56 protein-coding genes and 1 other RNA gene (1 of these 57 running past the window's edge) are annotated in these 56366 nt (G+C 60.4%); 29 read left to right on the forward strand and 28 right to left on the reverse strand.

Annotation, left to right across the window (positions count from 1 at the left end; all coding sequences use genetic code 11):
• Together WC026_RS07975 and WC026_RS07980 are read left to right on the forward strand one after the other, a co-directional pair.
• On the forward strand, positions 1-1254 hold a 1254-nt coding region (locus WC026_RS07975), incomplete at its 5' end, for a DUF1254 domain-containing protein (protein WP_372710311.1).
• Positions 1255-1452: 198 nt separating this feature from the next.
• On the forward strand, positions 1453-2154 hold the full coding sequence (locus WC026_RS07980) for a class I SAM-dependent methyltransferase (protein ID WP_372710312.1): 702 nt from the start codon (positions 1453-1455) through the stop codon (positions 2152-2154).
• Positions 2155-2217: 63 nt separating this feature from the next.
• Here the strand turns inward: WC026_RS07980 and WC026_RS07985 are convergent, their stop codons facing one another.
• Positions 2218-2877, reverse strand: coding sequence for a ClpXP protease specificity-enhancing factor SspB (locus WC026_RS07985; protein WP_372710313.1), 660 nt, complete (start codon positions 2875-2877; stop codon positions 2218-2220).
• A gap of 89 nt (positions 2878-2966) precedes the next feature.
• Positions 2967-3359, reverse strand: a transfer-messenger RNA (tmRNA) gene (ssrA, locus tag WC026_RS07990).
• 53 nt (positions 3360-3412) lie between these two features.
• On the opposite strand from ssrA, the gene WC026_RS07995 reads away from it, so the two are divergent.
• From WC026_RS07995 to pssA, 9 genes are all read left to right on the forward strand, one after another.
• Positions 3413-4234 (forward strand): lysostaphin resistance A-like protein, encoded by an 822-nt coding sequence (locus tag WC026_RS07995; protein WP_372710314.1) that lies wholly within the window; start codon positions 3413-3415, stop codon positions 4232-4234.
• Between the two features lie 48 nt (positions 4235-4282).
• Positions 4283-5077 (forward strand): thymidylate synthase, encoded by a 795-nt coding sequence (locus tag WC026_RS08000; RefSeq protein ID WP_372710315.1) that lies wholly within the window; start codon positions 4283-4285, stop codon positions 5075-5077.
• Positions 5078-5357: 280 nt separating this feature from the next.
• Positions 5358-5903: a dihydrofolate reductase gene (locus WC026_RS08005; RefSeq protein ID WP_372710316.1), complete on the forward strand. Its 546-nt coding sequence runs from the start codon at positions 5358-5360 to the stop codon at positions 5901-5903.
• 225 nt (positions 5904-6128) lie between these two features.
• Positions 6129-7301: an FtsH protease activity modulator HflK gene (gene hflK / locus WC026_RS08010; protein WP_372710317.1), complete on the forward strand. Its 1173-nt coding sequence runs from the start codon at positions 6129-6131 to the stop codon at positions 7299-7301.
• Between the two features lies 1 nt (position 7302).
• Positions 7303-8214, forward strand: coding sequence for a protease modulator HflC (gene hflC / locus WC026_RS08015; RefSeq protein ID WP_372710318.1), 912 nt, complete (start codon positions 7303-7305; stop codon positions 8212-8214).
• Positions 8211-8396 (forward strand): DUF2065 domain-containing protein, encoded by a 186-nt coding sequence (locus WC026_RS08020; protein WP_372710319.1) that lies wholly within the window; start codon positions 8211-8213, stop codon positions 8394-8396. Before hflC ends, WC026_RS08020 begins: the two co-directional genes overlap by 4 nt.
• 131 nt (positions 8397-8527) lie before the next feature.
• Positions 8528-9991: a Do family serine endopeptidase gene (locus tag WC026_RS08025; RefSeq protein ID WP_372710320.1), complete on the forward strand. Its 1464-nt coding sequence runs from the start codon at positions 8528-8530 to the stop codon at positions 9989-9991.
• A 44-nt stretch (positions 9992-10035) separates the two neighbouring features.
• Positions 10036-10749, forward strand: a complete 714-nt coding sequence (locus tag WC026_RS08030) for a phosphatidylserine decarboxylase (RefSeq protein ID WP_372710321.1) — start codon at positions 10036-10038, stop codon at positions 10747-10749.
• 117 nt (positions 10750-10866) lie between these two features.
• Positions 10867-11811 carry a CDP-diacylglycerol--serine O-phosphatidyltransferase gene (gene pssA, locus WC026_RS08035; RefSeq protein ID WP_372710322.1) on the forward strand — a complete coding sequence of 315 codons (945 nt, stop codon included), beginning with the start codon at positions 10867-10869 and terminating at the stop codon, positions 11809-11811.
• A gap of 6 nt (positions 11812-11817) precedes the next feature.
• On the opposite strand, the gene WC026_RS08040 is transcribed toward pssA, so the two are convergent.
• From WC026_RS08040 to WC026_RS08080, 9 genes are all read right to left on the reverse strand, one after another.
• Positions 11818-13263, reverse strand: coding sequence for a mannose-1-phosphate guanylyltransferase/mannose-6-phosphate isomerase (locus tag WC026_RS08040; protein WP_372710323.1), 1446 nt, complete (start codon positions 13261-13263; stop codon positions 11818-11820).
• A 137-nt stretch (positions 13264-13400) separates the two neighbouring features.
• A complete protein-coding gene (locus WC026_RS08045; protein WP_372710324.1) occupies positions 13401-15449 on the reverse strand; it encodes an ATP-binding protein in 2049 nt (682 codons plus the stop codon).
• A 22-nt stretch (positions 15450-15471) separates the two neighbouring features.
• A complete protein-coding gene (locus WC026_RS08050; protein WP_372710325.1) occupies positions 15472-16314 on the reverse strand; it encodes a sensor histidine kinase in 843 nt (280 codons plus the stop codon).
• A 243-nt stretch (positions 16315-16557) separates the two neighbouring features.
• Positions 16558-17280, reverse strand: a complete 723-nt coding sequence (locus tag WC026_RS08055; RefSeq protein WP_372710326.1) for an energy transducer TonB — start codon at positions 17278-17280, stop codon at positions 16558-16560.
• 18 nt (positions 17281-17298) lie between these two features.
• Positions 17299-17751, reverse strand: coding sequence for an ExbD/TolR family protein (locus WC026_RS08060; RefSeq protein WP_372710327.1), 453 nt, complete (start codon positions 17749-17751; stop codon positions 17299-17301).
• The gene (locus tag WC026_RS08065; protein WP_372710328.1) at positions 17751-18434 is read right to left on the reverse strand and encodes a MotA/TolQ/ExbB proton channel family protein; all 684 of its coding nucleotides are present in this window, start codon (positions 18432-18434) and stop codon (positions 17751-17753) included. Before WC026_RS08065 ends, WC026_RS08060 begins: the two co-directional genes overlap by 1 nt.
• Before the next feature lie 3 nt (positions 18435-18437).
• On the reverse strand, positions 18438-18893 hold the full coding sequence (locus tag WC026_RS08070; protein ID WP_372710329.1) for a hypothetical protein: 456 nt from the start codon (positions 18891-18893) through the stop codon (positions 18438-18440).
• 315 nt (positions 18894-19208) lie between these two features.
• Complete coding sequence (locus tag WC026_RS08075; protein WP_372710330.1) at positions 19209-20825, reverse strand: Wzz/FepE/Etk N-terminal domain-containing protein; 1617 nt, start codon at positions 20823-20825, stop codon at positions 19209-19211.
• A 544-nt stretch (positions 20826-21369) separates the two neighbouring features.
• A complete protein-coding gene (locus WC026_RS08080; RefSeq protein ID WP_372710331.1) occupies positions 21370-21786 on the reverse strand; it encodes a hypothetical protein in 417 nt (138 codons plus the stop codon).
• 157 nt (positions 21787-21943) lie between these two features.
• Here WC026_RS08080 and WC026_RS08085 point away from each other — a divergent pair, with 157 nt between their 5' ends.
• Positions 21944-22912 carry a 2-hydroxyacid dehydrogenase gene (locus WC026_RS08085; RefSeq protein WP_372710332.1) on the forward strand — a complete coding sequence of 323 codons (969 nt, stop codon included), beginning with the start codon at positions 21944-21946 and terminating at the stop codon, positions 22910-22912.
• A 509-nt stretch (positions 22913-23421) separates the two neighbouring features.
• On the opposite strand, the gene WC026_RS08090 is transcribed toward WC026_RS08085, so the two are convergent.
• On the reverse strand, positions 23422-24765 hold the full coding sequence (locus tag WC026_RS08090) for an amidase (RefSeq protein ID WP_372710333.1): 1344 nt from the start codon (positions 24763-24765) through the stop codon (positions 23422-23424).
• 245 nt (positions 24766-25010) lie between these two features.
• Between WC026_RS08090 and WC026_RS08095 the strand changes: the two genes are divergently transcribed.
• Positions 25011-26213, forward strand: a complete 1203-nt coding sequence (locus WC026_RS08095; RefSeq protein WP_372710334.1) for an alanine--glyoxylate aminotransferase family protein — start codon at positions 25011-25013, stop codon at positions 26211-26213.
• Between the two features lie 46 nt (positions 26214-26259).
• On the opposite strand, the gene WC026_RS08100 is transcribed toward WC026_RS08095, so the two are convergent.
• The 3 genes from WC026_RS08100 to WC026_RS08110 all read right to left on the reverse strand — a co-directional run bounded on the left by WC026_RS08100 (position 26260) and on the right by WC026_RS08110 (position 27906).
• The gene (locus WC026_RS08100) at positions 26260-26586 is read right to left on the reverse strand and encodes a DUF2853 family protein (protein WP_372710335.1); all 327 of its coding nucleotides are present in this window, start codon (positions 26584-26586) and stop codon (positions 26260-26262) included.
• A 120-nt stretch (positions 26587-26706) separates the two neighbouring features.
• Positions 26707-27096, reverse strand: coding sequence for a thioredoxin fold domain-containing protein (locus WC026_RS08105; protein WP_372710336.1), 390 nt, complete (start codon positions 27094-27096; stop codon positions 26707-26709).
• Positions 27097-27267: 171 nt separating this feature from the next.
• Positions 27268-27906, reverse strand: a complete 639-nt coding sequence (locus tag WC026_RS08110) for a DUF1007 family protein (protein ID WP_372710337.1) — start codon at positions 27904-27906, stop codon at positions 27268-27270.
• A gap of 214 nt (positions 27907-28120) precedes the next feature.
• Between WC026_RS08110 and WC026_RS08115 the strand changes: the two genes are divergently transcribed.
• Positions 28121-29092 carry a zinc ABC transporter substrate-binding protein gene (locus WC026_RS08115; RefSeq protein WP_372710338.1) on the forward strand — a complete coding sequence of 324 codons (972 nt, stop codon included), beginning with the start codon at positions 28121-28123 and terminating at the stop codon, positions 29090-29092.
• Between the two features lie 54 nt (positions 29093-29146).
• Here WC026_RS08115 and phoB read toward each other — a convergent pair whose 3' ends face one another.
• The 8 genes from phoB to WC026_RS08155 all read right to left on the reverse strand — a co-directional run bounded on the left by phoB (position 29147) and on the right by WC026_RS08155 (position 36540).
• Positions 29147-29851, reverse strand: a complete 705-nt coding sequence (phoB, locus tag WC026_RS08120; protein WP_372710339.1) for a phosphate regulon transcriptional regulator PhoB — start codon at positions 29849-29851, stop codon at positions 29147-29149.
• A 24-nt stretch (positions 29852-29875) separates the two neighbouring features.
• Positions 29876-30589 (reverse strand): phosphate signaling complex protein PhoU, encoded by a 714-nt coding sequence (phoU, locus tag WC026_RS08125; protein WP_372710340.1) that lies wholly within the window; start codon positions 30587-30589, stop codon positions 29876-29878.
• Positions 30590-30630: 41 nt separating this feature from the next.
• Positions 30631-31419, reverse strand: coding sequence for a phosphate ABC transporter ATP-binding protein PstB (pstB, locus tag WC026_RS08130; protein ID WP_372710341.1), 789 nt, complete (start codon positions 31417-31419; stop codon positions 30631-30633).
• Positions 31416-32267: a phosphate ABC transporter permease PstA gene (gene pstA / locus WC026_RS08135; protein WP_372710342.1), complete on the reverse strand. Its 852-nt coding sequence runs from the start codon at positions 32265-32267 to the stop codon at positions 31416-31418. The genes pstB and pstA overlap by 4 nt, the downstream gene beginning before the upstream one ends.
• A gap of 1 nt (position 32268) precedes the next feature.
• Positions 32269-33261, reverse strand: coding sequence for a phosphate ABC transporter permease subunit PstC (gene pstC, locus WC026_RS08140; RefSeq protein ID WP_372710343.1), 993 nt, complete (start codon positions 33259-33261; stop codon positions 32269-32271).
• A 79-nt stretch (positions 33262-33340) separates the two neighbouring features.
• Positions 33341-34384, reverse strand: coding sequence for a phosphate ABC transporter substrate-binding protein PstS (gene pstS, locus WC026_RS08145; protein ID WP_372710344.1), 1044 nt, complete (start codon positions 34382-34384; stop codon positions 33341-33343).
• A 347-nt stretch (positions 34385-34731) separates the two neighbouring features.
• The gene (locus WC026_RS08150; RefSeq protein ID WP_372710345.1) at positions 34732-35808 is read right to left on the reverse strand and encodes an ATP-binding protein; all 1077 of its coding nucleotides are present in this window, start codon (positions 35806-35808) and stop codon (positions 34732-34734) included.
• 228 nt (positions 35809-36036) lie between these two features.
• A complete protein-coding gene (locus WC026_RS08155) occupies positions 36037-36540 on the reverse strand; it encodes an Rrf2 family transcriptional regulator (RefSeq protein ID WP_372710346.1) in 504 nt (167 codons plus the stop codon).
• 242 nt (positions 36541-36782) lie between these two features.
• Between WC026_RS08155 and WC026_RS08160 the strand changes: the two genes are divergently transcribed.
• The 6 genes from WC026_RS08160 to rimO all read left to right on the forward strand — a co-directional run bounded on the left by WC026_RS08160 (position 36783) and on the right by rimO (position 44410).
• Positions 36783-38069, forward strand: coding sequence for an imelysin family protein (locus tag WC026_RS08160; protein ID WP_372710347.1), 1287 nt, complete (start codon positions 36783-36785; stop codon positions 38067-38069).
• Positions 38070-38131: 62 nt separating this feature from the next.
• Positions 38132-39583 carry a multicopper oxidase family protein gene (locus tag WC026_RS08165; protein WP_372710349.1) on the forward strand — a complete coding sequence of 484 codons (1452 nt, stop codon included), beginning with the start codon at positions 38132-38134 and terminating at the stop codon, positions 39581-39583.
• Complete coding sequence (locus WC026_RS08170) at positions 39580-40761, forward strand: di-heme oxidoredictase family protein (protein WP_372710350.1); 1182 nt, start codon at positions 39580-39582, stop codon at positions 40759-40761. Before WC026_RS08165 ends, WC026_RS08170 begins: the two co-directional genes overlap by 4 nt.
• A 23-nt stretch (positions 40762-40784) precedes the next feature.
• The gene (locus tag WC026_RS08175) at positions 40785-41828 is read left to right on the forward strand and encodes an imelysin family protein (RefSeq protein ID WP_372710351.1); all 1044 of its coding nucleotides are present in this window, start codon (positions 40785-40787) and stop codon (positions 41826-41828) included.
• A complete protein-coding gene (locus tag WC026_RS08180) occupies positions 41809-42921 on the forward strand; it encodes a DUF1513 domain-containing protein (RefSeq protein ID WP_372710352.1) in 1113 nt (370 codons plus the stop codon). The genes WC026_RS08175 and WC026_RS08180 overlap by 20 nt, the downstream gene beginning before the upstream one ends.
• A gap of 139 nt (positions 42922-43060) precedes the next feature.
• Positions 43061-44410 carry a 30S ribosomal protein S12 methylthiotransferase RimO gene (rimO, locus tag WC026_RS08185; protein WP_372710389.1) on the forward strand — a complete coding sequence of 450 codons (1350 nt, stop codon included), beginning with the start codon at positions 43061-43063 and terminating at the stop codon, positions 44408-44410.
• Here the strand turns inward: rimO and WC026_RS08190 are convergent.
• On the reverse strand, positions 44407-45333 hold the full coding sequence (locus WC026_RS08190; protein ID WP_372710353.1) for a cation diffusion facilitator family transporter: 927 nt from the start codon (positions 45331-45333) through the stop codon (positions 44407-44409). The two genes, rimO and WC026_RS08190, sit on opposite strands and share 4 nt — an antisense overlap.
• 211 nt (positions 45334-45544) lie before the next feature.
• On the opposite strand from WC026_RS08190, the gene WC026_RS08195 reads away from it, so the two are divergent.
• Positions 45545-46489 (forward strand): metal-dependent hydrolase, encoded by a 945-nt coding sequence (locus WC026_RS08195; RefSeq protein WP_372710354.1) that lies wholly within the window; start codon positions 45545-45547, stop codon positions 46487-46489.
• On the opposite strand, the gene WC026_RS08200 is transcribed toward WC026_RS08195, so the two are convergent.
• The 4 genes from WC026_RS08200 to WC026_RS08215 all read right to left on the reverse strand — a co-directional run bounded on the left by WC026_RS08200 (position 46458) and on the right by WC026_RS08215 (position 49243).
• Positions 46458-47066 (reverse strand): TetR/AcrR family transcriptional regulator, encoded by a 609-nt coding sequence (locus WC026_RS08200; RefSeq protein WP_372710356.1) that lies wholly within the window; start codon positions 47064-47066, stop codon positions 46458-46460. The two genes, WC026_RS08195 and WC026_RS08200, sit on opposite strands and share 32 nt — an antisense overlap.
• Before the next feature lie 240 nt (positions 47067-47306).
• Positions 47307-47936, reverse strand: a complete 630-nt coding sequence (locus tag WC026_RS08205; RefSeq protein ID WP_372710357.1) for a TadE/TadG family type IV pilus assembly protein — start codon at positions 47934-47936, stop codon at positions 47307-47309.
• Positions 47937-47940: 4 nt separating this feature from the next.
• The gene (locus WC026_RS08210; RefSeq protein WP_372710359.1) at positions 47941-48561 is read right to left on the reverse strand and encodes a TadE/TadG family type IV pilus assembly protein; all 621 of its coding nucleotides are present in this window, start codon (positions 48559-48561) and stop codon (positions 47941-47943) included.
• A 169-nt stretch (positions 48562-48730) separates the two neighbouring features.
• Complete coding sequence (locus WC026_RS08215; RefSeq protein WP_372710360.1) at positions 48731-49243, reverse strand: pilus assembly protein N-terminal domain-containing protein; 513 nt, start codon at positions 49241-49243, stop codon at positions 48731-48733.
• A gap of 551 nt (positions 49244-49794) precedes the next feature.
• On the opposite strand from WC026_RS08215, the gene WC026_RS08220 reads away from it, so the two are divergent.
• From WC026_RS08220 to WC026_RS08255, 8 genes are all read left to right on the forward strand, one after another.
• Positions 49795-49968 (forward strand): Flp family type IVb pilin, encoded by a 174-nt coding sequence (locus tag WC026_RS08220; protein ID WP_372710361.1) that lies wholly within the window; start codon positions 49795-49797, stop codon positions 49966-49968.
• 90 nt (positions 49969-50058) lie between these two features.
• Complete coding sequence (locus WC026_RS08225) at positions 50059-50235, forward strand: Flp family type IVb pilin (protein WP_372710362.1); 177 nt, start codon at positions 50059-50061, stop codon at positions 50233-50235.
• 92 nt (positions 50236-50327) lie between these two features.
• Positions 50328-50837, forward strand: a complete 510-nt coding sequence (locus tag WC026_RS08230) for a prepilin peptidase (RefSeq protein ID WP_372710364.1) — start codon at positions 50328-50330, stop codon at positions 50835-50837.
• 157 nt (positions 50838-50994) lie between these two features.
• Positions 50995-51798, forward strand: a complete 804-nt coding sequence (gene cpaB, locus WC026_RS08235; protein WP_372710365.1) for a Flp pilus assembly protein CpaB — start codon at positions 50995-50997, stop codon at positions 51796-51798.
• 38 nt (positions 51799-51836) lie between these two features.
• A complete protein-coding gene (locus tag WC026_RS08240; RefSeq protein ID WP_372710366.1) occupies positions 51837-53495 on the forward strand; it encodes a type II and III secretion system protein family protein in 1659 nt (552 codons plus the stop codon).
• Between the two features lie 25 nt (positions 53496-53520).
• Complete coding sequence (locus WC026_RS08245; protein ID WP_372710367.1) at positions 53521-54252, forward strand: CpaD family pilus assembly protein; 732 nt, start codon at positions 53521-53523, stop codon at positions 54250-54252.
• Positions 54253-54268: 16 nt separating this feature from the next.
• A complete protein-coding gene (locus WC026_RS08250; RefSeq protein WP_372710368.1) occupies positions 54269-55570 on the forward strand; it encodes a CpaE family protein in 1302 nt (433 codons plus the stop codon).
• A gap of 10 nt (positions 55571-55580) precedes the next feature.
• Positions 55581-56366 carry the 5' portion of a CpaF family protein gene (locus tag WC026_RS08255; protein ID WP_372710369.1) on the forward strand. It continues 696 nt past the right edge of the window, so 786 of the gene's 1482 nt are visible here — the first part of the coding sequence; the start codon lies at positions 55581-55583; the stop codon falls past the right edge of the window.

The raw sequence follows: 56366 nt of genomic DNA on the forward strand, positions 1-56366 counted from the left end.
GGTAAAGGATCCATTGGTGGTCCGATGAATACCTTCGCCAACATAGACGCCTACCCTTCCGCCGATATGCGGGCTGTCGTCCGGCCCAATTTCGATACGCTCTATTCGAGCGCGTGGCTCGACTTGACGAAAGAGCCTGTGGTTGTCTCGGTGCCCGATACGCATGGGCGATACTACCTGTTGCCAATGCTCGACATGTGGACGGACGTCTTTGCCTCTCCTGGCTGGCGCACGACCGGAACACAAGCTCATAACTTTGTCATCGTGCCGCCGGGTTGGAAGCCCGGTTTGAACGGCGAGCTTCCTCACGACGCTCAGCGTATCGATGCGCCGACGCCCTACGTCTGGATTATAGGACGCACGAAAACGGATGGCCCGGATGATTATGATGCGGTTCACCAGATCCAGGCAGGTTATAAGGTCACGCCGCTGTCCGAATGGGGAAAAACGCCGACGCCTGTTGAAGCTAAAATTGATTCAAGCGTTGATGTGACAACGCCGCCAAAAACCCTCGTCGACGCAATGCCCGCCGGAAAATTCTTTGCTTATGCCGCCGAACTCCTGAAGCTGCATCCTCCACACATCACCGATCAACCGATCATCGCGCAGATGCAGCGGATTGGCATCGAGCCGGGCAAGAGCTTCGATATCACGACATTGGATCCCGCTATTCAGAAGGCGCTTGAAGCGGTTCCGCAGGACGCGCAGCAGCTCCTAAAATGGAAGCTCCCCACGCTTGCACGTGTGGCCAACGGCTGGTCGATGAACACCGATACGATGGGGGTCTACGGCAACTACTATCTGAAGCGCGCCCTCATTACGCAATATGGTCTCGGTGCGAACCTGCCCGAGGACGCGATTTATCCGGCAAACCTTGCCGACGACACGGGAAAGCCACTCGACGGCGCCAACAAATATACAATCCATTTCGACAAGGCCGTGCTTCCGCCGGTTAATGCCTTCTGGTCCATCACGCTCTATGACGACGAGGGATTCCAGGTTGCCAACAGCCTCAATCGCTTTGCGGTGAGTAGTTGGATGCCCTTCAAGTACAATCCCGATGGCTCGCTCGATCTTTATTTTCAGAACGAGAGTCCTGGTGCCGAGAGCGAAACGAACTGGCTTCCCGCGCCGAAAGGGTCGTTCAATCTGACCATGCGCCTCTACGCCCCGAGATCCGATGCGCTGACTGGCAAATGGAATCCACCGCCGGTCGTGCGACGTTCGGGTATCGCCCCCCTAACTGCACAGTGAAGTCATAATGACGCCCGGCTTTTGCTCGCCGGGCGTTCCGTCATTGGAAAGCGACCGTTGGCTTTTCCAAGCGTGAGCGCCGTGCTGTGTCTCGGGCGACACCGGGACTGAGCGATGTCGCGCGGGGTGGTTGTCCTAGCGCGTGCGCGTGTTATTTATAATATTATAATATTTTTATTGGCGAACGAGGCGATATCGATGAAGCCTGAGAAGGACGGCGCGTGGTTGCTCAAGGCGTATTCTGATCCGGATGCGGTCGCGAATTACGCGGATGGACCGCGCCGCTTCGTGCCGGGCTTGAGCGATCTGCATCGCATGGCGGGTATTCTTCTTGCGGAGCGCGTTCCCGACGATGCGCGCGTGCTGGTTCTGGGTGCGGGCGGAGGGCTCGAACTCAAGGCGCTGGCGGATGCTCACGCGGGATGGACGTTTGTCGGTGTCGATCCGGCAGCGGAAATGCTGAATCTCGCGGAGAGGATGCTTGGGCCGCTCAATGCGCGCGTGACGCTGCGGCAAGGTTATATCGACGATGTTTCCGAGACGGCATTCGATGCTGCCGTTTGTCTTCTCACCTTGCATTTCCTCGATGCTGATGAGCGTCGCCGGACGGAGCGAGAAATTCGGCGGCGGTTGAAGCCGGGCGCGCCGTTCGTGGCCGCGCATTCGAGCTTTCCGCAGGCAGATGGCGCTCGCGCGATGTGGCTGTCGCGCTATGCGGCGTTTGCCGTTGTGTCGGGGGTCGATCCAAAGCTGGCGGGGAGCGCACGCGAAAATGTCGATGCCAAGCTGCTCGCGATCACGCCGGAGCAGGATCAAGCGATCCTGGAAGAAGCCGGGTTCTCGAATGTCGCGCTGTTCTACGCGGCCTTCACGTGGCGGGGGTGGATAGCATACGCCTAGCTTTCGCGAAGCCCGCGACGTCGGACGGCGGGCAATTCGCGAGCAAGGCTCGATCGCGTTCGCTTATTTCTTGCGGAACTGGTCGAGGCTGAGGATTTTGGCGCCTTCGGATGGCGTCGGCGTCGCGTCGGCGTCCTCTTTCGCGTCGGCTTCACCTGCGCGCGTGGCGGGCTCGGGAGACGGAGGAAGAGAGGCTGCAGGATCGCGTGACGCTGCGTCTTTGTCGGCGACGCGGGGCTTCCTCGGTGCGCGCGGCTTCTTCGGTGCCGTGCGAGGAACTTCGGTGCCCGTTTCGCCGATCTGATCGTACGTCGCGTCGGCCGTCAGCGCGTGGCGCGGCTCGTGCATCGGTTCATTGTCGCTGACCTCTTCGTCGAACTGCAGGCCGTAGCGAACGCTCGGGTCGATGAAGACCTTGATCGCGGAGAACGGCACGACGAGCCGTTCCGGAATGCCGTCGAACGTCAGCTTCACTTCGAAGCGATCTTCCGAGACGATGAGATCCCAGAAGCGATGCTGCAGCACGATCGTCATCTCGCTCGGATATTTTTCCTTGAGCCGCTTCGAGACGATGGCGCCCGGCGCCTGGGTCAGGAACGAGATATAGAAATGGTGCTCGCCCGGAAGACCGGATTTCACGATTTGCTGGAGAACCGCGCGAACAACGCCGCGCATCGCCTCTTGCTGCAATTTTGCGTAATCGATCGATGGCTCCGTTGCCATGCTTCCGCCTTCAAGAATGCCGTGCTCTGACCGACCTCTGAAATCAGATTTGCCGCTCAGTCAAGCCCGTTTACCTACACGCCGCGAGAAGTGGAGGGCTTCTGTTGCCCGGTGCCCTCCGAACCGCGCCTTATCCGGCTAAAGATAAGGGCTTCAAGTTCAGGCTATTCGCACTGCATTACGCAGCGAGAGCGGCCTCAGCATAGTTGTCATTGGCAACTATTCTGTATGACCCGATAACGGTGGTATCATGCCGGGCAAAAGCTAAGTCCTTTAGACCTTCGTCGATCCTATTTCGCCCCCGTAATTGCCGGGCCTTGCGGCCGGCTCCCCGAAAGGGAGCCGCAAGGTCCCAACGAGAAAGTGGTGGAGGCGCCGGGTACCGCCCCCGGGTCCGATCGGCTTATTACGACCGCGTTTATCACCATAGCTGGCAAGCCAGCGCTCCAGATATAGTCACTGGCGAGCCAGAACGAAAGCGTTTCGGCGACCTCATTCGCAAGCCCGTGAAAAAGCTGTTACCGGATGGCCGCGTTTGAACGTTGCAAACGCCAAGCAGAAAGGCATGCACGTGGCCGTCTCGGTCGAAGAACAGGCTCCCGCTCCGGACGCGATTTTATCGTGGAAATCAGTGGCGCTCGTGCTGCTGGCCACGGCCGCTATCGTCGTGTCCGGGATGCTGGCCGGATTTGGAGGGACGGCTCTCTTCGATCTCTGGTCGCGGCTCGACGAGCCTCGCGCTTTTGCCGCAGGTGAGACGGAAGCCCTGCTGACGGCGCGCGTTGCCGTCTCGCTTTTCGCGTTTCAGCTCGCGACCGTGCTGCTGGTGCTTCTGGCGAACGCGCTTTTGGCGCGCGGGGGCGGGTCTTTTCTGCGCTTCACTGTTCCTCGGGGCGGGCTCAAAACGTTCGTCCTCGCGACGCTTGGGCTGATCGCGCTCGCCTTGATCTACGGCGCCGCCGTCTTTGCTTTGGACCGGGAGGCGTTCCGCCATGACATCAGCCCATTTGCCGATCTGATGAAGGCGAGGACGTGGTGGCTCGTTCTGATCGCCGCTGGATTGGGCGCGCCGATCGCGGAGGAATGCCTGTTTCGCGGCCTGGTTTATGGGGCGCTGCGGCGGACATCGCTCGGCATTGCGGGGGCCGCGGCGGCATCGGCGATCATGTGGGCGCTTCTGCACGCCCATTACTCCGTCTACGGCATCGCGGCGATCACGCTGATCGGCATTTATCTGGCGCTGGTCCGCGAGAAAACCGGCACGCTCCTGGTGCCGATCGTCTGTCATGGTGTTTACAACTCGATGATCGTGCTGATCCTGGCGTTCGCGCCGGATAGCTCGGTCGTGACGGGATAGTCACGGGTGGGAGCTGAAGGCGAGCCAGAATCGCGTTAGGGCTTTTTCATGCAGCAATATCTCGATTTATTGCGCCGTGTGCGCACCGAAGGCGTGAAGAAAACGGACCGTACCGGGACCGGCACGCTATCCGTGTTCGGGCATCAGATGCGGTTCGACCTGGCGCAAGGGTTCCCACTGGTCACGACGAAGAAGCTGCACGTCAAGTCGATCATCGTCGAGCTTTTGTGGTTTCTCTCCGGGGCGACCAACATTGAGTATCTCAAGGCGCACGACGTTTCGATCTGGGATGAGTGGGCCGATCCCGAAGGCGAGCTCGGTCCGGTTTACGGCAAGCAGTGGCGGGCGTGGAGCGCGCCCGGAGGCGAAACGATCGACCAGATCAAAGAGGTCGTCGAAACGCTGAAGACCAATCCGGACAGCCGGCGCATTATCGTCTCAGCGTGGAATCCAGCCGATATTCCGCGTATGGCGCTGGCTCCGTGTCATTGTCTTGTCCAGTTCTACGTCGCGGACGGTAAGCTCTCGTGCCAGCTTTATCAGCGCTCGGCGGATATTTTTCTCGGCGTGCCGTTCAATATCGCGAGCTATGCGCTGCTGACGATGATGATGGCGCAGGTCACGGGGCTGGAGCCGGGCGATTTCGTGCATACGTTCGGCGATGCGCATCTTTATCTCAATCATCTGGAGCAGGCCGATTTGCAGATCTCGCGCACGCCGCGCGCGCTGTCGACGATGAAGATCAATCCGGCTGTGACATCGATCTTCGATTTCAAGTATGAGGATTTTAGTCTCGAAGGTTACGATCCTTGGCCTCACATCAAAGCGCCGGTGGCGGTGTGAAGTGCGTGAGGGGCGTGAGGCTTCGTGGTCGGGTGACGCGCTAGACCCTTTACCTTCCGTCATGGCCGCGCAGGCGGCCATCTCCGGCAAATTCGCTTCACGGAATTCATTGGTTCCACACCTCAGAGGGTATCGACGGTCGCGTGGATGGCCGCCTTCGCGGCCATGACGATGAGTGTGCGTTGGGCTCGGCCGAGGATGATGGAACGGGAGGGCTAAGCGCGGCGCGAAGATGAGGGCGGATTTGCTTCTCGTTCCGGTCGTTGCTATCGGTCACCTCATGAATGACTTACCCATTTCCCTGATCGTCGCCGTTGCGGAAAACGGCGTCATCGGCCGCGACGGCGCGCTGCCCTGGCGGCTCTCGTCCGATCTCAAGGTGTTCCGCAAGCTGACGATGGGCAAGCCCATGATCATGGGGCGGCGCACGTTCCAGTCGATCGGCAAGGCGCTCGACGGTCGGGACAACATTGTCGTGACGCGCGATCCGGCGTTCGAGGCTGCGGATATCTCGACCTGCGAAAGCGTCACCGAGGCGCTGACGCTCGCGCGCGTCCTCGCAACCACGCGCGGGGCGGATGAGATCATGGTTATCGGCGGGGTCGCCGTTTTCGATGCCGCGCTGCCAGTTGCAGATCGCATCTATCTGACGCGCGTTCATGCGCAGGTTGGTGGCGACCGGTATTTTCCGGCTCTCGAGGACGCCGTTTGGCAGGAAGTGGCGAAAGAACTCTTGCCGAAGGGGCCGCGTGATGAGTTTGCGTCGACGCTCATCGTTTACGAACGCCGGCAAAAGAGTGACCAGGCCGAGCCTGAAAACCCTTGAAGCGCCGCCGCGACGCCCCAAATTGCGATAGTCCAAGGGGTTGGGAATTTGCGATCGAGGGAACCGTACCTTATAAGCTCCCCCGAACCTTGTTTTTCTTTTGCGTTCCCGAGGCTTTCAGCGTGCACGTCTCAATGTCGTCCTGCGACCGACGCCGCACCGAGGAGCCGGGAGACGGGTGCGCAATTTCAATTTCAGCTCAAGATGCGAGAGAGGCCCTGATTTATGCCCTGGAGTAATCAAGGCGGCGGCAAAGGCAGCGGCGGTGGTGGCGGCGGCGGCGGCGGTCCGTGGGGGCAGGGGCCTTGGGGCTCAGGCGGCGGTAAGGAGCCGCCGGATCTCGACGAGATTTTGCGCCGGGGCCAGGACCGAATGCGCCGTGTCATGCGCGGCGGCGGTGGCGGCGGCGCTGGGGGCAACGGCGCGGGCGGCATCGGTGGCGGCGTTCCGAAGACCTTCATTTTTCTCGTCGGGCTTTTGCTGCTCGCGGGCGTGGCGTTCTACGGCTTCTTCTATCGCGTCAATCCGGACGAGCAGGGCATCGTCCTGCGCTTCGGCAAATATGAGCGTTGGGAAGGTCCGGGACTGCATTGGCGGCTGCCCTACCCGATCGAGGAAGTACGGCTTCCGAAAGTCACGCAGCAGCGGACCATCGAAGTCGGCAGCGCTCGCAGCACGCTCGGTGCGCGCGACAGCGGCCTGATGCTGACAGGCGACGGCAGCGTCGTCGATGTTCGCTTCGTCGTGTTCTGGCGCATCAGCCCGGAAAAGAGCGAAAATGGCGATACCGGCGTCGAGCAATTCCTGTTCAATATCGCGCAGCCCGAGACGACGGTGCGCGAGGTTGCCGAAAGCGCGATGCGCGAAGTCGTCGGCCAGTCGGCGTTGCAGCCGCTGTTGACGGGCGGCCGGCAGCAGATTCAGCAAGACGTGCAGAAGCTGATGCAGAAGACGCTCGACTATTATCGGTCGGGCATCAAGATCGATCAGATCCAGCTCAAGGAAGTCGATCCGCCGGAAGAGGTCATCGGCGCGTTCCGCGAAGTCGCGGCGGCGGCGCAAGAGAAAGAAACGCTGGTCAAGCAGGCGCAAACCTACGCCGACCAGGTCACGCCGAGAGCGCGTGGCGAAGCCGATCGCATTGTGGCGGGAGCCGAGGGCTATCGCGACCAGACGGTCGCCGAGGCAACCGGTCAGGCGGCGCGCTTCCTCAAGGTCTATGAGGAATACAGGAAGGCGCCGGACGTCACCCGGCAGCGGCTGTATCTCGAGATGCAGGAGCGCGTGCTCGAGGGTGCCGACAAGATCATCATCGATCAGAAGAGCGGTCAGGGCGTCGTGCCTTATCTGCCCCTAGATCAGCTTCAGAAGCGTGAACCGGCCGAAGGATCGAAATAATATGCGCGCGTTCTTCGCATTCATTCTTACGGTGTTGATCCTTGCGGCAGCGGGTCTCTACGCCTCGGCGTTCATCGTCCACCAGAACGAGCAGGCGATGGTACTGCGCTTCGGCAAGACGCAGCAGATCGTTGAAACGCCCGGCCTGAAGTGGAAGGTTCCGTTCATCGATACGGTCGAGAAATTCGACAAGCGTATTCTCGACCTCGATACGACGGAGCAGGAAGTCACGGCGTCGGATCAGCAGCGTTTGATCGTCGACGCCTATGCGCGTTATCGCATTACCGACCCGCTCAAGTTCTATCAGAACGTGCGCAACGAAGAGCGTGTGCGGGAAGTCGTCGGTCCGCTGATCGAGTCGGAAATTCGCCGCGTGCTTGGATCCGCGACGCTGCAGGAGATCGTCAAGGACAAGCGCGAGTCGCTGATGAAGGAGATCGCGGCGCAGGTGAACAAGGAAGGCCGCGACTATGGCCTTGAAGTCGTTGACGTGCGCATCAAGCGCGCCGATCTGCCGAAAGTGAACCTCGTCAAGGTCTATGATCGCATGCGCGCCGACCGTGTTCGCGAGGCGACGGAATTCCGGGCGCAAGGCGAAGCCGAAAGCAACCGCATCCGCGCCAATGCCGACAAGGCGGTGACGATCATCAAGGCGACCGCCACGCAGAAGTCGGACGAAATCCGCGGCGACGGTGAAGCGCATCGCAGCCGCATCTTCGCGGACGCGTTCGGGCAGGACCCCGACTTCTTCCGTTTCTACCGGTCGATGCAGGCCTACACGACGGCCATCAAGCCCGAGGACACGCGTCTGTTGCTGTCGCCGAGCAGCGATTTCTTCCGCTACTTCGAGGACCCCAACGGCGGCGTGAAGCCGGCTCAGTCGGGTTCTGTAACAGTCACGCCCGAGCGATGAACGACCTTCTGGCCGGCCTCGGAATAGCCCTTGTTCTTGAAGGGCTGCTCTGGGCGCTCGCGCCGGATGCTGCGCGGCGTGTCGTCACGGACATCGCCAGCCGGGGAAACGGCCCGATCCAGGCGGCCGCTTTAGCTGCTGTCGCCTTTGGCGTTTTCCTCGTCTGGCTCGTCCGAGGATAAGCTCCGGAGCCGACTTGTCCCCCCATCCCGGCAATATGCTACGATCGTCACTTTGATGCTTCGATCTTGCGCCACTTAAGCCTCATAGGACCCGCCGAGCGTCGCGTGGGGTCGGACACTGGAGTTCTGCGATGACCGGAAAAGGTTCCGTGCTTATGCCCCGACTGCTGCTCAGCGCGATCATGACGATGGCGCTGTTTTCGTCTCCGGCTCACGCGTTTCAGAACGGCCCGGCATCGGTTGCGCCGGTCGCCAAGAAGCTGGTCGACGCCGTCGTCAACATCGCGACCTCGCAGACCGTCAAGGGGCCGAGCGGCGTGCCGCTTCCGAAGGTGCCGAAGGGTGCGCCGTTCGAAGATTTCTTCGACGACTTTTTCAACAAGCGCGGCGGCATGCCCCATTCGGACCGCAAGATTTCGTCGCTGGGCTCCGGTTTCGTGATCGACGGCAAGGAAGGCCTGATCGTCACCAACAACCACGTCATCGAAGGCGCCGAGGAGATCGAGATCAATTTTCACGACGGCTCGAAGCTCAAGGTCGACAAGGTCATCGGGCGCGATACGAAGGCCGATCTCGCGCTGCTTAAGGTGACGCCGAAGAAGCCGCTCGCCGACGTCAAATTTGGACCGTCCGCGACGCTCGAAGTCGGCGACTGGGTGATGGCGATCGGCAACCCGTTCGGGCTCGGCGGCTCCGTCTCGCTCGGCATCATTTCCGCGAAGAGCCGCGACATCAATTCCGGCCCCTACGACGATTATCTGCAGACCGATGCCGCGATCAACAAGGGCAATTCGGGTGGACCGCTGTTCAACATGGACGGCGAGGTGATCGGCGTGAACACGGCCATCATATCGCCGACCGGCGGCTCGATCGGTATCGGTTTTGCCGTTCCATCCGACACAGTCGCGAACGTCGTCGACCAGTTGAAGCAATTCGGCGAAGTCCGGCGCGGCTGGCTTGGCGTCAAGATCCAGACGGTGACCGACGACATTGCCGAAACGCTCGGCGTACCGGAAAACAGCGGCGCGTTGATCGCGGCCGTGACGCCGGAAAGCCCTGCCGCGAAAGCGGGACTTGAAGCCGGCGACGTCATCCTGAAGTTCGACAACAAGGACGTGACGACGATGCGCGGCCTGCCGAGGATCGTGGCGCAGGCGCCGATCGGCAAAGCCGCCGATGTCGAGCTTCTGCGCAAAGGTCAGCGCAAGACGCTGCAAGTGACCGTCGGACGCCTTGATGACGGCGACGATACCGACAGCGATCTCAAACAGCCGGGCAGCGAGAGTTCGACGCCGGGAGCGGCGATCATCGGTCTCAAGCTTTCGGCGTTGACGCCCGACCTCCGGCGGAAGTACGGCCTCGACGAGAAGATCAAAGGCGTCGTCGTCGAAGGCATCGACCCGCAAAGCGCGGCCGCGAAGAAGGGCATCAAATCCGGCGACGTCATCGTCGAGGCGGCGCAGGAAGCGGTGAGCGATCCGGGCGACGTCGCGGCGAGCGTCGACAAGGTCAGGAAGGCCGGACGCAAGGCCGTGCTGTTCCGGGTCGAAGATGGCAAAGGCGATCTTCGCTTCGTTGCCGTGCCGATCTCGTAATTCAGCGCGATTTTTGCAATTCATCGCGCCGCCAGGAGGCAAACGTGTCCGAACATCACGGCATTCTCGATACCATCTTCGAATCGTTCGCGCCGGTGCATCCGGACGGACACAAGTTCATCGCCATCGGCGCGGCCGTCACGCTGGTCTTCTTTTTGATCTATCCGCCGCTCGGATGGATCGCGGCGGCAATCACGGCGTGGATCGTGTATTTCTTCCGCGATCCGCAGCGCGTCACGCCGTTGCGTCCGGGCCTCGTTGTGTCGGCGGCGGACGGCAAGATTTCGTCGATTGAAAAAATAACGCCGCTGGCGGAACTCGGCATGGGCTCGGAGGAGCGCGTTCGCATCTCGACGTTCCTTTCGGTTTTCGACGTGCACATCAACCGGTCGCCGGTCGCCGGACGCATCGTGCGCTCGCTGTACGTGCCGGGCGCCTTTCTGAACGCGGCGCTCGATAAGGCGAGCGAAGATAATGAACGGCGTATTCTGGTCATCGACACGGCGACCGACGGAGAGATCGGCGTGGTGCAGATCGCCGGGCTCGTCGCGCGCAGGATCGTGACGTTCTCGCAGATCGGGGATACCGTGGGCGCCGGGCAGCGGTTCGGGCTGATCCGGTTCGGGTCGCGCGTCGATGTTTACCTGCCACCCGGTAAGGTCGCTCTTGTGAATGTCGGCCAACGAGCGGTTGCGGGCGAGACGGTTTTCGCCGATCTTCAATCGGCGGAGCCCGAGCGCGAGGCGCGTCTTGCCTGAGGGGTCTCGGGGCTAAACGGTCACGGCTCAAGCGGTTCCAGGGCTAACGGTCTTGGGGCAGAGGGTTGAGCGAAGTAGATCAGGCGGCTGCGTGCGCGCGTCTGGAGGAGGCCTGCCATGGACATGGAAGAGCCACGGATCGAAACCGAAACGCGCCGGCGCCGACGGCGTTCGCTGTTCCGCTATCGACAAGTTCCGGTGCGGATGCTGGTGCCGAATTTCTTCACCCTGCTCGGCCTGTGCGCGGGTTTGACCTCGATCCGCATGGGGATCGAGGGCCGCTACGATCTGGCGCTGGCGGCGATCGTATTCGCGGGGTGTCTCGACGGGATCGACGGGCGCATAGCGCGGCTTCTCAAAGCCTCATCGCGTTTTGGGGCCGAACTCGACAGCCTCGCGGATTTCGTCAACTTCGGCGTTGCGCCGGCGTTTCTCATTTTCAACTGGGGGCTCGGCGATCTCAAAAGTGCGGGTTGGATCTGCGTGATGATTTTCGCGCTCGCGTCGGCGTTGCGGCTGGCGCGGTTCAACTCGGCGATCGATGACGACAAGCCGAAATGGCAGTCGAACTTTTTTATCGGGATGCCGACGCCCGCAGCCGCCATCGTGGTTCTGCTGCCGGTTTACGTCTATCAGTTAGGGTTCGAGGAACTCAAAGCGCATTGGGCGCTGATGGTCGTTCTCGTCTACACGCTTTTCATCGCCTTCATGATGGTATCGACGATCCCGACCTATTCCGGCAAGCTGCTGGGCGAGCGCGTCGGACGGGAATGGGTGCTGCCGATCTTCGTCATCGCGGTTGCGGTGGTCGCGATGCTGTTCACGTATCCCTATCAGACGCTGACTGCGATCACGCTTGGCTATCTGGCATTCATTCCGCTGAGCTGGCGGAATTTCCAAGACAAGATTGCGAAGGGCTACGGCACGGAGCCTGCGGCGGCCGCGGAAACGGAAGCTTCGGAGGCGGGGGCGGGCGCCGCGCCGCAGCCGGATACCGTCGACGAGCCGCCGAAGACGACGGGGCGCATCTTCACGCTGCGAACACCGGATCAGCCGAAGTAGAGCTGCTTATTTCGTTTCTTCCGGTGCGCGGTGATAGATGTCGTCCGTGCGCAGGATGTCGTCTTCGCCGAGATACGAGCCGATCTGAACCTCGATGATCTCGACCGGCACCTTGCCGGGGTTTTCGAGGCGGTGCCATTGCGTGGCGACGATGTAAACGCTCTCGTTCTCGCGTACGAGCTGTTCGCGCTCGCCGATGACGACGCGCGCGGTGCCCTGCACCACGATCCAATGCTCGGAGCGATGATGGTGCATCTGCATGGACAGCACGCCGCCGGGCTTCACATGTAGCAGCTTGACCTGGAAGCGCGGGCCGATGTTCAGAGTCTCGAAGTAGCCCCAGGGGCGGAAGTTCCTGAGATGCTGTTCCTGCTCCTTGCGATTTGAGTTCCGCAAACGCTGGACGATCTTGGAAACGTCCTGCGTCCGGCTCTTGTCCGCGACGAGCAAGGCATCGGGTGTGTCGACGATGACGAGGTCCTTGACGCCGATGGTCGAGACGATGGCTTTTTCGGAGTGAATAAAGCAGTCCGAGGTGTCTTCGAGGATGGCGTCGCCCTTGACGAAATTGCCAGCCTTGTCCCTTGGCGCGATATCCCAGAGCGACGACCAGGACCCGACGTCGTTCCAGCCGACGTCGAGGGGCAGGACGGCGGCGGCTTCGGTTTTTTCCATCACGGCATAGTCGACGGAAATATTCTGCGCCGTTGCGAAGGCGGTCTTGTCGAGGCGTAGAAAGCCAAGGTCTTCCTTGGCGTCTGCGAGGGCGGCGCGCGCGGCTTGCAATATGTCAGGCTGCAGGCGTTCGATTTCGTTCAAGAAGGTTCTGGCATTCAATACGAAAATGCCGCTGTTCCAGAAGCGATCGCCGGCCGCGAGATAGGCTTCGGCCGTGGCGCGATCCGGTTTCTCCGCAAAAGATTCGACGGTGAAGGCCTGACCTTCGAAACCCGGAAGGGCGTTGCCCTTCTTGATATATCCGTAGCCGGTATGCGGCTCGGTCGGCTTGATCCCGAATAGAACGAGTTTGCCGGTGGCCGCGACTTCGGCGGCGCGTTTGACGGCGTCCGCGAATAGCGTGTCATCTTTCACGACATGATCGGACGGCATGACGGCAAGCGTCGCCTTGGGGCTGGCTTCCAGCGCCACGAGGGCCGCGACGGCGATGGCCGGCGCGGTGTTGCGCGCAACGGGCTCGAGGACGATCGCGAGGGGATCAATTCCTAAACGCTCGACTTCCTCGCGAATGAGAAAGCGGTGGTCGTTGTTGCAGAGAAGGATCGGAGCCTTGAAGCCCGACGATTGCTTTAGACGTCCGAGCGCGGCGGAGAGAAAGCTGCCGTTCTGGTTGCTGAAGAACCGGATGAATTGTTTCGGGTACATGGACCGCGAAAGGGGCCACAGGCGTGTGCCGGAGCCACCGGACAAGATCACCGGATAGATGTCGTTCATCGACTGCCCCAACCCAATTTAACCGACCGAGCCGCACGGATGCGCCGATATTACAACGCCGCTGCTGATAGATTTATAAACGCTTCTGGATGCCGCAACGCGGCGGCGCAAGGCTCGATTGCGAAGAGCGATAACGATTAACCGTGCGGGCGGATCAGCCGTTCCCGGAGCGCGCGCAGCGAGCTTGGCGGCTCGGATGGCGTGCGAGCGGGCGCCGGCGACATGGCCGACGGGGTGCCGCGTTCGCCCATCATCGAAGCGGGAGCCGCGCCCCGGACGACGTGGCTTGCCGGCTGGGAAAACTGGGGCGGGGCGGCGTCCCGGCGCGAGGCCGGATGGCCGTTGCCCGGAGGCGGAGGCACGGGGTTGCCGCGAGCCGGGGCGGCTTCACGGCGCGGCGCGGCCTGCGGAGCGGCGCTCGGATTGGTGTTCGGGCTGCCGTTCGGACTACCGTTCGGATTGGCGCTCGCCTCGGCCGAGGGGTTGAGGCTCAGCGCATCCGCCATCATGGTCATGTTGTAGGAGTTGTCGCCCGACGAGGTGCCGGAGAGACGCCAGCGCTCGACGATCTGTTCGAGGAAGCCGTCGTCGCCGAGCGATTTCTGCCATCTCTCAGAGAAGCGCGCGGTCGAAGAACGCGGCAGAGCGTGCGGCGGCAATTCGTCGAACTTGATGCGTACGGGTAGCGCCATGCCGTCGCCGAACGCGATCGCCTCGCGCTGGCCGAGCGAGGGAAGGAATTCGAGCAGGCCGGCTCCGGTATCGGCAACGGCGGACGTCACGATCTCCTGGTCGCGATCGTTCGACATGCGGAGCGCGAAGACGGTGTTGCACTGGGACAGGATCGTCGGATCGATTTCGGCGGGGCGCTGCGTGACGATGCACAACGAAGCGCCGTATTTGCGGCCTTCCTTGGCGATCTTCGCGATGGCACGCTTGCACGGTTCGAAGCCGAGCGCGCTGTTTGCCGGAACGTAGCGATGCGCTTCCTCGCAGACGAGCGTCACGGGGACCTGGCCTTCGCTCCAGAGCGCGAAATCGAACGTCAGCCTGCAAAGCACGGACACGACGACGTTGACGATCTCGGACGGAATACCGGTGAGTTCCAGGATCGTGATCGGCTTGTTGTTGACGGGCACGCGGAATATGCGGCTCAGAATCTGAGTCATGCTGTCGTAGACGGTCAGCGAGCCGAACATGAAGGAATAGCGGATATCCTTCGAGACCGTTTCGATGCGGTGCTTCAGGTTGCGATAGGGCGTCAGATCTCTTTTGTTTTCGAGGCGGCCCATGCGCTCGTCGATCAGGGCGACGAGCTCGGATATGCGGTAAGGCACGGGCGTGTCGACGGTATAGCGGCTGGCGTCGGAGGCGCGGCGCGGCTTCGCGCCTTCGCCGGAGCGGCTGTTGGCGTAGCGGGCTTTGGCGACTGGGATGAGATCCTGGAGGACGTCGGTTTCGGTCTTGCGTTCGCCATCGCCGACGAGCACTTCGACGATTTCCTCAAACGTCAAAAGCCAGTACGGCAGGTGCATGTTCCGCGGCGAGATGACCTCGGCCCATTCGGTGAAGGCCGTCGCGTATTCATTGTGAGGATCGAGCAAGACGATGTGGGCGGCGGGATGTTTTTCGAGGATGGACCGCAGGATCAGGGCTGTGGTGCACGATTTGCCCGTGCCCGTGGTTCCGAGGATCGCGAAATGCTTGCCGAGCAACTCGTCGACGCGCACCATCGCGGGAATAGAACTATCCTGGCGAATGCAGCCGACACGAACCGTTTCACCGGCTTCGCCGCAGAAGGCGCATTGAAGCTCTAATTTCGATGCGAGGCGGGCGCGGTCGCCGAGGGCGGGATAGTTGGTCACGCCGCGATTGAATTTCAGTGGCTTGCCGTCCAGGGATTTGACGAGTTCGCCGACGAGGCCGATCTCGGCAATCCAAACTTCGCCGTCGCCTTCGCGCTGCGAGGGGACCGGAACGCTCAGCGCGGAGACGATCGCCAGAACGAGCGCGCTCGACGTTTCGATGGCGATCAGCGTGCCCATGTCGGGCCCGTTTTTTAGGGCGCGAGACCGCGCGTCGCTGCCGCTATCCAGCAGCACGATCGCCTTCGATCCGTTGACGGAAACGATGCGGCCGATCGATGTGTCGGCGGCCCGTCGCTGTTCGTCGTTCTGGCTGTTCATGGACTGATTTCTTTTTGCATTTTCAGGCAGCCGAGTGTCTAATGTCGTGCATCATTGCCGCGTTCGACGCGGCAACGGTGTCCCGTCCTGGAAAGATGATGACGACTTCCGTGCCTTCATTCTGTTGTGACGCGATGTAGAGCACTCCGCCGTGCAGTTCGACGAGCGCTTTGGCTATCGGAAGCCCGAGGCCCGCGCCTTCGCGCCATCGTGACCGGCCGCCGTCAACCTGGCCGAACGGCGCCATCGCGACGTCGATGTCATCGGGGCTCATGCCGACGCCGCTGTCGCGTATAGCAATGATCGCACCCTGGTCGGCCGTGCGTTGCGCTTTGACGGCAACCGTGCCTTCGGGCGGGGTGAACTTGATCGCGTTCGAGAGAACGTTGGTAAAGATCTGCTTCAGCTTCGCTGCGTCGCCGCGGATCATCGGAAGATCGGCGGCGATCGCCACGTCGATGTCGACTTCACCCGCTTGCGACTGCTGATGGAACGTATCGATGCTGTCGGCGAGGATGTCGTGCAGATTGATCTCGCGGCTGTCGATCGCGAACTTGCCGCTTTGAAGCTTGGAAATGTCGAGGATGTCGTTGATGACGGCAAGCAGATGACCTGCTGCGTCGTGGATCAGCGTCGCGTATTCGACGATCTCCTTGTCCGGGAGGCGGCGATCCTGATGCTGCGTCAACAGTTTCGAAAAGCCGATCACCGTATTGAGCGGTGTTTTCAGCTCATGGCTCATGTTGGCGATGAATTCGGACTTAACTTTGCTTGCGAGCTCGGTTTCGATCCGCGCGGAATGCTCGGCAACGCGGGCGCGATGACGCAAGACGGCATCGCTCAGCAACGACGCGTATTCGGTCATTAGCGAGTTCGTCTTCGGATTTCCTGAGGAGCCGAATTGCATCGTACAGCCTGACGTGGTGCTGATAACAGCAAACAATCTATGGACGGGTGCCTAATCCAAGGTTAAGGCGCGGCGCAGTGGCACTATTAGAACAGCTCTTGAGCCATGGCGATTCACGCCGGAAGGCCACGATTAGCAATCGAGGTGAATAAAGGGTTTATGGAGAGCAATATTTTGTAAATGTTCGTGCGCAGCGGTCGCTCAGCGCATGACGAACTTGAACGGCTGCGTAAACGCCAGCGGCTTGACGCTGACCTGCGGCGGGATCGGCGGGAAAGGCGCGGCCCGATCGAGGGCTGCCGTGGCCGCGTCGTCGAGGACCTTCGATCCGGAACTCTTTGCGACTTCCTTCGAGAGGAGTTTGCCGTCGACGTCGATCGTGTAGCGCACGATGACGGTGCCTGCGATCGACGATCTTGGGTTCACCTTGGCGCGCTGAACGTGGTCATTGATCTGACCGAGATAGAGGCCGAGCATCTTGGCGTTGCCGCCCGACTGCGCCTCGCCCGAGCTTTGCTGCGTGACGACCGCGACTTGCTCCGGCTGCGACTGCGCCTGAATGGCCTCGGGCGGGGGCGGTTCCTCGATCGGCGGAGGTTCCTCCGTCTTGACGACCTCCGTCACAACCGAGCTTTCATCGGACGCAATGACGTCGCGAAGCTCGTCGGGTTTTACTTGTTCCGGAGGTGGCGGCGGGGCGGCCTGCACAGGCACGATTTCCGCCGTCTCGATCGTCTCCATGGCGTCGCCGAGCTTGGAAATGCCCTCTTCGGCGATCCCCTGTTCGACGAGGACGATGTCGGTGCCCGATCCCATGTCGAGGGCTTCGGAATTCGTCTCGTGGAACGCAGGCCACATGGCATAGCAGATTGATCCATGAATGAACACGGACAACACAATCGCAATCAATCGTAGCCAAGGCATTTCGTCGGCTCGCGACTTTTAGTTCGTTTCCGTTTTAGCCGAAGGCGAGGGCTGCGAAAGGAGCGAGACACGGGAGAAACCCGATTCCCCGACCTTGCCCAGCAGCTCCATCACCTCCCCGTAAGCAATCTTTCTGTCAGCGCGAACATACACAACGCCATCGCCCTCGCTGGCTTTGATGTCCATCAGCCGCGACACTAGCGTCTGCGCCGAGACCTCTTCGTCGCGGATGTAGAGCTTGCCGTCGGTCGCCAGCGAAACCACCATCGGCTTCTTGATAGCTCCGAGCTTAGTCGCCGACGTCTTCGGCAGTTCCAGCGGCACGCCCTGTACCATGAGCGGCGCCGCGACCATGAAGATAATCAGCAGCACCAACATGACATCGACGAACGGCGTGACGTTGATTTCGGCAAGCGGCTTGTAGCCGTTGTCGTCATCGCCGGACGAACCGTTTCCGACCGCCATTCCCATCAGTTCGTACCTTCTACGCCGCTGCGCGATAGTGACCGCGCCAAACCGACGATGGCGGGTGCGGCGCGATCGGATGCACGACCGAGTGCAACCGTGATCTGGTTATAGAAAATGACCGCCGGAATTGCGGCCGCGAGGCCAACGGCCGTCGCGAACAGTGCTTCGGCGATACCCGGGGCGACGACCGCGAGGCTCGTGTCCTTCGACTGCGCGATCGCGGTGAACGAGTTCATGATGCCCCAGACGGTGCCGAACAGCCCGATGAACGGAGCCGCCGATCCGAGCGTCGCCAGGAACGGCAGGCCCTGCTCGATGCCTTTCAGCTGGCGTTTCGTGGCGCTGCGCATCGCCAACTCGAGACGGTCGCGAACTTCGCCCGTCGAGCCATCGTGGGCGCCTTCTGTCCATTCGGTGCGGGCGGCATCGATGATGGCACGGATCAGGCCGGAAGATTTCGCCGCCGGAAGGGATCCGGTCTGGCTGCTTTTCTCAAGTTGCTTGATCTCGCGATTGATGAGCCAGACGCGGATCAGCTTTTCGAACGTCATCGCCCAGCAGACCACCGACGCCGAAAGAAGGCCGACGATGATGCATTTAACGACTATGTCGGCATGCTGGAAAAGCCCGAGGATCGTTAAATCACGGCCTGCGATTTCTTCTGCCAATAAGTACAAGACGATCACCGCTTACTTTGAAAGTTCAACTTTTGTGAGTGTCGAGGTGGTCAGGTTTTGAAGACAATTTTCGGCCGGTCCTGACTCGGCTTTGCATTCCAGAACGTCGTTGATCAGCAGCGATCCAATCTTGTCGCAAGAGATCGCATCGATATCGAACAGCTTGACCGATTTCTTTTTCGTGCGGAGCGGTCCGAGCTCCAGCGAGAAACGCTTGCCGATGACGCCGTCCGCCTGGAAGAGCACGAGATCGACCTTGAAGGACTGGTATGATGTGGGCGTCGCATTGTTGACGACGAGATAGGCGCGGCAGCCCTTTTCGACAGGATCGAGCTTGTTCAGTTCGATATTTACAGATGCTGCCGCAGGCTCGTTCGTTTGCGGGTCAGCAACGGCAACCGAAGCGCCAGTTACCGTCGAAGCCAGGAATGCGCATGGCAATAGAACACGCTTCAGATTTCTGATCACGGTCTAACTTTCTGTTCCGGAAATGGGCATGGTTGCCAAAATGCGTGTAGCGATTTTGGGCTCTAGTTGCCAGTATCAAATGCGCAATAATGCGCTCTGTTATGTCGCGGTCCGAGGCTTCATAGCAGTTGATTTAGAACGGTTTTTAGAAAGGCGTACCCCGGCGCGCATCATGCCCTGGCTCGCTGCGCTGCATCGAGAAAAGTTCCCGACACCTTTGGATCAGGTGTCCCGTGGAGGACGATGGATGTTGCCTATCTGCAACCCGAAAACGAAGCGAGCCTTTCGAGAAAACATCCTTCTTAAGCGGAATGATCAAGCTGCGTGCGTCTTGAAGACCGGACGCGGCGCGACCGCCCGCATTTCGTCGAGAACCTCGTAAAGGCTCATGATTATTGGATATTTCTCGTAAGCTATATCGGTCAGCGCGGCGCCTACGATCTTCGGCTGGCAGGCGGCGATCTTGGCCAACGCCTGCTTCGCGAACCGTTTGGGCGTCCTTTGCCAAGCGCTCACGAACACGATGTCGTCGGCAAGCTCGGCGAGAATGCTGGCGTCGTCGGCGGTCAGCAGCGGCGGCGCCGACATGACAATGGTGACGAAGTCCCGTCGCAGAGCCGCGATTACGTCGGCGAACGCCGTCGAGCGCAGAATGTCGCGGACCGGGAGTGGGACCGGTGCCGGTCCGCAGGCGGGCAGAAAATGAAGTCCGGTGGCGCAATCGCGGAGGATGGCGCTGGCGGCCGGTTTGCGGTTTGCCATCTGATCGAGAAGTCCCGACGCGCTAGAACCAGCGAGCTGCCGGGTCAAAGCCCCCATGCGAAGGTCGGCGTCGATGAGCAGCGGAGCGTGGCCTGCGATCGCGTATTGATGTGCGATATTGGAGGCGAGGCATTCGGCGCCTTCTCCGGGAAGCGCCGACACGACGAGCGTCAGGCGCGAGGGCGAGCCGCCGCGGCGCTTTTCAAGCTCGCGGCAGGTTTCGCGCACGGCTTCAGCGTAAGCGCCGCTCGGCTCGGCGAGGACGAACCGGCAGGCGCGCGCCGATGTTTCATCGTGTGCGGGGATCGCCGGCAGCGAGGTCACGTGCGAGCAGGCGAACGCGGATTTAACGCGTGATCCGCGTGTCGACGTTTTGATCTCAAGCAGCAAGGCCATCGCGATCGACGAGATGAGGGCTAACACAAACGCCATCCCGGCGGTGCTCGCGGGCTTCGCGGCTGTTGCTTCATGCGGCGGTGTGGCGATGGCGACGATGCTCGGACCCGGAACTTTGGAATTCTGTCCGTATTGGGCGAGGAAGGACGCGAAGACGCGTTCCGATTGGCTGACGATGCCGTCGCCGTCCAAGTCGTCCTTCAGCCGTTGTCCCAACATCGTCGCAGCGGTTTCGGCGGACGATTTCGCAGCCGACCAGTCTTTGAGATATGCGGCCGCGATGGCGTTAGCGATACGGGCGGATTTGATCGGATCGCTGGATGACATGTGGATGCTGACGAGCAGCGTGTTGCGCAGGCGCGAAACTGAAAGGCGCTTTGAGAGAGCAGTCTCGGTGTTTCGCCCGGGCGCTGCGCCGAGCAAGCGTGAGATCCAGGATGCCGGCGAATATGATCTGAACTCCGGGTCGTCGTCGAGGTGCAGCGCGTCGATGGCGCCACGAAGAACGCGGGCGGATCGGACGGCGCTCAGCTCGGCGTCGATGGTCTCATGCATGGCTTTGGGTTCGGCTGCGGCCGATGTCGCCGATTCCTCCGGCATTGATTTTTGGCGCGGGTCGATTTGGATCGTGGCCGAGGCGTCGTAGCGCTTCGGCAGAGTCATCACGATCGCCGCAGCACAGAGCGCGACGAGGATCGGAAATGCCGCGACGGCCTTCATGCGTTTGTAGAGGGCGACGCGCAGCAATGCGGCGATCGATGCTTCGCCGCTCATTTGCCGTTCAACCTGCCGGTGCTGATGGTCCATAGGTTTGCAGCGCCGATCCGGCGTGGTTGCGCCATTCGAAAAGGCGATGGCTCCTAGCCCGAGCGATGCGCCCAAGTGATTCGCGTCATCATTGTCGCGGGCAAAAGTGAACAGGGCGTTTGTGATGATTAACGCCGTGTTTACGAAATCGTTCGCGTGGCCGCGGAGGCGACGCCGTCTCGCTTCTCACACCACTGCCGGTGCGTTGGCGTGGATGGCCGCCTTCGCGGCCATGACGTCAGGGGGTGCAACTGGATGGTAGCCGCTGCGGCCGGTGACGTGTTTCAGGTAACCGTCGTGGCGACGCCGGATTGAAGGTCGTAGGCCGGAGCCATGGATTTGATGTGGGCGGCCGCCTGCGTGGGCAAGACGTAAAGAAAGAATTCAAGCGGACGCCCTGTTGTCGCGGGTCTTGTGAAGCCGGAGGAAGAACCGGGCTATCCGTCACCCGTCCCATCTTGTCGTCATGGCCGCGAAGGCGGCCATCCACGATGCGATCGACGATCTCTCGCTAGGGTGACAGCGTCGCGACGCCGGCCTGAAGATCGTAGGCGCAGTGCGCGCTGGACTGACCCGTGCCGGTCAGAACGAGATGTGGATTGCGGAAGCGCTGCTGCCAGAGCGGATTCTGAGTATCCCAAACGGCGACGTCGACGTCGGATGCGCCAAGGGTGATTTCTGCGGCTGACGAGACGCTCCAAAGGTCCGAGACGGTGCGCGCGGATGCGACGGGAACCGTCTTCGCCGTTTGCTTGCGGCAAACCTCGATGGCGCGATCACGGTAAGCACCGACGAGGGCTTCTCCGACGACCGAGCGATACATGCGGTCCTGGGTCCAGACCTTGAAGCCCGCGAGCAGCACCAGAATAATGACAACGAAGCGCATGATCGGACCGGGAGGCGGAAACGTGAGGCTCAAAGGGGCCATTCGGCCCGTTACATTGCGGCAAACGTGATGAAGAAATGGTTTCGCGGCGCGCGTTTGCGGCGCACTCTGCGCACCCGACGGACTTGTCAGGTTCGCTCCGGTCGGGCACAAGCGGTGGAATGCGACTAAAGTTCGAATGCCGGAGATCCTTCCCCAAATGTCCAAAAAGAAAATCCTGATTACGTGGCCTCTGCCTGAAGCTGCCATGGCCCGCGCCCGGGCGACCTATGACGTCATCGCGCACGGCGACAATCCGCAGATCACCATCGACGAATTGCTGGAGACGGCGAAGTCGGTCGACGCGCTGCTGATCACGCTCAACGAGAAGTGCCGCAAGGACGTCATCGACAGGATACCGGACAACATCAAGTGCATCTCGACGTATTCGATCGGCTTCGATCACATCGATCTCGAAGCGTGCAAGGCGCGCGGCATCAAGGTTGGCAACGCTCCACACGGCGTCACCGTCGCGACGGCTGAAATCGCGATGCTGCTTCTGCTCGGTTCGGCGCGCCGCGCGGGGGAAGGCGAAAAGATGATCCGCACGCGGTCGTGGCCGGGCTGGCAGCCGTTGCAGCTCGTCGGGCAGCGTCTCGACGGCAAGACACTCGGCATCTACGGTTTCGGCAAGATCGGGCAGGCCCTCGCGCAGCGTGCGCGCGGCTTCGACATGAATATTCACTACTTCGACCTCTATCGCGCCAAGCCCGAAGTCGAAGCAAAGTACAACGCCACGTATCACGACAGCCTCGACAGCCTGCTGAAGGTCTCGCAGTTCTTCTCGATCAACGCGCCGTCGACGCCCGAGACGCGCTATTTCTTCAACACGGCGACGATCGAAAAACTGCCGGAGGGCGCTATTGTCGTGAACACGGCGCGCGGCGATCTGGTCAAGGACGACGACATGATCGCGGCGCTGAAGTCGGGCCGTCTCGGATATGCCGGTCTCGACGTTTTCGCGGGCGAGCCGAAGATCAACGAAGGCTATTACGACCTGCCGAACACGTTCCTGTTCCCGCATCTCGGGTCTGCCGCGATCGAAGCGCGCAACCAGATGGGCTTCGAAGCGCTCGACAACATCGACGCGTTTTTCGCGGGCAAGGACATGCCGTTCAAGCTGGCCTGATCGGTCCGCATTTGAGCTTCTGCAATGGCCGGGCATGTCCCGGCCATTTTCGTATCAGGCTGCGGGAAGAGTCAGCGCGTTCCCTTGGATGGCCAGGTCAAACGTCATGGCCGCGCAGGCGGCCATCCACGGGTCGGGCAGCAAGTGCTTTGCTTCAGACTTGCTCAGTCCCGATACACTCTTCTTTTCGTCAGGCTTTGGAGACGCCCGCAACAGCTGGCGTATCGCGAATGGCATGGATGGCCGCCTACGCGGCCATGACGTTACTTTCCTAACTCCATGGCCGGGTACGTCCGGGCTATTTTCGTTTTTGCTCTTTCGTGTTGGCCGTGTGCGTTGTGGAAACGTCATCCTCGGCCGAGCACCGCGCAGCGGAGTCGGAGGCCGGGGATCCAGCACAGGACTTGTCGAAGACGCGAAAATGTCGAGCCTTCGGCACTTCTTGCGCTGGATCCCCGAACATCCTCGCTTCGCTCGTAGTTCGAGGATGACGAAAGGTCTCGTCGCCGCTATCCGCGAGGTGCGTGCTCGTGCATCATCCAATCGGCGATGCGGAGGAGATGGGCGTCGTTGCCGCGCGCGCCGATGAGCTGCACGCCAACGGGAAGGCCATCGACCTCGAGCAACGGCAGCGAGATACAGGGCATGCCGAGATAGGTCCATAGCGCGTTGAACATCGGGCTTCCGGTGCCGCCTAATCCGAGCAGTGCCGGGCCAGTAGCGGCGGGCGTCAGGATGGCATCGTAATCGGCGATCGCCGGTTTCAGAATTTCATAGAGGCTGTCCTGATCGGCTCGGGCGGCGGCGTAATCGGCGGCTGAGAACGTGCGGCCCTCAGCGATAATTTCTTTCAGTTTGCCGGAGACGCGATCCGGGTTGGCGTCGGCGATGGGGCCGTAGTTGCGCGCGATGTCGTAGAACTGCACGATCTGCGGCAGTCGCAGGATGCCTTCGAAATCCGCGGGCAATGTCGTTTCGACGATCTCGGCGCGGGCTCCGAAGCTGCCGGCGAAGGCTTCGAAGGCGGCGCGCGTTGCGGCCTCGGCCTGCGGCCAGGCGGGCGTCTTGATGAACGCAAATCTCGGCACGCGTGGGCGAGCTTCGGCAAGGGCGGCGACGAGTGACGGCTTTTCGCCGGGTCGCATGTCGGCGTCGGCGGTATCGAAGGCGCTCATTGCGTCGAACAAAAGTGCGATGTCCTCGATTGAGCGCGCGTATCCGCCGATCGTGTCCAATGGCTGCGATTGCGCGAGCACGCCGGTGCGCGAGGTGTATCCGAATGTCGGCTTGAAGCCGATGACGCCGCAATAGGATGCGGGCCGGATCGTCGAGCCCGCCGTCTGCGTTCCGAGCGCGAGCGGGACCTGACCATCCGCGACGGCGGCCGCCGAGCCCGATGACGATCCGCCAGGCGTGCGTTCGAGATCGTGCGGGTTACGCGTTTTGCCCGGACCGAAGAAGGCAAGCTCGGTGGTGACCGTCTTACCGAGGATGATGGCGCCGGAGGCTTTCAGCTGCGCGACGAGGACGGCATCCGTATCGGGTTGGCGTCCGGCAAAAACCTCCGAGCCGTATTCGGTCGGAAAATCCTTCGTATCGATGATGTCCTTGATGCCGACGGGGATGCCAGACAACGGCGGAAGCGACGCGCCGGAGGCACGCAGCTTGTCGCTTGCGCGGGCGGCATCGAGCGCCTGCTGAGGGTTGACGCTCGTCCATGCGCCGACGGTAGCGTCGCGTTCGGAAATGCGTGCGAGGCACGATGAAACAAGTGCTTCGGACGTCAGCTGGCCCGATTCGAGCTGGCGTTTCGCCTCGCTGGCCGTACGCCCTCCAGATAGTGTATGGTTCATGTGCACCGCTTCCCCATAAACCGGCGGATTTCAGGTCGCAGTTTGATGCGCTAAGGCCAGAAAAGTTGCAAGGTTATGGCCGGGCTTCTTGTCGTGTGCGTGAGAAGAAGCGATTTTTACCGCCATGCGGGCGACCGAGACAAAAAGCGCCGCGCAAGCGGGCAAATGGGCATTTCTGCCAATTGTATCCGGCGGACGGGCGTATTAGGACACCCAGCAACGCATTCCTACTTCTGAGGACGACAATGACGAGAGAGCCTCGCAGCCCCGGCAGACATTTTTTGCAGATTCCCGGGCCAACGCCCGTTCCGGAACGGGTTCTGGCGGCCATGTCGCGCCAGATGCTCGATCATCGCGGGCTTGAGTTTCAGCAGCTCGGCCGCCGCGTGCTGTCGGGCATCAAGAGCCTTTTCAAGACGCAGAACCACGTCATCATCTACCCGTCGTCCGGCACTGGCGCATGGGAAGCGGCGCTGACCAATACGCTGTCGCCCGGCGACAAGGTCTTGATGTGCGAGACGGGACAGTTCGCGGTGCTGTGGGCGGTGATGGCCGCGCGGCTCGGACTTGAACCGGAAGTCATTCCGACCGACTGGCGCATCGGCGCTGACGCGAACCTGATCGAAAAGGCGCTGAAGGCCGACAAGGATCACAAGATCAAGGCCGTCTGCGTCGTGCATAATGAAACGTCGACAGGTTGCCTGACGCGTCTCGACGAAGTGCGCAAGGCCATCGACGCCGTGCAGCATCCGGCGCTGCTGATGACGGACAGCATCTCCGGTCTCGTGTGCGCCGATCTTCGTCATGACGAGTGGGGCATCGACGTCACGGTTTCGGGTTCGCAGAAGGGCATGATGCTGCCGCCGGGACTGTCGTTCACCGCCGTCAGCGCCAAGGCGCTGGAAGCGTCGAAGAAGGCCGGACTTCGCACGTCGTACTTCTCGTGGAGCGATATGCTGGCGAACAACTCGAACGGCTTCTTCCCGTACACGCCCGCGACCGGTCTGCTCTACGGCCTCGCCGAAGCGATCGACATGATCCACGAGGAAGGCCTCGAAAACGTGTTCGTGCGGCATGAGCGTCTCGCGGAAGCGACGCGCCGGGCGGTTAAAGCCTGGGGCTTCGATACGCAGTGCCGGGACGCGAAGTATTATTCGCCTGCCGTGACCACGGTGATCATGCCAGACGGACACAACGCCGATGCCTATCGCAAGATCGTGCTCGACAATTTCAACATGTCGCTTGGCACCGGGCTCAACAGGCTCGCGGGCAAGGCGTTCCGCATCGGCCATCTCGGCGACACCAACGAGCTAACCGTTCTCGGCGCGCTGACGGGCGTCGAAATGGGCTTCGAGCTGGCGGGCGTGCCGTACAAGAAGGGCGGCGTGCAGGCGGCGATGAGCTATATCGCCGAGACGGCCGAGCAGGCCAAGGCCGTCGCGGCCTGACACGGCTTTGTCTTGACGCAGTTTGGCTGCGCGCTGGGGACGTGAGTCACGCCCCAGCGAGGCTTGCGAGCTTGCCGGTTTTTTCGGCGATCAGATAATAGAACGTGACCCGGCTTTTGCGCGTCTCGGCTTTCATCGTGGCGCAGACGTCGGCGATGATCTTGTCGAATTTGGCGTCGTCGTCCGCCAAGCCGAGTTTCTTCTTCAGCCAGCTGTCGCGCACGGTCGCGAGTTCGTCCTTGCTCGAGCATGAGACGAGCGATGCGTCGGCACTCTTGAGTGCAATGCCAAGGTGTTTGACGATGGCCGCAACGGCTTTCTCGTCGACGTTCGGCTGATAGCGCTTGATGTCATCGGCGTAGTTGACGCTCATATCGACTTTCCTCCTGACTGCCCTGTTGAAGGGTAAGCACCAGAGTCCAATAGTCGGAAAAACCAGCCCTCTCAAGCGCTTCGCAACGCCAATGGCGGATGCGGCGTCGAATTTCAGAGATCAGGGCGCGGAGCCGATCAGGTAATTGATCGAATGAAAGAAGTTCTCGGGCCCGATGTATCCGGAGATACGGCCGACTTCGTGCTGGGATTTCACGATGACGAATGTCGGGACGATATCGACAGCCGATTTCAGATCGAGGCGCGCCGTCTCGATGTCGTTGACGTCGAGGAAGCGCACCGGCGCGTCCTTGCCTTGCTTGGAGGCTTCGTAGGCCGGCAGCACGTCGCGCCTGAAAAGCTTACAGTAAATGCAGCCGTCCGCTTCGACGACGACGAGTTCGAACGTGACGTTTGACGGCGTGCTCGCCGTGTCGAGTTCGGCGCGGGAGGCTCCGAGGGGCAAGCTCATCAACAGCGCGAATATAAAGCCAACGAGAATTCTGCGCATGGCGTAATCCGTAATGCGAACCGCGATGCTTCACATTTAAATCTAATCCGGTTGCCCGGCGGCAAAAATTAAAGAGCTAGTTAATCGTTGTTTCAAAATGGAACGGCGGTGCTTTCCGTAATCCGCCAATGAGCAGATAAGCGTTGCGCCGCGCGGAGGTTTCCAGGGTGCCTATGACTTCTTGCAGTTGAGCGCGACAGTTTTGTAAGAGCCGAACCCGATCGCGGACCCGCCGAACTGCTGCGCGATCGCGTCGCCGAGCTTTTTCGATTGCGCGTCGACCTTTTCAGCCTCGGGGTCGATCAGCGTGGCGCTGCAGCCCGGAGGCGCGGCCGCAAGTTTTACCGCGTTGGTTGCTTCCGGCTCGAAGGCGATGAAGTAGGACGGATCGAATACGGCAATCGTCAGCCCCTGCGCATCCGCGAACACCGGCTTCACAAGAGACAGGTGGAAGTGAAGCTTCAGGACTTTGTTGGTGTATTCGAGACGGGCGTTCTCGGGCGGGGAGAATTGGAGTTCTTCATTGCCGAGCTTGGCGACGGTGAAATAATTGAAGTCCTTGAGGCCATCCATGTTGACCTTCAGCAACGGCTCAAGCTCGGCCTGATCGTATTTGCCGTCGTTGTTGGTATCCAAGCCTTCGAGTGCCATGACGGCATAACTGTCGTCGAACGACCAGATGTGGTCGACGCCGGTGACCATGCCTTTATCGTAATCGACCGTCATTTCGTAGGTGATCCACATATGCGGATGGGCCCATGCCGCCGCCGGCGCCATCAGCAACGCGGCAAGAGCGAAGAGAACGGCCATCGGTCTATTCCGCAAAATCACTCGTCGGCTCCGTATGTTTTGACCTACGCGACAGCGCTTCGGCGTCGCCCGTTACCGTCGCATTGTGAACGTGGCGACAATGCGACACGGGCAGTGATCCCCAAAAGGATATCGCGCGGCCGGGGCGAGGGCTTGCGGCCGGCTTATCTGTTTTGTTATATTATATAATCTTTACAATACCGATAGGGTTTCGATGGCAATGTTCAATTCGGCGCGGTTTTGTGCTGGCGCCGTTTTGCTGACGGCGCTTTTTTCCGGTGCGGTGGCGGCCGCCGAGACGCCGACAGTCGTCGTTACGATCAAGCCCATCCATGCTCTCGTAAGCGAGATCATGGCGGGGGTTGGCGCGCCTGTGCTGCTGGTTGACGGGGCAGCGTCACCCCACACCTTCACTCTCAGGCCGTCGACGGCGCGCGCAATCAACGACGCGGATATTTTTATTCGCACGTCGGATACGCTGGAGCCCTTCACGCACAAGATCGTTCAATCGCTACCGCCGCGCGTCCACGTGCTGACGCTCGCGGATGCTCCAGGTATCACGCTTCTCGATCAACGGCAGGGAGGGACGTTCGAACCTCACGTCCATATGCATTCGATCGACGACGAGCATGATGTAAACGCCGGTCACGATGACGATGAGGACGGCAAAGACGGCCATATCTGGCTCGATCCGCAGAACGCCAAGGCGATCGTCGCCAACGTGACCAAGGCGCTCGCGGCGCGTTACCCTGAATATGCCGGCCGGTTCGTGGCGAATGCGGCGGCGCTCGATCGCCGTCTCGACGCGTTGAACCAGGAAATCGCGACGGAGTTGAGCCGTGCGCGAGACAAGCCGTTCATCGTTTTTCACGATGCGACGCAGTACTTCGAAAACCGCTACGGATTGAACGCCGTCGGCTCGATCACCGTCAGCCCGGACATACCGCCAAGCGCGCGACGCCTGACGGAAGTGCGGCGCAAGATCGCCTCGCTCGGCGCCGTCTGCGTGTTCAGCGAGCCGGACTTTCAGCCGAAGCTTATCAGCGCGGTTACCGAGGCGACGGCGGCGCGTTCGGGAACGCTCGATGCTGAGGGGCTGATGCTGACGCCCGGGCCGGAGCTCTATTTCGATCTGATGCACGACCTCGCGCGCAACCTCGCGCGTTGCCTCAATACAGCAAGCTGACTGCCTGCGGCTTCGTGTGACGGACCGTCGAAGGCGAAGGGTTGATGCGAACGGCTATGCCGAGGCTTCGGCTTCGCGGCCGTCAAAGACGTAACCGGCGCCGCGCACCGTGCGGATCGGGTCGCTCTCGTTGCCGCGAATGAGCGATTTCCTGAGACGCCCGATGTGCACGTCGACGGTGCGCTCGTCGACTTCGGACGACTGACCCCAGACGCGATCTAGAAGTTGATTGCGGGAGAGCACGCGGCGCGGGCTTTCCATGAATACTTCGAGCATCCGATATTCGGTAGGCCCGAGCCGCACCTCGCGCACGCCGCGCATGACTTTATGCGCGCCGCGATCCATCGTGATCTCGCCCGAGACGAGGATGTCGCTCATGCGTTCCGGCGCGGCGCGGCGCAGAAGCGCCTTGATCCTCGCCATCAGTTCCTGAACCGAGAACGGCTTGGTGACGTAATCGTCGGCGCCGGTCGTCAGCCCGCGCACGCGATCCGATTCTTCGCCGCGAGCGGTCAGCAGGATAATAGGCAGGTTCTGCGTCTCGGTCCGGTTGCGCAGCCGGCGGCATAGCTCGATCCCGGAGATCTTTGGGATCATCCAATCGAGTATAGCGAGATCGTAGCTCTGCTCGGCCAAGAGCAGTTCGGCTTCCTCGCCGTCCGCCGCGTGCACGACGTCGTAGCCTTCCGACTGCAGATTGTACTTCAGAAGCTCAACGAGAGGCGCTTCATCTTCAACGACGATGATCTTGGCGGCCATGGGATTTCGCTTCAGTTCCTTCGTTTACTGGCGCGGCGTTATCAGGGTCGACGACGTGCGATCGCCCTTGGGCCGGTCGTCCGGGATGGGCACGCCGTGCACCAGATAGTGAATGTTTTCAGCGATGTTGGTGGTGTGGTCGCCGATGCGCTCGATGTTCTTGGCGCCGAACAGGAAGTGCGTGCACAGACCGATGTTGCGCGGATCTTCCATCATGTATGTCAGAAGCTCGCGGAACAGCGAATTGTACATGGCGTCGACCTGCTCGTCGCTGAGCCAGACCTTCATCGCTTTGTCGGCGTCGAGCGTTGCCAGCGCGTCGAGAACGTCGCGAAGCTGCGCCTGCACCATCTCCGTCATGTGGCGCATGCCGGTCATCAGCGGCTTCGGATAAGCTTCGGAAGCAACGGCAAGCGCGCGCTTGGCGATATTCTTGGCGAGGTCGCCGATGCGTTCGAGGTCGCCCGCGACCTTCAGAACCGTCATGATGTGGCGAAGGTCGTTCGCAAGCGGCTGGCGGCGCGCGATCATGAGGATGACCTGCTCCTGCACCTCGCGTTCGAGCTGGTCGAGCATCGCGTCGCTCGAAACAGCCGTCTCGGCAAGGTTCGGGTCGCGACGTTCCAGCGCGTCCATGGCCTGGCCCAAAAGCTTTTCCGCGTAGCCGCCCATCTGGGCGATGCGGCGGTCAAGGAGCTTCAGTTCGTCTTCGTATGACTTGACGGTATGTTCGTTCATTTATGTCAGTCCTAAAATTCGCGGGCCTCTGGAAGCGGTCACTAGCCGAAGCGGCCGGTGATGTAGTCCTGCGTCCGGGAGTCCGTGGGATTGGTGAAAAGCTTCTTGGTATCGCCGAATTCGACCAACTCGCCGAGATACATGAACGCGGTCTTCTGCGAGACGCGGGCGGCCTGCTGCATGTTGTGCGTGACGATGGCGATCGTGAATTCGTTCTTCAATTCGTCGATCAATTCTTCGATGCGCGCGGTCGAGATTGGATCGAGCGCCGAGCACGGTTCGTCGAACAGGATGACCTCGGGACGGATCGCGACGGTTCGCGCGATGCAGAGGCGCTGCTGCTGGCCGCCGGAAAGGCTCAAGCCGCTGCTGTGCAGCTTGTCCTTGACCTCTTTCCAGAGCGCCGCTTTTTCGAGGGCCGACTGGACGCGGGCATCGATGTCCGCCTTCGGCAGGCGTTCGTAGAGGCGGACGCCGAACGCGATATTTTCGTAGATCGACATCGGGAAGGGCGTCGGCTTCTGGAACACCATGCCGATGCGCGAGCGAAGAAGGTTCAGATCCTGGCGCGGATTGAGAATGTTCTCACCGTCGAACAGAACCTCGCCCTCGGCGCGCTGGTTCGGATAGAGATCGTACATCCGGTTCAGAACGCGCAGCAGCGTGGACTTGCCACAGCCGGACGGCCCGATGAACGACGTCACCAGACGCTCGTAGAGCGGCATCGAGATCGTCTTCAGGGCCAGGGAGGACCCATAGAAGAACTTCAGATTGCGAACGGAAATCTTTTCCGTAAGCGCGGAGTCCACATCCTTGGACATGACATTCATTGTGGGGACCTCGAAGAACCTAGCCAACGTGCGAGAATACTCATTGTCAGAACCGCTGCGGTGATCAGAAGCGCGCCCGTCCAGGCGAGACGCTGCCAATCCTCGTAGGGGCTCAGAGCGTATTGGAAGATGACCACCGGCAAGCTCGCGATCGGAGCGTTGAGGTCGGTGGACCAGAACTGGTTGTTCAGGGAGGTGAACAACAGCGGTGCGGTTTCGCCGCTGATGCGGGCGACTGCGAGCAGAACGCCCGTGATCATGCCGGCGCGCGCCGCCTTATAGGCAACTTTCCGAATGACGAGCGACTGCGGGAGACCGAGAGCGGATGAGGCTTCGCGCAGCGTGTTCGGAACCAGCAGCAGCATGTTCTCGGTGGTGCGAACGAGCGTCGGGATGACGAGCGCCGCGAGAGCCGCAGAGCCCGCGATCGCCGAGAAGTGGCCCATCGGCCGCACGAGCAATTCGTAGATGAAGAGGCCCGTCACGATCGATGGCGCGCTCAGCAGGATGTCATTGATGAAGCGGACGACCGACGTGATTTTGCTGTAGCGTCCGTATTCGGCCATGTAGGTGCCGGCGAGAATGCCGATCGGAGTGCCGATGAGCACGCCGATGACCGTCATGATGAGGCTGCCGAAGATGGCGTTCAGCAGGCCGCCGTTGCTTCCTGGCGGCGGTGTCATCTCGGTGAAGACGTTGAGTCCGAGGCCCGCGACGCCCTTGAAGAGCAGGGTTGCGAGGATGATGCCGAGGATCGCCAGGCCCAAGGCGGCCGCCGCCCAGCACAGCCAGACGGTGATCTTGCTTCGGATGCGCCGGCGTTGATACCGGCCACGGTCGAGTGCCATGTTACGCTCCCGCTTTCTTCTCGATGCGCATCAGCATGAGCCGTGCAAGCGCGAGAACGACGAAGGTGATGAAGAACAGGATGAGGCCGAGGGCGATCAGCGACGATGTATAGAGATCGCCGACGGCCTCGGTGAACTCGTTGGCGATCGTCGCCGAGATCGTTGTTCCAGGTGCCAGGATGGAGGCTGAAACGCGGTGTGCGTTGCCGATGACGAACGTCACGGCCATCGTTTCGCCGAGCGCGCGGCCGAGGCCAAGCATGACGCCGCCGATGATGCCGACGCGTGTATAGGGAATGACGACGTTTCTCACGACTTCGCGCGTCGTCCAGCCCATGCCATAGGCGGCTTCCTTGAGCACCGGCGGGACGGTGTCGAAGACGTCGCGGCAAACCGCTGTCACGAACGGAAGCACCATCATCGCGAGAATGAGCGCGGATGTCAGGATGCCGATGCCGTAGGGCGGTCCGGCGAAGAGGCTATTCAGGACGGGGACGTCCTTGAACAGGGCAATAAGCTCGGGCTGGACGTGGCGCTGCAGGAATGGGGCAAAGAAGAACAGGCCCCAGATGCCGTAGATGATGCTCGGAATACCGGCGAGCAGCTCGATCGCGATGCCGATCGGCCGGCGCAGCACCATGGGGCAGAGCTCGGTGAGGAAGACGGCGATGCCGATGCTGATCGGAACGGCGATGAGCATGGCGATCGCGGACGTGACGATCGTTCCATAGATTGGCGCCACGGCGCCGAATTTTTCCGTAACCGGGTTCCAGGACTCAGTCGTCAGGAAGCCAAAACCAAAGGTCGAGAAGGCGAGATATCCGCCCGCGAGCAGAGATCCGAAAATCGCCGTGAGCAGCGCCAGAACAAAATAGGCGGACGACTGTGTCAAATAGCGGAAGAAGACGTCGGCCCTTTGCAGGGAGCCGAGGACGCTGCGCCGTTCCGCCTGAGAGGCTGAGGGCTGAACGTGAAGATCGGTCAGGAAACTCAAAATCTATGCTCCAGGTCCAACCGTAAACGGGCAAGGTGAAGGAGGCGCCGATGACGGCGCCTCCCATATTTCAATGGAGTTAGTTCGTTGCGAAGACGGGCTTGTTGTCTTCGCCGACGATGTCAACCCAGCTCTTCTTGATCTGAGCGATGACGTTTGCGGGCAGCGGAACGTAGTCGAGTTCTTCAGCTGCTGCAGTGCCGTTGGTGTACGCCCAGTCGAAGAACTTGAGAGCGTCCTTCGCGGCGGCGATGTCTTTCGGCTTCTTGTGGATCAAGATGAAGGTCGGGTTGGTGACCGGCCAGGATGCGGCGCCCGGCTCGTCCGTCAGGATGACGCCCATGCCGGGGGCAGAGGCCCAGTCGGCGTTGGCAGCGGCGGCCTGGAAGGCTTCCTTGACCGGCGCAACCGTCTTGCCATCCTTGTTGATCAGCTTCGTATGCGACAGCTTGTTCTGCTTCGCATAGGCGTACTCGACGTAACCGATCGAGCCCTTGGTCTGCATCACGTTGTTGGCGACGCCTTCGTTGCCCTTGGCGCCGATGCCGACCGGGAATTGGACCGACGTGTTGGAGCCGATGTTCGACTTGAAATCGGCGCTGACCTTCGAGAGGTAGTTGGTCCAGACGAACGTCGTGCCCGATCCGTCCGAACGGAAGACGACGGCGATGGCGTCAGAGGGGAGCTTCGCGTCGGGGTTCAGCTTCTTGATGGCCGGGTCATCCCAGGTCTTGATCTCGCCGAGGTAGATCTTGGCGATGGTCGGGCCGTCGAGGACGAGGTCGCCCGGCTTGATGCCGTCGATGTTCACGACCGGAACGATGCCGCCCATGACGGTCGGGAACTGGACGAGACCGTTCTTCTCAAGCTCTTCACCCGAGAGCGGCTTGTCGGAAGCGCCGAAGGTGACCGTGTTGGCGATGATCTGCTTGATGCCGCCGCCGGAACCGATCGACTGATAGTTCAGTCCGATATTGGTTTCCTTTTTGTAGGTGTCGGCCCACTTTGCGTACACGGGGTACGGGAACGTGGCGCCCGCGCCTGAGATGTCGGCTTTGACGGGCGCAGTCGCCGCGGCGGTTGCCGCCAGCGCCGCAAAAAGCGCAACAAAAGACTGTCTCACTCTTAATCTCCTCTTAGCGGGGGCTCGAAGCCTGTCCCCCCATTTGCCGAGCCCCCAGGCCCGGCACGTCATTCTGTAGTCCAGTTAGTTCAAGAGTTTATGAAACGTTAACGCCTTGGTTTTGAACGCTTCCTAGTCGGCGAGCCTGTTGAACACGCGAGCTCTATTCCGACCATCCCCGTGGTTTTGCTCAAAGATAGTCCTTCTTGGATGAGGACTATGCGCAGGAAGGTGAGCGTGACGAGCCGAGCTTTCGAAAGCCGGGTGTTGTCACAATGCTGTCATCCAGCGCCGGGGCTGTTGTAAGCTTTTGATGCTATGTATTTGTGACAGTTCAGGCCATTGATTCAGCTAAATTTTGGAAGAGCGACGTTAAAGGTCGTTCCGCGTCCCACGATCGATTCAACCGACAGTTCGCCTTGGTGGCGGGTGAGGATGTGCTTGGCGATCGCGAGGCCCAGGCCGGTGCCCCCGATGCGGCGGCTGTGCTCGGTACTGACGCGGTAGAACCGTTCCGTCAGCCGGGGCAGATGCTCGGGTGCGATTCCGGGGCCGTCGTCGGTGACGGTGATTGTCACACGCTTTCTGCTCACATCGAGTTCGCTCTCTTTCATGCGAACTTTCACCGAGCCGCCGGGGCGGCCGTATTTGACGGCGTTCTCGATCAAATTGTGAAAGACCTGGAAGAGTTCGTCGCGCTCGCCTTTCGCAAGAAGCGACGACGTTTCGGGCTCGACTGTTATCGTGATCTGGCGCTCCTCCGCGGCGGGCGCGAGAGCGCGTACGACTTCGTTGAGCAATTCACTCAGCCTGACCTGACCTGTCGGGTTGAGGTTGGCCTTTTCCTCGACGCGGCTGAGCAAAAGCAGATCATCAATCAGGCGAGTCATGCGCTCTGCCTGCTCCGCCATGATCTTGAGAAAGCGGTCGTGCGCCACTTCGTCGTGACGGGCCGGGCCTTGCAGCGTTTCGATGAAGCCACGCACAGACGCCAGCGGCGTGCGCAACTCGTGGCTGGCGTTGGCGACGAAATCCGTCCGCATCTCGAGCGCGCGATGCTGTTCCGATTCGTCGTGGATCGTGATGAGCGCGGCGACGGCAGGCTGGCCGGCATCGCCTCCGAATGGCGCGACCGTGGCGATGAAGCGCTGTCCGACGCCACCGCGTGGCAGCAGTTTTGCCTTACGCTTTTCTCCGGTTTCGAAGGCTCCGGTGACGGCGGCGATGAGTTCCGGATCGCGGCTGACATGCTCGAGCGGCCGGCCTTTCGCCAGCCGTTCGAAAATGGAGAGGGCCGCGGCGTTGTAATTCAAAACGACCGATGCACGGTCGAGCACGATCGTCGGATCGGGTATCGCGGCGACGAGGTCCGGCCACGAGAACGGCTTCTCTGCCGCCGCAGAATTTGCAACCGCGTCGGCCATTTCTTTAGGCTTTGAGCGGCCAAACCATGCGAACGTCGCACCGACGCCCGCGAGAAATCCACACAATATTACAAGGATCGAGCGCCAAGGTTCCGTGGCGTAAAGCCATGCCGGGATCAACACCAGCACCGCAATTGCGCTTAATACGGCGAAGCCGGCAGATGCGCTTCCTGGCGTTTCGGAAAACAGAGGATTTCTAATGAGCACCAGTTGCCTCTCCGGCGGCAGCTAGCTCCGTCGCACGGCGCGCGCTGCGGGCTTCTTCGCCCGCGTCTTCGCGCCGCGACCGCTCGCGCCGTCCGATTCGCGGTCTGCGTTTGAAAGCCCGAGCGGCGACTTCTGGGTCGCGAGCTCCGCCAGCGTGTGCTGGTCGAGAACGGAGATGAATGCGCTCAGGGCATCGTCGAACATGGCATTGATCGAGGCCGGATCGTTGTCGACTGTTTTCCGGCCGCGTCCGCCTTCAACCTGCACCCGAGTTACCTCGATCGCTCGCACGACATCCCCGATTTTGATCGACGTTGCCGGTTTCGCGAGGCGAACACCGCCGTTCGGCCCCCTCACGGGCGACAGAAACCCGGCGTGCGACAGGATATGGACAATCTTAAAGACGTTCTGTTTTGTGACGCCAAGCCGTTCGGACACGTCCGCGACCTTTACAAGCTCGTCGTTAGCCAAGGTGCAATCGATCAAGATGCGGATTGCGTGGCCGGTTTGCTTCGTCAAGCGCATATGTGTTTACCCGGTGGCCGCGCGGCCGCAGCTCTAGACTCTGAAGATCGTTTCTTTCAAATTCCCGAGTCCCTGGCAAGTACCGCGCGGCGGAGCGCCGCTGAATACTGCCCTTAACCCGGACGGAGTTCACTTGACACCGTTCCGGGGTGCTAATGTATACTTACGCGGTAAATAATTTGGGCGATCCGCGACTTAGCGCATTTAATCGCCAGACCCAGAAACATGATGGAGAACGCACGATGTCAAAATTGGCGATTGCGATGGCCTGCGCGACGGGGCTGGCGCTCGCAGGGGCGGCGGCGACACGTCCGGCCCTCGCTGACGCGCCGGCGGTCAAGGACATCATAAAGACCTATGGCGACGTCGCCGAGGCGATGTACTCGGACTCGCTCGCCAAGGCAAAAGACCTCGACAAGGCGATTGATGCTTTCCTCGCCGCTCCCGACGCGACGACGCAGAAGGCGGCGCAGGATGCCTGGAAGGCAGCGCGCATTCCCTACATGCAGACCGAAGGTTTTCGCTTCGGAAACAAAATTGTCGACGACTGGGAAGGCAACGTCAACTCGTGGCCGCTCGATGAAGGTCTGATCGATTACGTCGACAAGGCGAGCTACGGCGACGCGAAGGAAGAGAACCCACTTTATACGGCCAACATCATCGCGAACAAGTCCATCCGCCTCGGACCGAAAGTCCTCGATGCGAGCAAGATCGACAAGACGGTGATCGGGCAGCTCAACAGCGCGCTCGAAGTCGAAGCCAACGTCGGCACCGGCTATCATGCCATCGAATTCCTGCTGTGGGGCCAGAACCTCAACGGGACGAAGCCGGGCACGGGCGAACGTCCGGCAAGCGATTACGATCTGAAAAATTGCACACACGACAATTGCGATCGCCGTCGTGATTATCTCAAAGCCGCGAGCTCGCTTCTGATCGACGATCTCGGCGACATGGTTGGCAACTGGAAAGCTGACGGGGCGGCACGTGAAGCGCTCGCCAAGCAGGATGCGAATGCGCAGCTTTCGACGATCCTCACCGGCATTGGATCGCTCTCTTACGGCGAGCTGGCGGGTGAACGCATGAAGCTCGGCGTGCTGCTGCACGATCCGGAAGAAGCGCATGACTGCTTCTCCAACAACACGCAGAACAGCCACTTCTACGACGAAGTCGGCATGATCGAGATCTGGAACGGCAAGTACGACGGCGCGACCGCTATTTCGGGTGCGAGCATCGCCGCGCTTGCGCGTGCCAAGGCTCCGGACGCAGCAAAGCGCGTCGACGAGGCTATGGAGAATACCAAGGCGAAGCTTAACGCCATCAAGGTTAAGGCGGATTCCGGCGAGATGGGCTACAATCAGATGCTGGCAGCCGGAAACGATGCCGGCAACAAGCTGATCCTCGATGGCGTCGATGCGCTTGTCGCGCAGGCTCGCGCGGTCGAGGCGGTTGTTGCGGCGCTAAACCTCAAGATCAAGATCGAAGGTTCCGATAGCCTCGATCATCCGGATCAGGTTGCGACCAAGAAGTGATTGCCAGGGTGCTCTTAAACCGAGACCGTTGCGATCGATAACGGGTGGTGGATAGAGCCCTCATGGTGACACGTCGAGAACTTTTGACAGGCGTCGCGGCATTCTCAGGGAGTGCCGCGGCGTCTTTTGCATTCGGAGGGCGCAAGGCGGCCGCGCGCGCTCCGGTCATCGCGCAGCCGATCGCGAACGACACGAAACAGCTGCTCCTCGATCTCGCGGAGCGTCCGGCGGCGCTGCCGTGCTTTGATGGCAAGACGCTCCCGCTGTGGACCTTCGAAGAGGGATCGCTTTATCCGATCGTGCGCATGAAGCTCGGCGAGCGGCTCGAAACGCATTACAAAAACCATCTGCCGCGGGCCGGTGAATTCGTTTCGCTGCATTGGCACGGGCTCAGGATCCCGAACGATCAGGACGGCGTGCCGTTCATGACGCAGAAGCCGGTCGAGCCGGGTGATGCAGGCACGTACTCGTTCGTGCCGCCGGATACGGGCAGCTTCTTCTTTCACACCCATTGCAATACCGCCGAGCATTTCGGGCGCGGTCTGGTCGGCGCGTTGATCATCGAGGGCGATGAGATCGAGCCGCCGGACGCCGAATACGTCCTGATGATGAAGGACTGGCGGCTTTCGCCCGAGGGCACGTTCCTGCCGTTTTCGACGGATGCGGGCGCTGCGAAAGCCGGCACCTCCGGCACCGTGCGTTCGGTCAACGGCGAGAAGACGGCGGTCTTCAAGGTTCCGTCATCGGCCAACGTTCGCATTCGCTTCTACAATGTTGATCCGACGCGCATTTCCGAAATCGGCTTCGAGGATGGGGAAGCGGCGATCATTGCCATCGACGGAAACGGACTCGATCCGCTGCCGCTCGTGTCGTGGCGCATGGGGCCTGCGATGCGCGTCGACATTCTGCTACGCACAGCGGCGGAGGGCGGCAAAGTTCGTCTCGTGGACTTTTTCGCGAAAGAGCCGATCGTGCTCGCCGAGTTCGTCTCGGAAGGACCGGCGAAGCGAAGCGGCGCATTCGTGCCGACGCCATTGAAGGTCATGCCGTTTGCGAACGTCGACACGAACAATGCGCAGATCATTCCTCTCGTTTTCTCGGCGACGGCGACGGGAGAGGCGCTTGCCGAATTCGCGAAGTCCGATGTCGAAATCGGGTCGCTTTGTCTTACGAAACGGACGTTCTGGGCGATCAACAAGCAGGCCTGGTCCAGCATGGATCACAGGGATCTCGGGCCGCCGCTCGCCGTGCTCAAATCGGGGCAGAGCTATATTTTCGACCTGCAGAATACGACGCCGCACTCGCATCCGATCCATATCCACGGGCACACGTTCGAGGTCATGAGTTCGAGCATGCGCCACCTGCAGCCGCATCGGGCCGATACGATCCTGCTGCGTCCGAACGAGCGCGTGCAGGCGGGGATCGTCGGGGGACAACCGGGGAAGTGGATGTTCCATTGCCACATCATCGATCACCAGGAAACTGGCATGATGGGCTACATTGAGGTCACATGACCTCCGGCTTCCGGCTTTGTCTCAAGATCGCGTTGCTCGCCTTGGCGACGGTGTTGCCGCGTGCGGCCAATGCCGATCCGCTCGATGCCGCAATGGGCAAGGCGCTGTTCGACCGGATGTGGGTGCCGGCCCCTGCGTCGACCGATGCGTCCGACGGGCTCGGGCCGCTGTTCGTGTCGCGTTCGTGCACGGGATGCCATGGTCGCGGCGAAGGTTCTCACGTCGTCACGCGCGAGGACGGATCGCAGGATCTCGCGGGCGCTGTCGTCCGTTTCGGTCATGCCGACGGGACGACCGATCCCTTCTATGGGCTCGAACTGCAAACCAACGCCGTCCCAGGATTGCTGCCGGAGGGGAGCGCGCGCTATCTGCCGAAGCTCGACCTCAAGCTGAACGATCGGGCGTTGGCGGATGGCATCAAGGCAGGTGTGCGGCAAGCTCCGTCGCTGTTCGGCCGAGCGGCGTTCGACAATGTTCCGGACGCCGAAATCCTGAAGCGCGTCGATGCGGACGATCGCGATGGCGACGGCGTCAAGGGGCGCGCCAACGTCATGGACGGCCGCATCGGCCGCTATGGCTGGAAAGCGGCGCAGGTGACGCTCGAAGAGCAGGTCGCGCATGCGTTCGCGTTCGACATGGGGCTGTCGAGCCCGAAGCAGCCGCGCCCCTACGGCGATTGCACAATTCTGGAGACGGCGTGTCTTGCGGCGCCGAACGGCGAAAGCGTCTTGTTCAAAGGGCGCGAACTGTCGGCCGACATTCTGAGAGTCGTCTCGGTTTATCTCGGAACATTGCGGGCGCGACATAGGGCTGTCGATCCGGACGTGCCGGCGCTTTTTGCCAAGACCGGCTGCGCAACGTGTCACGTGCCATCGCTTGCGACGCGGGACGGCGGCTCCGTTCCCGCATTTACCGATCTGTTGCTTCACGATATGGGATCGGCGCTCGATGACGGCGTCGGAGAGCCTGGCGTCAAGCCGCAAGAATGGCGAACCGCGCCGTTGATCGACGGGCACGTTCGCGAGAAAGAACGCAGGTTTCTTCACGACGGCTCGGCGGCCGATGTTGCCGAAGCCGTGGCGAAACACGGCGGTGAAGGCGCGGGGAGCCGGGACTTGTTCAACGCGCTGACGCCTGAAGACAGACAGCGACTGGTCAATTACGTGAGTGGCTTATGATTGCGATGCAGAGACTGAAGTTGTTGCTTTCCTTTATTGTTATGCTGACGCTGACGACGGCGGTTTCCGCCACCGAGCCGCCCAGCCATCTCGCGATGGTGCAGACGGCGCTCGATAAGCACATCATCCCGCATATCGAAGCTCTGAAGACCGCGGCGGAGGCGTTGCCACCTGCCGTCGAGGCCGTCTGCAAGACAGGTTCGCCAGAGGCGCGGCACGCGCTGGACGAGAAATTCGCTGCCACGGTCACGGCGTATGCGGGCGTTGATTTTCTGCGCTTCGGTCCCATGCTCGAAAAGGGGCGGCGCGAACAGATTTCCCTCTGGCCCGATCCGCGCGGCTTCGTCGGGCGGCAGCTTCGCATGCTGCTTCTGAGCAAGGATGAAAAGCTCGCCGAGCCCGGCGCACTTGCGAAGCAAAGCGCGGCGGTGCAGGGGCTGCCGGCGCTCGAATTGCTAATGCGCGACGCCGACGTTCCGCTGGGGCCGACGGAGCCTGCTCAGTTCCGTTGCGTGATGGCGCAGGCGATCGCGCGCAATATTGTGCGCGTGACGAGCAAAGTTTTCGAAGGTTGGACAAAGCCCGGCGGCTGGAAAGACAAGATGCTCAATCCGGGGCCGGACAACGACACCTATAAAAATGCGAGCGAGTCGGCCGTCGAAGTCGTGAAATCGTTTCTCGTCGGCATGTCTCAGACGGCGGATTTGCAATTGAAGCCGCAAGTCGATCCGAAAATCAGGCTGGCGCCGCCCTACAACAAGTCAGGGCTGCAAAAACAGTTTTATGCGGCGAGCATTGCCTCGCTGCATCAGCTCTACGACGCGGTACAGCTGGAAGCTTATCTCAAGCCGGACATGGCGTGGATGAAAGGCTGGTCGCAAGGAACGTGGCGGACGATCGAATCGGTCGACGGCGCGGGCGGGCGGGCGCCTCATGCGAAAAGAGCCGATACGCCGACCTCGCGTGAGGTCTTCGACCGGATGAACGGCATGCGCAACATTGTGGCCAATCGCTTATCGATAGCAGCGGGATTGACGATAGGATTCAATGAGCTTGACGGTGATTGATCGTAGATCGTTGTTGCTGGGCACGCTGGCGTTCGTCGGAGCGGCGTCGCACGGCAAGGCTTTCGCTTCGGTGGCGGATCGCGACATCGCCTATGTCGCGACAGCGCGAAAAGGCATGAAGGACTATTGCGTTCTTCTGCTCCGGGCCGACGGCTCGATCGTGCGCGAAGTTCCACTGACGGCGCGCGGACACGACATCGCCTATGATCACGCGTCAGGAAGGGTCGCCGTGTTCGCGCGGCGGCCAGGCGTGTTCGGCGTGGCGTTCGATATCGACAAGGCGACGCCGCCGCACATCTTCACGCCGGGCAAGGACCGTCATTATTACGGGCACGGCGGGTTCTCGCGAGACGGACGGCTGCTTTACACGTCGGAAGCGGATGTCGAGAGCGAGAGCGGCCTTATCGGAATCTATGATGTCGAGCGGGGATACAAGAAAATCGGCGAGCATCCGAGTTATGGGATCGGGCCGCACGAAATCATGCTGCTTGCCGACGGCAAGACGATCGCGGTCGGAAACGGCGGGCTCGATACGGTGCCCGACGCAGGACGCGAAAACCTGAATGTCGATACGATGGAGCCGTCGCTCGCTTTCGTGGACGCGGAAAGCGGCAAGCTCGTCGCCAAGCACGCGATGACGGGCGATCTCAAGTCGCTGTCGATCCGGCACGTGACGCAGGACAAGACCGGGCTCATCTGGTTCGGCGGACAATGGGAGGGCAGCCCGAGCGAGACGCCGCAGATCGTCGGCAGCGCTGGGCTCGATCGTGCGTTGAAGCTGGTCGACGCGCCGGGCGGCGGCATGGATTTGCGTGGCTATATCGGCGCGATGGCGGTCAGCAACGACGGACGCTTCATCGCGGCGAGCGCACCGAAGGCGGGGCACGTTCTCTACGTCGATTCCGAAACGGGGGCGGTCGTCGGCAAAAGCGATCTCAAGGACGTTTGCGGCCTGTCCTCGGAGGGTGAGCACAATTTCGCCGCGTCATCGGGTTTTGGCGTCATCCGCTACGAGACGGCGCAGGCGCGGGTGATTTCCGAGCATGCGCTTCAGGACATCGCCTTTGACAACCATTTGCGGCGGATTGCTTAAATTTTCAGGGTGGCCGCGCGTGGGCGCGGCGCCTACCGGCGGTTGCTACTCTGTCGCGATTGCGCTTTCGGCGCGTCGAGGCTAGAAGCGCGAAATGGCGAATTCCTCGGTCAATGTAAACGCGAAAGCTGACACGAAAATGCGACGTGCGGCGCATGGCGAAGGCGCGCCTGCGCCGAAGGTCGGCTTTGTGTCGCTCGGCTGCCCGAAGGCGCTGGTCGATAGCGAGCGGATCATCACCAAGCTCCGGGCCGAAGGCTACATGATCGCGCGCGATTATGAGGGCGCGGATGTCGTCGTCGTCAACACATGCGGGTTTCTCGATTCGGCGAAGAAGGAAAGCCTCGACGCGATCGGCGAAGCCATGAACGCGAACGGCCGCGTGATCGTCACCGGCTGCTTCGGCGTTGAGGAAAACCGCATTCGCGACGCGCATCCGGGCGTGCTCGCGGTCACCGGTCCGCATCAATACGAACAGGTGGTCGAGGCGGTTCACGATGCCGTGCCGCCGCTGCACGATCCTTTCCTCGATCTCGTGCCGCCGGAAGGATTACGGCTGACGCCGCGCCATTACGCCTATCTGAAAATTTCGGAAGGCTGCAACAACCGCTGCTCGTTCTGCATCATCCCATCGTTGCGCGGTGATCTCGCGAGCCGGCCGTCGAACCACGTGATGAGTGAGGCGGAGCGCCTCGTGAATGCGGGGGTCAAGGAGCTGCTCGTCATCAGCCAGGATACGAGCGCCTACGGTCTTGATCTCAAATACGCCGAAAGCGCGTGGAAGGGCGCGCCGCTGAAAGCGCGGTTTCTCGATCTGTCGCGGGCGCTGGGGGATCTCGGCGTCTGGGTGCGGATGCATTACGTTTATCCCTATCCGCACGTCGACGACGTCATTCCGCTGATGGCCGATGGCAAGATCTTGCCATATCTCGATATCCCGTTTCAGCACGCGTCGCCCGCAGTGTTGAAGGCGATGCGGCGGCCGGCGGCGCAGGAGAAAACGGCGGAGCGCATCCGCCGCTGGCGCGAGGTCTGTCCCGATCTCGCGATTCGCTCGACGTTCATCGTCGGGTTTCCGGGCGAAACCGAAGAGGATTTCGCGTTTCTGCTCGACTGGCTGAAGGAGGCCGGGATCAATCGCGCCGGATGCTTCAAGTATGAGGCCGTCGAGGGTGCGAAGGCCAACGCCATCGACGGTGCGGTTCCCGATGAGGTGAAAGAGGAACGCTGGCATCGCTTCATGGCGGTGCAGAAGGACGTCAGCAGCGCGCAGCTGGCGCGGAAAGTCGGTCAGACGATCGACGTTCTGGTCGACGAAGTCGACGAAGACGGCGCCATCGGCCGTTCGAAATGGGATGCGCCGGAGATCGACGGCAATGTGTTTCTGAACGGCGAGCGGGACGTCAAAGCTGGCGACGTCGTGCGCGCCAAAGTCGTCGAGGCCGGAGACTACGATCTCTGGGCCGAACGCATTTCAGCAAACGCTTAGCTTCCCTCAAGCGGAAGGGCGCCCGACTCGTCAGGTTTTGCTTTGTCCTCCGGCTCGACGTGGATGACCACTTCCGAGCCTTTGATCGCCGTTTCGATGGCGTTTTCGAGGCGATCGCAGATGGCGTGTGCCTCTTCGACCGTCATCGTTCCCGGGACGATCAGGTGAAATTCGATGAAGAGCGCGCGTCCGGCCTGCCGGGTCCGGATATCATGGGCTTCGAGCGCGCCGCTGCCGTTGGCCTCGATGACCTGACGGATACGATGCTCAATTTCGGGGCTGGCCGCCTCGTCGAGCAAGCCAGACATCGATTTGACCGCGATGCGGTAGCCCATCCATAGAATATTCAGCGCAACGACTGCGGCGATCAGCGGATCGAGAATGTGCCAGCCCGTGAGGATGGCGACAGTCAGGCCGATGACAACGCCTACCGAGGTGATGACGTCAGTATAAAGATGGAGCCCGTCGGCGATGAGCGCGGGGGAGCGCCATAACCGGCCGCGATTGATCAGCAGCCATGCCCAGGCTCCGTTGAGGATCGAGGCAACGATGTTGAGCCCGATGCCAAGGGCCGATTGCTCGAACTTGACGCCTTCAATCAGAGCGCTTCGCGCCTTGAGCAAAATGAGCACCGCCGCGACGGCAATCATAGCGCCCTCGAACATCGCGGCTAGAAACTCTGCCTTGTGGTGGCCGTAGGGGTGATCGGAATCCGGAGGCTTCGCACTCAGGCGGATCGCCGCGAAGGCCGTCACGGCTGTCATGACGTTGACGACGCTTTCGAGCGCGTCGGAGAAGAGCGCAACGGAGCCCGACACCAGATAGGCAAGATATTTTATGACGATGACGACAAGCGCGACGGCGATATTTATCGCTGCGAGGCGTTTGATCTTCGACGCTTGCAAGTCTGTCTCCGAAAACATGCCCATCCGTTTTTCTGCGTGGTGGCCGGGCCGGTTGCCAACCTTTCAGGCCATCGCCATCAAAAATGAGGATGAGCGGGCAAAGACCCGTCTTATCCACATAGCTCAAGGGGCGGCGTCTCGCCCATAGCGGCCGAATCTGTTGCTGACAATAGCGGGGTTAAAGTTTGCCGGGCTGACTGAGCCGGCTTTGAGAGTTTTGGGGGTCGTCATGGCCAATTTTACGACGCACATCGCGGTTGGAACCGTCGTCTCAGGGGCACTTGCGACATTGACGCTCGCGGCCAACGTCGTGGCGCCGGAAAACCTCGTCGCGGTGACAATGGCCGGCGTTCTGGGCTCCGTCCTCCCCGACATCGACCTCAAGGATTCACGGCCGAGCCGGGCCATGTTCGCGGGGCTCGCCATTTTCTTTTCGTTTGCAGTGCTGTTCAACGCGGCGACGAAATTCTCCATCGCGGAGCTTTGGATTCTCTGGCTCGGGACGCTGCTGCTGGTGCGCTACGGGCTGCATTCAGTGTTTCATCGGCTTTCCGTGCATCGCGGCATCTGGCATTCGATCCTTGCCGCCGTTTTTTGCGCGGTCACGACGGCGGTTGTTTTCCAGCATCTGCTGAACAAACCAGAGGGCGTCGCCTGGCTCGGCGGAGCGTTCATGTTCCTCGGCTATCTCACGCATCTGACGCTCGACGAGATGTATTCGGTCGACGTCATGGATACGCGGCTCAAAGCATCGTTCGGCACGGCGCTGAAATTCATCGATCGGCGCCATTTCTATTCGTCGCTTGCGATGGCGGCGGCCACGTTTGGCGCCATCCTCCTTTCACCGTCGACGGCAACGTTCGTCGATGGGCTGGCGTCGCGCAGCCTTTGGAGCGGTCTCGAGCAGCGGCTTTTGCCCCCGCACAAATGGTTCGGTCTCGTCGAGACGCCGCGTTTCGCGCGGCGGCATGACGGCGACACGAGCTCGGGCGTGGTGACGGGCTCCGTCGGCCAAGCTCCGTCGGATGCTTCTCCAGTCGCGGCGTCGCCTGTGGAAGTGCAAGAAAATGCCACCGAAACGGCAGCTCCGGCGCCGGTTCCGGCAACGAGGGTGACGCCGAGCGACGCGGATCAGCCTGCGGCTAGCGTTCCGAGCGCGACCGCAAGCCCCTGACGAAGTTGGACGTCAGTTCCTTGGCATAGACTTGAGCCGTCGCGGGCGTCAGATGCGCGCCTTTTTCGCTTGCCGCCACTGCCGAGATCCCATGCACGCCGGCGAACAAGGCCCGAGCCGTCGTATCAAGTTCCTCGTGTGTGGCTTTGGGCGCAAGCGGAGCCAACGCCTTGCGCACGGTGCATGCAAGGTTATCGAGGTGCTCGTGAAAGGGTGGAGGCACCCTGTTGGGGCCGGTCACGCTGTGCGCGAAAAGCAGGTTCCACATGCGCTTATTCTCGAGCGCAAATTCGATATAGGCATGGGTCAGCGCATCGACGTTCTCTTCGCCGTTCTCTCCAAGCGGCACGGTCTTCAGGTGGTCTGCAATTCGACTGAGGAGTTGCACCTGGAGCGTCAACAGGATGTCGTCGAGGTTCTCGAAGATATTGTACAACGTACCGGGCGAATACCCGATCACGCGCGCGATCTCTCGTGCGGATAGACCCGAAATGCCGTTGGTCTCAACGATTGAACGGGAGGCGTCCAGGATGAGTTGGCGGAGTTCCTCCGGGGAATGAACCGCTCTCCGTCCCACTGCGAGTCCTCGCCTGTGTTCAGTTTATTTTCTGGAATGTCTATCTTCGCGGATGGCGCAGTATAATTCGGTATCCAAATACGGCCGGAAACCTATTCTGAATGGAAGCATATCTATCAAGTGCGGATAGCGCCGTCTACGTTCTCCTATTATAGGAGCCCAGGTTCACAATGCTTGCTGTTATTGGGCTGAGGCGGGAATGATTTTCTATTTTTCCCGCAAGCGCCAATCGATTTTGGCTCAACCTGAACCTGGCGGGCACTTCGTGTTCAGTTTTTCCTGGGCAAAGTAGACCGCTCCCCAGCGTGGGGCGAACGACATCGTATCCGTCCACTCCATCGATTGGTTGATGCCAGGTATAATGTTCAGAAGCGGTTCATAGGCATATTTGGCCTCGATGACGATCGCGGCGTCGCCTTTCGATATCATGTTCTTGTCGGGCATCGATTTTGTATCGCCGCAACTTTTGAGGCCCATGTTGTGATAGGACCATGACCATTCGACCTTGGTCACGCTCGCATCGCTGGGTGACGCTCGGAGTTGAGTGACGGCGATTTGCAACGGCGTCGCGCTAAAGGGGGTCATTGTATGTTCGGCGGAAACCAGCATGCCGTTGAGCGCGATGTTGGCTGAGGACACTGACGATCCGATTTGCTTTTCGCGTGAGACGAGATCGCCGACCATGGCTGTCGCGCGCTGAAAGCGTTTGTGGGCCACCAAAGCGCGCGATACTTCGAACGTGCCGAATGTCATCAAAATCAGAAGCGGCGCGAGAAAAGCGAATTCGACGGCGGCGATAGCGTTCGTGTCGGCTGCGAACGCGCGGATGCAGATTTTAATCCGCGTGCCAAGTATGGTCGGCGACGGCATTGTTTCAGCTTTCGGGATATGGTTCGCTTCGGAATGCTGTTGCCGATTGCAACATCATCGAGCCGTTGGACATATTGCCCAATTTGATGAGCGGCAATTTTGAAGTGAAATTCCAAGTATAGCACGCGGTCACGATGACGACATCGCTAGCGGCACCCGAGTAGATCGCGATCAGGTCGGTTCCAGGTGCTGAGTTTGTCAAAGGCACGCCGTTGGCGTCAACGCAGGGTTTCGGTCTGTACGGTGTGCATTTGCCGCCTCCGTCGGGCGATAACGATTCCCAGCTGTCGCAGTGAACCGTATCGATCTGCAGTTGTTTGCAGTCGATCCATGATCCGGCGCCATCGCAGATGCTTTGCTTGAACTGATTCACCGTCATCCTTTTTGTGACGGCTTCGCCTGTTCGGATCAGCCTGCTGGTCTGATCCATCCCTTTTTCGAGAGAATTCGAGATGAAGAAATAAATCGCGCAGCCAATGAAGCCCAATATGAACATGAGAAAGGGAATGGCAACGCTGGAGAATTCCAGAGCGGTCGATCCCCGGTCGTCCACTTTCCATCGCCGAAGCAGGCGATTGCACAGTAATGGGCGGGGAACAAAACTAACGCTGCGTGTCGTGGGCATATTAATCTCGCGACCGTCGACCCTAACGGTCAATAGATAAATTAGCGCGTATTAAGGCGGTATTTATCGAGCGACTTTTTGTATTTGATGGTTGAACAAAAGTGAAAGCTGACGAATATCTCGCCGGTCTCGGCCTTGGCAGTGACCGGTTTCCAGGCCGGATCGGTCGTTACTGCTGGCCGTTGCCGCTGCTGCCGGAATCGGACGAGCCTTCGGAGAACTTCGTCTTCTGGCTATTGGCCGTCTGGACGGCACTGAAGAAGTCCTTGTCGTCGCCAATCGTCAGTGTTGGCTCGCAGTTCGGTGTGCACGCGTAGGTGAAGCGCGTGCTGCCTTTGTGCAGATTGACAGTTTTGCTGTCGTCGCGTTCGACCATGATACGCTGATCTTGGATGACGTTGTGCGCGGCATCGAGCGCGATGACGTTCGTAATGCCGAACGTCTTGCCGGTGACAATCAGCAAATTTCCATCTTGCAGCGTCACGTCGGCGATCGACGGGTTGCCGACGATGACCTCGCTCGCGGGGCGGGGAAGATGCAGTAGTTGTGATTGATCATAGCGAACGATCAAGTCGGCGGCCGTGGCGCCAACTGTCGAGAGAGCGGACATCGCCGCGACCAACCCGATGCGTATGATGCAGAAGGCGCGCGGCGGCGCGAATTTTTCTATTCCACTGTGCATCCGGCGCAGCCCTTGCAAAATTCACGATCCAATAAAGCTCATCAAATGGTGAAGGAATTGGAAACGGGCGTTCCGATCTGCGGCATCGTCGGGTTGCCGCGTTGGAACAGCGCCCGGTTGGATGGGGCTGGTGGTTAATCCAGACACTGACAAAATCTGTCGCCGAAAGCTCGCTCGGCCAGAGGAGTGAAAACACGGGAAGATATTCCCCGGTCCCAGGGTGGCGACGGGATCGCACGAGCAGGCCATTTTGTTGTTGAAGATTTGTGGATATACTTGCGTAAGTATAGTATTAACTTATATTTCCACGTCTTATTTGTGTGAGTTTGCGAAAGATTATGTAAAATACCAAAATATGCGGCGTTTTATTCTTGGTGACTTGTGTGGTAAACATTGGATAATTTTTGTTTATCCGCCGGTCGTCTGTGTCTGAGCGCGTTTTACCTGACTTTAATTTTTCCGATCTACATTCTGCAATAGTTCAGAGGTGAGGACATCCTCTCCCGAGGAACGGGATCGATAAAAGTATCAGCGTAGATCGGAACAAACCAATGAACATGATTTCGCGTTTCATGAACGATGAGTCGGGTGCAACGGCCATCGAATACGGCTTGATCGCCGCTCTCATCGGCGTCGCCCTTATTACCGTTCTCGGCTCTGTTGCCTCCAGCCTCAGCGGCACCTTCACAAAGGTTTCGACCGAGCTGGATAAAGCCAGCCAATAAGCGCTTTTAGCGCTGGCTTATTGCCAGACTGCATTTAGCGCGCTCGGAGACGAGTTCTTCGAGCGCGCTTTTTTCATAAGGGTCTCTGCAATGCCGCAGTCCAGCCTCCGTGATTTCGCAAACGACGAGAGCGGGGCGACCTCCATCGAATACGCGCTCATCGCGAGTATCGTCAGCCTAGTGATTATTGGCGGGCTAACGGGAGTCAAGGCAGCCCTTATCGGCATCTTCGACTCGGTCGTGGCCGGGTTCGACAAAGCCAAATAATCGAGCGGCGGCGAGTGTCAGCGCCGTTAGGCCGGCCTTTACCGAGTTGCGTCATATTCCGTCAGCGGTCGTACTTCTCGGGCAGGTGAATAATGTCGGTGCTGACTTTTCTTCTCGTGGCGATCTTTCCGATTGCGATGGCGTTTGCCGCGGCAAACGACCTTTTCACGATGAGAATTCCCAATGTTATCTCGATCGCGCTGATCGGTGGCTTCGTCGCGCTGGTGCTCCTGACGCAGATGCCACTCGAGACCTTTGGACTCCACGTCATCTGTGCGCTTGGTGTGCTGCTTCTCACGTTCGCGCTGTTTGCCTTCAATCTGCTTGGCGGCGGCGACGCTAAATTAATGGCGGCTGGCGCGCTCTGGATGGGCTCCGGCCAAATTCTCCCCTTCATTGTCCTTACGACGATGTTCGGCGGCATCCTCTGTCTTGTGATTTTAAGCTATCGCCGTATGGTGCCGGCCGATGTTTGGCCGCTGCCCGGGTGGGCGCAGCGTCTGCACACCGTGGGCGGGCCGGTGCCCTACGGCATCGCGATTGCGGCGTCGGGGCTCATGGTTTTTCCCTCGACGGAATTGTTCCGGATGCTGATGATCTGATGCGGAGTCGTTGCCGGATCGCGTGGTCGATGCCGACGCATTGATGCTGCAACCGTTGCCAGCGAACACCTTTATGAAACGGCAATTAACCTCACATTGACGTTTGTCCGACAGTATCGGCCGGAGTGCGAACTCTAGCTGAAGGATTTGCGGCGCAATGAAGCGGGCACAACTTGTCGGTTTCTCCGTAGCGTTTGCTGCGGCGGCGCTCGCTTACTACATCGCAAGCGCATTTATGACGCCGCCAAAGCCGGTGACGGTCGAGAAGCAGGTCGACAGCACCGAGGTGCTGGTTGCGGCCTCCGACATTTCTGTCGGCCAGATTGTCAGCGATGGCAATTTCCACTGGGTTTCGTGGCCTGACAGCGCGATCACGCCCGATTACGTGGCGAAGACCAATAGCGGCCCTAACAAGATTCACGAGTTTTCGGGATCGGTTGCGCGCTCGGCTATTCTTTCGGGCGAACCCATTACAACGCAGAAGCTGATCAAGGCAGGCCAGGGTGGCGTGCTCGCCGCGATCCTGCCGCAAGGCATGCGCGCCATTTCCACCAAGATCAGGGCCGAGACGGCGGCGGGCAGTCTCATTCTTCCGAACGACCATGTCGACGTTATCCTCATCCGTCATGTCCGCGGCCGCAGCGGGCAGGACGAGACCGTTGCCGACACTCTGTTCCGGAACGTGCGCGTCATGGCCATCGGTCAACAGATCGAAACCAAGGACGGCAAGAAATCGTCTGACGTTTCCGCCTCCACCGCGACGCTGGAGTTGACGCCGAAGCAGGCGGAAATGATGGCGCTCGCGAATTCGATGGGTGAGATCACCCTTTCCTTGCGAAGCGTCGCAGATTTGAGCTCCGATCCCGAGCGGGCAGGCGGTCTTGATTTGCACAAGCCGCAAAGCAATTCGGTGCGTGTTGTTCGTTACGGTGCGAAGTCGCGTGTGTATGGCGTGAACTGAGTTGGTCAGTCAGTGGTCGTCATAAAGGCGGGAAGCTCATGCGATTTGAAATTGGATTTCCATGGCGCGCGGCCGCACGCGCGTTCATGGTTTTCTCTGCCATTATGCTGGCATCTGGTGTGCCAACGTCGGCGCAGCCGCGTTCGGCCGACCGGCTTTCGGCGCGCGCTGACAGAGGTGATCCGGAGCTCAGCAAGAACACGCAATCCATCGTCCGGATTTCGGAAGCCGAAGGCTTGCCGGTTCGCAAGAGCATCAAGATCGGGCTCGGAAAATCCGTCCTCATCGAATTTCCGAACGGCGTGCGCGATGTGATGGCTTCAAATCCGGCCGTTGTCGATGCGGTCGTTCTCAGCTCGAATCGCGTGTTTCTTCTCGGAAAGGCGCCGGGACAATCGAACGCGTTCTTCTTCTCGAACAAAGGTGAGCAGCTCGCACTTATCGAACTCAACGTCGATCAGGAAGGCGACGGGCTGGAATCGCTTTTGCGCCGGGTCATTCCGGGTTCCGATATCAAAGTCGAAACGCTCAATCAGACCGTGATCCTGACCGGGCACGTAAAAAGTCCGTCGGATTCGGCGCGCGCGGCAAGAATATCGGCTCAGTTCATGAGCCAGATGATTGCGAGCTGGGCGTCCAATGTGAGCCTTTCGGCCGGCTCAGGCAGCTCGCAAGCGCCGCGGCAGAGCGACGTCAAGGATGCCGACGACGTCAAATCCGTCATCAATCTTCTGATGGTGGAAGCCGAAGAGCAGGTGATGCTCAAGGTGACGGTCGCCGAGGTCAAGCGCACGCTGTTGAAGCAGCTCGGTGTCAACCTTGGAGGCATGCTGCAATCGGGCAGCTTCTCGACGACGCTGCTAACTGCCAATTCGTTTCCCATAACGGAAGCGCAAAGTCTCGGAACGCTTCCCACCTTTGGTATCGGAACGGCGGCAAGTGCGGCTTGCGCGGTCGGTCAGGTGTGCGCGTTCAATCCGGGTCCGGCAGCGGGCGCGTTCGGTAACAGCGGTTTGGTGTCAGGCTGGGGAAACAGCAAAAATAATATTCAGCAGGCCATTCGTGCGTTAGAGCGCGACGGTCTGATCAAGACCTTGGCGGAACCCAATCTCACTGCAATCTCGGGCGAGCCTGCCGAATTTCTCGCGGGCGGTGAAGTTCCCTACGTCACCGGTATCGATACGCAGACCGGCGTCAGCGCCGTCGCGTTCAAGAAGTTCGGCGTGCAGCTCAGTTTCACGCCGGTTGTTCTGACCGAAGGCCGGATCAGCCTTAAGATCGATACGAGCGTTAGTGACATCGCGGGATATGTATCTAACAATCCGATGTTCGACACGCGGCAAGCGAAGACCGTCGTCGAGCTTCCTTCCGGCGGATCGCTGGCGCTGGCCGGCTTGATCTCCACCAAGACGCAGCAAAACATCGATGGGCTTCCCGGCGCCAAGGATATTCCGATCCTCGGCACGCTGTTCCGCAGCCGCGACTTTCAAAACGACGAGTCCGAGCTGGTGGTCATCGTGACGCCGTATCTCGTGCAGCCCGTCGCGCGCCAGCAGCTCTCGGCACCGACCGATGGGCTCTATCCCGCGACCGATCTCAAAGCGGATTTTCTCGGCCATCTCAATCGCATCTACGGAAAAAGCGAAGTTCAGCCGTCGGGCGGTCTGAAGGGCGACTACGGATTCATCGTCGAATAATCGGTTCCGGAGACAAATTATGCAGATGCCAAAGACTAGCCTCCGCGGACCGGCAAAGACGCGGTGCGGTTTCACCAGACTTCTCATTATCGCCTGTCTGCCAATCGCGATGGCGGGGTGTGAGCATGATCGCGCGGGTCCGCAAGTTGCGGGCTGGCAGTTGATCGATCCCGAGCAGCGCCATCCGATTCTCGTTTCACAGCAGCCGGCCGTTCTCAATCTCCATGTTGCCGCCGGTTCCGAAGGTCTGACACCGTCACAGCGCGGTCGCTTGATGGACTTCATCGATCGTCAGAGAGTGAACGATGCGGGCAATAGCCGCTTCGTCATCTCGGCGCCCGCAGGGTCGGCCAACGAGGGCGCGGCCATGGATGCGGCCAGCGATGCGCGGCGTCTGATGCTTGGCGGCGGATATTCCGAAACCGCGATTTCCAGCGAAGCTTATCATGCGACCGGACGCGATGCGCCCTTGCGCATTTCATATTTGCGCTACGTCGCGGAAGGACCGGAATGCGGGCGTGACTGGTCGGAGAATTTGGCGCGCACGTATCAGAACACGCCTTATCCCAATTTCGGCTGCTCCTCGCAGCGCAATCTGGCGGCGATGGTTTCCAATCCTGCCGATCTTCTTGGTCCTCGCACCATGACGCCGAGCGACGCCAATCGTCGTACCAAGACGTATGAGAAGTACGTGAAGGGCGAGACGATCGGTGCGTCGGCTGAATCAGTGACGATCCTGAAACCTATCAGCAATTGATTTTTTTGGAGACGAAATGTCCCAGCATACTCAAGCTGCGCCTGACTTCGATCCAGGGTTTTCCGAGAATGGAGAACGGCAGGAATTATATTCAAGCGATCGCGCGCGCCCCGTGCCGCGGATTTCGATCCAGGCATTCTGTGACGACGTGAGCGTTGCGAATACCATTCAATATGCCGCCGAGGACCGGCGCTTGGCCAAGGCGCATGTCAGCGTGCACATGGGCGGTATCGCTGCCGCCATTTCGCATTACGTCGACAGTCCGACGCCGAACCTCATCATTCTCGATTGCGCGCTCGACAGCGGTTCGCTTCTCGCCGACCTCGACAGGTTGGCGGAAAGCTGCGATCCCGGGACCAAGGTTGTCGTCATCGGACGTCAAAACGACGTCATGCTTTATCGCGAGCTGTTGAAGCGGGGCGTCGGCGAGTATCTCGTTGCGCCGGTCGATCCGCTGGCGGTGATGGAGAGCATTTCCAATCTCTACAACAATCCGGACACCGATCCGGTCGGTCATGTCTTTGCCTTTGTCGGCGCCAAGGGCGGCGTCGGCTCGTCGACGATTTGCCACAACGTCGGCTGGACGATGTCGGAGGTCTTGAAGACCGACGTTGCTATCGCCGATCTCGATCTTGCGTTCGGCACAACCGGGCTCGACTTCAACCAGGATCCCGTGCAGGGCATTGCGGAAGCACTTGCCGCGCCGGAGCGTCTCGACGATCAGCTTCTCGATCGCCTGATGACCAAATGCTCCGAGCATCTGTCGATCTTCGCAGCGCCGGTCGTCATCGATCGCGATTACGAGATATCGCCCGAGGCCTGCGACACCGTTCTCGATATCGTGCGCCAGAACGTGCCATTGGTGGCTGTAGACTTGCCGCACGGCTGGTCGCCTTGGTCGAAGCGCGTGCTTCTGCATGCCGATCATGTGGTGATCACGGTTGTGCCGGATCTCGCGAATCTCAGGAACGCCAAGAACATTGTCGATTTGCTGCGGACGTCGCGGAAGAACGACAACAAGCCGATGCTGATTCTCAATATGGCCAACATGCCGAAGCGGCAGGAAATCACGCTCAAGGAGTTTGAGCAGGCGCTTGATGCGAAGGTGATGGCCGTTATCGACTACGATCCCGAAGCATTCAGCCAGGCATCCAACAACGGTCAGATGCTGGAAGAATTCAGTCCCAAAGCGAAGGCGGTGGAGAAATTCCACGACATCGCGATGAAGATCACGGGACGCAAGGAAGCCAAGGCCGAGAAGCGGTCGGCATTGGCCGCAATCGGGCCTCTGATCGAGAAGCTGAAATTAAAGCGCTGAGGACTTCACCATGTTCGGTAGGCGTTCAAATGACCCTGTGCCCCCCAAAAGGAGCGATCCGCAGGCCGTGCCGATGGCGCCGGCTGCCGCCCCGCCGGAGATGAAGGCGCCGCCGCAATCGCGCCAGGCGGCGCCAGCGGCTCCGCGTCCGGAGCCCGCCGTGGAAGTGCAGCGGCGGCATTCCGAAGAATACTACGATGTCAAAACGACAGTCTTCAACGCGCTGATCGATACGATCGACCTGACGCAGCTCGCCAAGCTCGACGCCGTGGCGGCGCGAGAAGAGATCCGCGACATCGTCAGCGAGATCATCCAGGTCAAGAATGTCGTCATGTCGATCGCGGAGCAGGAAGAGCTCCTCGAAGACATCTGCAACGACGTGCTTGGTTACGGACCGCTCGAGCCGCTGTTGGCGCGCGACGACATCGCCGACATCATGGTCAACGGGGCTTCGACGACGTTCATCGAAGTCAACGGCAAGGTGCAGAAGACGAGCGTGCGCTTCGCCGACAATCAGCAGCTGATGAATATCTGTCAGCGCATCGTCAGTCAGGTCGGCCGTCGGGTGGACGAATCGAGTCCGATCTGCGACGCGCGCCTTCCCGACGGTTCGCGCGTCAACGTCATCGCGCCGCCGCTTGCCATCGACGGGCCGGCGCTCACCATCCGAAAGTTCAAGAAGGATCGGCTGAAGCTCGAGCAGCTCGTCAAGTTCGGTTCGATCACGCCGGAAGCGAAGACCGTACTCGAGATCATCGGGCGCGTCCGGTGCAACGTCCTTATTTCCGGAGGTACG

Source organism: Hyphomicrobium sp. (assembly GCF_041674905.1).
Classification (GTDB): domain Bacteria; phylum Pseudomonadota; class Alphaproteobacteria; order Rhizobiales; family Hyphomicrobiaceae; genus Hyphomicrobium_B.

Excerpts from the sequence above, each read along its gene's own strand:
- WC026_RS07980 (WP_372710312.1), top strand. The coding sequence starts at position 1,453 with ATGAAGCCTGAGAAGGACGGCGCGTGGTTGCTCAAGGCGTATTCTGAT.
- WC026_RS07985 (WP_372710313.1), bottom strand. The coding sequence starts at position 2,877 with ATGGCAACGGAGCCATCGATCGATTACGCAAAATTGCAGCAAGAGGCG.
- WC026_RS08000 (WP_372710315.1), top strand. The coding sequence starts at position 4,283 with ATGCAGCAATATCTCGATTTATTGCGCCGTGTGCGCACCGAAGGCGTG.
- WC026_RS08005 (WP_372710316.1), top strand. The coding sequence starts at position 5,358 with ATGAATGACTTACCCATTTCCCTGATCGTCGCCGTTGCGGAAAACGGC.
- hflK (WP_372710317.1), top strand. The coding sequence starts at position 6,129 with ATGCCCTGGAGTAATCAAGGCGGCGGCAAAGGCAGCGGCGGTGGTGGC.
- hflC (WP_372710318.1), top strand. The coding sequence starts at position 7,303 with ATGCGCGCGTTCTTCGCATTCATTCTTACGGTGTTGATCCTTGCGGCA.
- WC026_RS08020 (WP_372710319.1), top strand. The coding sequence starts at position 8,211 with ATGAACGACCTTCTGGCCGGCCTCGGAATAGCCCTTGTTCTTGAAGGG.
- WC026_RS08025 (WP_372710320.1), top strand. The coding sequence starts at position 8,528 with ATGACCGGAAAAGGTTCCGTGCTTATGCCCCGACTGCTGCTCAGCGCG.
- pssA (WP_372710322.1), top strand. The coding sequence starts at position 10,867 with ATGGACATGGAAGAGCCACGGATCGAAACCGAAACGCGCCGGCGCCGA.
- WC026_RS08040 (WP_372710323.1), bottom strand. The coding sequence starts at position 13,263 with ATGAACGACATCTATCCGGTGATCTTGTCCGGTGGCTCCGGCACACGC.
- WC026_RS08045 (WP_372710324.1), bottom strand. The coding sequence starts at position 15,449 with ATGAACAGCCAGAACGACGAACAGCGACGGGCCGCCGACACATCGATC.
- WC026_RS08050 (WP_372710325.1), bottom strand. The coding sequence starts at position 16,314 with ATGACCGAATACGCGTCGTTGCTGAGCGATGCCGTCTTGCGTCATCGC.
- WC026_RS08055 (WP_372710326.1), bottom strand. The coding sequence starts at position 17,280 with ATGCCTTGGCTACGATTGATTGCGATTGTGTTGTCCGTGTTCATTCAT.
- WC026_RS08060 (WP_372710327.1), bottom strand. The coding sequence starts at position 17,751 with ATGGGAATGGCGGTCGGAAACGGTTCGTCCGGCGATGACGACAACGGC.
- WC026_RS08075 (WP_372710330.1), bottom strand. The coding sequence starts at position 20,825 with ATGAGCGGCGAAGCATCGATCGCCGCATTGCTGCGCGTCGCCCTCTAC.
- WC026_RS08080 (WP_372710331.1), bottom strand. The coding sequence starts at position 21,786 with ATGGCCCCTTTGAGCCTCACGTTTCCGCCTCCCGGTCCGATCATGCGC.
- WC026_RS08085 (WP_372710332.1), top strand. The coding sequence starts at position 21,944 with ATGTCCAAAAAGAAAATCCTGATTACGTGGCCTCTGCCTGAAGCTGCC.
- WC026_RS08090 (WP_372710333.1), bottom strand. The coding sequence starts at position 24,765 with ATGAACCATACACTATCTGGAGGGCGTACGGCCAGCGAGGCGAAACGC.
- WC026_RS08095 (WP_372710334.1), top strand. The coding sequence starts at position 25,011 with ATGACGAGAGAGCCTCGCAGCCCCGGCAGACATTTTTTGCAGATTCCC.
- WC026_RS08100 (WP_372710335.1), bottom strand. The coding sequence starts at position 26,586 with ATGAGCGTCAACTACGCCGATGACATCAAGCGCTATCAGCCGAACGTC.
- WC026_RS08105 (WP_372710336.1), bottom strand. The coding sequence starts at position 27,096 with ATGCGCAGAATTCTCGTTGGCTTTATATTCGCGCTGTTGATGAGCTTG.
- WC026_RS08110 (WP_372710337.1), bottom strand. The coding sequence starts at position 27,906 with ATGGCCGTTCTCTTCGCTCTTGCCGCGTTGCTGATGGCGCCGGCGGCG.
- WC026_RS08115 (WP_372710338.1), top strand. The coding sequence starts at position 28,121 with ATGGCAATGTTCAATTCGGCGCGGTTTTGTGCTGGCGCCGTTTTGCTG.
- phoB (WP_372710339.1), bottom strand. The coding sequence starts at position 29,851 with ATGGCCGCCAAGATCATCGTCGTTGAAGATGAAGCGCCTCTCGTTGAG.
- phoU (WP_372710340.1), bottom strand. The coding sequence starts at position 30,589 with ATGAACGAACATACCGTCAAGTCATACGAAGACGAACTGAAGCTCCTT.
- pstB (WP_372710341.1), bottom strand. The coding sequence starts at position 31,419 with ATGAATGTCATGTCCAAGGATGTGGACTCCGCGCTTACGGAAAAGATT.
- pstA (WP_372710342.1), bottom strand. The coding sequence starts at position 32,267 with ATGGCACTCGACCGTGGCCGGTATCAACGCCGGCGCATCCGAAGCAAG.
- WC026_RS08150 (WP_372710345.1), bottom strand. The coding sequence starts at position 35,808 with ATGGCCGACGCGGTTGCAAATTCTGCGGCGGCAGAGAAGCCGTTCTCG.
- WC026_RS08155 (WP_372710346.1), bottom strand. The coding sequence starts at position 36,540 with ATGCGCTTGACGAAGCAAACCGGCCACGCAATCCGCATCTTGATCGAT.
- WC026_RS08160 (WP_372710347.1), top strand. The coding sequence starts at position 36,783 with ATGTCAAAATTGGCGATTGCGATGGCCTGCGCGACGGGGCTGGCGCTC.
- WC026_RS08165 (WP_372710349.1), top strand. The coding sequence starts at position 38,132 with ATGGTGACACGTCGAGAACTTTTGACAGGCGTCGCGGCATTCTCAGGG.
- WC026_RS08170 (WP_372710350.1), top strand. The coding sequence starts at position 39,580 with ATGACCTCCGGCTTCCGGCTTTGTCTCAAGATCGCGTTGCTCGCCTTG.
- WC026_RS08180 (WP_372710352.1), top strand. The coding sequence starts at position 41,809 with ATGAGCTTGACGGTGATTGATCGTAGATCGTTGTTGCTGGGCACGCTG.
- rimO (WP_372710389.1), top strand. The coding sequence starts at position 43,061 with ATGCGACGTGCGGCGCATGGCGAAGGCGCGCCTGCGCCGAAGGTCGGC.
- WC026_RS08190 (WP_372710353.1), bottom strand. The coding sequence starts at position 45,333 with ATGTTTTCGGAGACAGACTTGCAAGCGTCGAAGATCAAACGCCTCGCA.
- WC026_RS08195 (WP_372710354.1), top strand. The coding sequence starts at position 45,545 with ATGGCCAATTTTACGACGCACATCGCGGTTGGAACCGTCGTCTCAGGG.
- WC026_RS08205 (WP_372710357.1), bottom strand. The coding sequence starts at position 47,936 with ATGCCGTCGCCGACCATACTTGGCACGCGGATTAAAATCTGCATCCGC.
- WC026_RS08210 (WP_372710359.1), bottom strand. The coding sequence starts at position 48,561 with ATGCCCACGACACGCAGCGTTAGTTTTGTTCCCCGCCCATTACTGTGC.
- WC026_RS08215 (WP_372710360.1), bottom strand. The coding sequence starts at position 49,243 with ATGCACAGTGGAATAGAAAAATTCGCGCCGCCGCGCGCCTTCTGCATC.
- WC026_RS08220 (WP_372710361.1), top strand. The coding sequence starts at position 49,795 with ATGAACATGATTTCGCGTTTCATGAACGATGAGTCGGGTGCAACGGCC.
- WC026_RS08225 (WP_372710362.1), top strand. The coding sequence starts at position 50,059 with ATGCCGCAGTCCAGCCTCCGTGATTTCGCAAACGACGAGAGCGGGGCG.
- WC026_RS08230 (WP_372710364.1), top strand. The coding sequence starts at position 50,328 with ATGTCGGTGCTGACTTTTCTTCTCGTGGCGATCTTTCCGATTGCGATG.
- cpaB (WP_372710365.1), top strand. The coding sequence starts at position 50,995 with ATGAAGCGGGCACAACTTGTCGGTTTCTCCGTAGCGTTTGCTGCGGCG.
- WC026_RS08240 (WP_372710366.1), top strand. The coding sequence starts at position 51,837 with ATGCGATTTGAAATTGGATTTCCATGGCGCGCGGCCGCACGCGCGTTC.
- WC026_RS08245 (WP_372710367.1), top strand. The coding sequence starts at position 53,521 with ATGCCAAAGACTAGCCTCCGCGGACCGGCAAAGACGCGGTGCGGTTTC.
- WC026_RS08250 (WP_372710368.1), top strand. The coding sequence starts at position 54,269 with ATGTCCCAGCATACTCAAGCTGCGCCTGACTTCGATCCAGGGTTTTCC.